47 protein-coding genes and 3 pseudogenes (1 of these 50 only partly in view) are annotated in these 57671 nt (G+C 66.8%); 33 read left to right on the top strand and 17 right to left on the bottom strand.

Translation table 11 applies throughout. The features are described 5' to 3' along the window. The first annotated feature begins 213 nt into the window (after positions 1-213). The 6 genes and pseudogenes from guaB (at position 214) to JCM7685_RS12675 (ending at position 7672) form a co-directional block, all read left to right on the top strand. Positions 214-1662, top strand: a complete 1449-nt coding sequence (guaB, locus tag JCM7685_RS12700; protein ID WP_074968683.1) for an IMP dehydrogenase — start codon at positions 214-216, stop codon at positions 1660-1662. Positions 1663-2217: 555 nt separating this feature from the next. Then, entirely contained in the window at positions 2218-2691 is a 474-nt protein-coding gene (locus tag JCM7685_RS12695; protein ID WP_145981076.1) for a hypothetical protein, read from the top strand. Then, complete coding sequence (locus tag JCM7685_RS12690; protein ID WP_100526085.1) at positions 2688-3503, top strand: lysozyme family protein; 816 nt, start codon at positions 2688-2690, stop codon at positions 3501-3503. The genes JCM7685_RS12695 and JCM7685_RS12690 overlap by 4 nt, the downstream gene beginning before the upstream one ends. Before the next feature lie 66 nt (positions 3504-3569). Then, positions 3570-4721: an RsmB/NOP family class I SAM-dependent RNA methyltransferase gene (locus JCM7685_RS12685; RefSeq protein ID WP_074968687.1), complete on the top strand. Its 1152-nt coding sequence runs from the start codon at positions 3570-3572 to the stop codon at positions 4719-4721. 58 nt (positions 4722-4779) lie between these two features. Continuing rightward, entirely contained in the window at positions 4780-6825 is a 2046-nt protein-coding gene (locus tag JCM7685_RS12680; RefSeq protein WP_074968689.1) for an ATP-binding protein, read from the top strand. A gap of 87 nt (positions 6826-6912) precedes the next feature. Next, positions 6913-7672, top strand: a pseudogene (locus tag JCM7685_RS12675) (IS5 family transposase). A 13-nt stretch (positions 7673-7685) separates the two neighbouring features. Here the strand turns inward: JCM7685_RS12675 and JCM7685_RS12670 are convergent. Then, complete coding sequence (locus JCM7685_RS12670) at positions 7686-8270, bottom strand: sulfotransferase family protein (protein ID WP_074969081.1); 585 nt, start codon at positions 8268-8270, stop codon at positions 7686-7688. Between the two features lie 243 nt (positions 8271-8513). On the opposite strand from JCM7685_RS12670, the gene recA reads away from it, so the two are divergent. The 4 genes from recA (at position 8514) to JCM7685_RS12650 (ending at position 13635) form a co-directional block, all read left to right on the top strand. Beyond that, positions 8514-9584 (top strand): recombinase RecA, encoded by a 1071-nt coding sequence (recA, locus tag JCM7685_RS12665; RefSeq protein WP_074969079.1) that lies wholly within the window; start codon positions 8514-8516, stop codon positions 9582-9584. A 244-nt stretch (positions 9585-9828) separates the two neighbouring features. Next, positions 9829-12486, top strand: a complete 2658-nt coding sequence (alaS, locus tag JCM7685_RS12660) for an alanine--tRNA ligase (RefSeq protein WP_074969077.1) — start codon at positions 9829-9831, stop codon at positions 12484-12486. Next, positions 12483-12785 (top strand): DUF1330 domain-containing protein, encoded by a 303-nt coding sequence (locus tag JCM7685_RS12655; protein WP_074969075.1) that lies wholly within the window; start codon positions 12483-12485, stop codon positions 12783-12785. The genes alaS and JCM7685_RS12655 overlap by 4 nt, the downstream gene beginning before the upstream one ends. Before the next feature lie 55 nt (positions 12786-12840). Beyond that, complete coding sequence (locus tag JCM7685_RS12650; RefSeq protein WP_074969072.1) at positions 12841-13635, top strand: class II glutamine amidotransferase; 795 nt, start codon at positions 12841-12843, stop codon at positions 13633-13635. Positions 13636-14206: 571 nt separating this feature from the next. Here the strand turns inward: JCM7685_RS12650 and JCM7685_RS12645 are convergent. Continuing rightward, positions 14207-15889, bottom strand: coding sequence for an AAA family ATPase (locus JCM7685_RS12645; protein ID WP_139218104.1), 1683 nt, complete (start codon positions 15887-15889; stop codon positions 14207-14209). Between the two features lie 669 nt (positions 15890-16558). Here JCM7685_RS12645 and JCM7685_RS12640 point away from each other — a divergent pair. The 4 genes from JCM7685_RS12640 to JCM7685_RS12625 all read left to right on the top strand — a co-directional run bounded on the left by JCM7685_RS12640 (position 16559) and on the right by JCM7685_RS12625 (position 19243). Continuing rightward, positions 16559-17851: an adenylosuccinate synthase gene (locus tag JCM7685_RS12640; RefSeq protein ID WP_074969068.1), complete on the top strand. Its 1293-nt coding sequence runs from the start codon at positions 16559-16561 to the stop codon at positions 17849-17851. Between the two features lie 329 nt (positions 17852-18180). Continuing rightward, positions 18181-18402 carry a hypothetical protein gene (locus JCM7685_RS12635; RefSeq protein WP_100526084.1) on the top strand — a complete coding sequence of 74 codons (222 nt, stop codon included), beginning with the start codon at positions 18181-18183 and terminating at the stop codon, positions 18400-18402. Beyond that, entirely contained in the window at positions 18393-18605 is a 213-nt protein-coding gene (locus tag JCM7685_RS12630; RefSeq protein ID WP_074969066.1) for a DUF2842 domain-containing protein, read from the top strand. Before JCM7685_RS12635 ends, JCM7685_RS12630 begins: the two co-directional genes overlap by 10 nt. Next, complete coding sequence (locus JCM7685_RS12625) at positions 18602-19243, top strand: thiamine diphosphokinase (protein ID WP_074969064.1); 642 nt, start codon at positions 18602-18604, stop codon at positions 19241-19243. Before JCM7685_RS12630 ends, JCM7685_RS12625 begins: the two co-directional genes overlap by 4 nt. A 41-nt stretch (positions 19244-19284) precedes the next feature. Here the strand turns inward: JCM7685_RS12625 and JCM7685_RS12620 are convergent, their stop codons facing one another. From JCM7685_RS12620 to JCM7685_RS12610, 3 genes are all read right to left on the bottom strand, one after another. Continuing rightward, a complete protein-coding gene (locus JCM7685_RS12620) occupies positions 19285-20199 on the bottom strand; it encodes an ABC transporter permease (RefSeq protein ID WP_074969062.1) in 915 nt (304 codons plus the stop codon). After that, on the bottom strand, positions 20192-21199 hold the full coding sequence (locus JCM7685_RS12615) for an ABC transporter permease (protein ID WP_074969060.1): 1008 nt from the start codon (positions 21197-21199) through the stop codon (positions 20192-20194). Before JCM7685_RS12615 ends, JCM7685_RS12620 begins: the two co-directional genes overlap by 8 nt. Before the next feature lie 168 nt (positions 21200-21367). Continuing rightward, entirely contained in the window at positions 21368-23071 is a 1704-nt protein-coding gene (locus JCM7685_RS12610; protein ID WP_074969058.1) for a peptide ABC transporter substrate-binding protein, read from the bottom strand. Positions 23072-23247: 176 nt separating this feature from the next. On the opposite strand from JCM7685_RS12610, the pseudogene JCM7685_RS12605 reads away from it, so the two are divergent. From JCM7685_RS12605 to JCM7685_RS12595, 3 genes and pseudogenes are all read left to right on the top strand, one after another. Next, positions 23248-25028, top strand: a pseudogene (locus tag JCM7685_RS12605) (ABC transporter ATP-binding protein). 149 nt (positions 25029-25177) lie between these two features. Further along, positions 25178-27370, top strand: a complete 2193-nt coding sequence (locus JCM7685_RS12600) for a TonB-dependent siderophore receptor (protein ID WP_074969054.1) — start codon at positions 25178-25180, stop codon at positions 27368-27370. Positions 27371-27551: 181 nt separating this feature from the next. Then, a complete protein-coding gene (locus JCM7685_RS12595; protein WP_074969052.1) occupies positions 27552-28721 on the top strand; it encodes a M20 aminoacylase family protein in 1170 nt (389 codons plus the stop codon). A 103-nt stretch (positions 28722-28824) separates the two neighbouring features. Here JCM7685_RS12595 and lpdA read toward each other — a convergent pair whose 3' ends face one another. The 4 genes from lpdA to queA are packed head-to-tail and all read right to left on the bottom strand — an operon-like array spanning position 28825 to position 33202. Further along, the gene (gene lpdA, locus JCM7685_RS12590; protein WP_074969050.1) at positions 28825-30216 is read right to left on the bottom strand and encodes a dihydrolipoyl dehydrogenase; all 1392 of its coding nucleotides are present in this window, start codon (positions 30214-30216) and stop codon (positions 28825-28827) included. A 45-nt stretch (positions 30217-30261) separates the two neighbouring features. Further along, positions 30262-30843: a DUF924 family protein gene (locus JCM7685_RS12585; protein ID WP_074969048.1), complete on the bottom strand. Its 582-nt coding sequence runs from the start codon at positions 30841-30843 to the stop codon at positions 30262-30264. A gap of 59 nt (positions 30844-30902) precedes the next feature. Next, entirely contained in the window at positions 30903-32147 is a 1245-nt protein-coding gene (locus JCM7685_RS12580; RefSeq protein WP_074969046.1) for an MFS transporter, read from the bottom strand. Beyond that, a complete protein-coding gene (queA, locus tag JCM7685_RS12575) occupies positions 32147-33202 on the bottom strand; it encodes a tRNA preQ1(34) S-adenosylmethionine ribosyltransferase-isomerase QueA (RefSeq protein WP_074969044.1) in 1056 nt (351 codons plus the stop codon). The genes JCM7685_RS12580 and queA overlap by 1 nt, the downstream gene beginning before the upstream one ends. Positions 33203-33331: 129 nt before the next feature. On the opposite strand from queA, the gene JCM7685_RS12570 reads away from it, so the two are divergent. After that, positions 33332-33622 carry a (2Fe-2S)-binding protein gene (locus tag JCM7685_RS12570; RefSeq protein ID WP_074969042.1) on the top strand — a complete coding sequence of 97 codons (291 nt, stop codon included), beginning with the start codon at positions 33332-33334 and terminating at the stop codon, positions 33620-33622. Continuing rightward, a complete protein-coding gene (gene bfr, locus JCM7685_RS12565) occupies positions 33570-34055 on the top strand; it encodes a bacterioferritin (protein ID WP_074969040.1) in 486 nt (161 codons plus the stop codon). Before JCM7685_RS12570 ends, bfr begins: the two co-directional genes overlap by 53 nt. A gap of 70 nt (positions 34056-34125) precedes the next feature. Here the strand turns inward: bfr and JCM7685_RS12560 are convergent, their stop codons facing one another. Beyond that, a complete protein-coding gene (locus tag JCM7685_RS12560) occupies positions 34126-34803 on the bottom strand; it encodes an HAD-IA family hydrolase (RefSeq protein WP_074969038.1) in 678 nt (225 codons plus the stop codon). Positions 34804-34905: 102 nt separating this feature from the next. On the opposite strand from JCM7685_RS12560, the gene glmU reads away from it, so the two are divergent. The 3 genes and pseudogenes from glmU to JCM7685_RS19615 form a co-directional block, all read left to right on the top strand. Continuing rightward, complete coding sequence (gene glmU / locus JCM7685_RS12555; protein WP_074969036.1) at positions 34906-36246, top strand: bifunctional UDP-N-acetylglucosamine diphosphorylase/glucosamine-1-phosphate N-acetyltransferase GlmU; 1341 nt, start codon at positions 34906-34908, stop codon at positions 36244-36246. Position 36247: 1 nt separating this feature from the next. Next, a complete protein-coding gene (gene glmS, locus JCM7685_RS12550; RefSeq protein ID WP_074969034.1) occupies positions 36248-38065 on the top strand; it encodes a glutamine--fructose-6-phosphate transaminase (isomerizing) in 1818 nt (605 codons plus the stop codon). 177 nt (positions 38066-38242) lie between these two features. Beyond that, a pseudogene (locus JCM7685_RS19615) lies at positions 38243-38446 on the top strand (IS3 family transposase); the annotation flags it as partial. Between the two features lie 296 nt (positions 38447-38742). Here the strand turns inward: JCM7685_RS19615 and JCM7685_RS12545 are convergent. The 6 genes from JCM7685_RS12545 to iscR form a co-directional block, all read right to left on the bottom strand. After that, entirely contained in the window at positions 38743-39195 is a 453-nt protein-coding gene (locus JCM7685_RS12545) for a hypothetical protein (RefSeq protein WP_074969032.1), read from the bottom strand. Positions 39196-39279: 84 nt separating this feature from the next. Continuing rightward, entirely contained in the window at positions 39280-40296 is a 1017-nt protein-coding gene (locus JCM7685_RS12540) for a GlxA family transcriptional regulator (RefSeq protein WP_074969085.1), read from the bottom strand. Positions 40297-40368: 72 nt separating this feature from the next. Further along, a complete protein-coding gene (locus JCM7685_RS12535) occupies positions 40369-41691 on the bottom strand; it encodes an AI-2E family transporter (protein ID WP_074969030.1) in 1323 nt (440 codons plus the stop codon). Between the two features lie 105 nt (positions 41692-41796). Continuing rightward, entirely contained in the window at positions 41797-43020 is a 1224-nt protein-coding gene (locus tag JCM7685_RS12530) for a saccharopine dehydrogenase family protein (RefSeq protein ID WP_074969028.1), read from the bottom strand. Positions 43021-43065: 45 nt separating this feature from the next. After that, positions 43066-44172 carry a carboxynorspermidine decarboxylase gene (locus JCM7685_RS12525; RefSeq protein ID WP_074969026.1) on the bottom strand — a complete coding sequence of 369 codons (1107 nt, stop codon included), beginning with the start codon at positions 44170-44172 and terminating at the stop codon, positions 43066-43068. 121 nt (positions 44173-44293) lie between these two features. Beyond that, complete coding sequence (gene iscR / locus JCM7685_RS12520) at positions 44294-44752, bottom strand: Fe-S cluster assembly transcriptional regulator IscR (protein WP_074969024.1); 459 nt, start codon at positions 44750-44752, stop codon at positions 44294-44296. Between the two features lie 165 nt (positions 44753-44917). Here iscR and JCM7685_RS12515 point away from each other — a divergent pair, with 165 nt between their 5' ends. From JCM7685_RS12515 to JCM7685_RS12475, 9 genes are all read left to right on the top strand, one after another. Beyond that, entirely contained in the window at positions 44918-45577 is a 660-nt protein-coding gene (locus tag JCM7685_RS12515; protein WP_074969022.1) for an alpha/beta hydrolase, read from the top strand. 44 nt (positions 45578-45621) lie between these two features. Continuing rightward, positions 45622-46746, top strand: a complete 1125-nt coding sequence (locus JCM7685_RS12510) for an HD domain-containing protein (RefSeq protein ID WP_074969020.1) — start codon at positions 45622-45624, stop codon at positions 46744-46746. 109 nt (positions 46747-46855) lie between these two features. Further along, on the top strand, positions 46856-48067 hold the full coding sequence (locus JCM7685_RS12505; protein ID WP_074969018.1) for an NADP-dependent isocitrate dehydrogenase: 1212 nt from the start codon (positions 46856-46858) through the stop codon (positions 48065-48067). Between the two features lie 219 nt (positions 48068-48286). Beyond that, positions 48287-48955 carry a phosphoribosylformylglycinamidine synthase subunit PurQ gene (gene purQ / locus JCM7685_RS12500; protein WP_074969016.1) on the top strand — a complete coding sequence of 223 codons (669 nt, stop codon included), beginning with the start codon at positions 48287-48289 and terminating at the stop codon, positions 48953-48955. Positions 48956-49020: 65 nt separating this feature from the next. Beyond that, a complete protein-coding gene (locus tag JCM7685_RS12495) occupies positions 49021-50814 on the top strand; it encodes a sensor histidine kinase (protein ID WP_100526083.1) in 1794 nt (597 codons plus the stop codon). A gap of 19 nt (positions 50815-50833) precedes the next feature. Continuing rightward, positions 50834-52159, top strand: a complete 1326-nt coding sequence (locus JCM7685_RS12490; protein WP_074969014.1) for a sigma-54-dependent transcriptional regulator — start codon at positions 50834-50836, stop codon at positions 52157-52159. Between the two features lie 24 nt (positions 52160-52183). After that, on the top strand, positions 52184-52399 hold the full coding sequence (locus JCM7685_RS12485) for a hypothetical protein (protein ID WP_074969012.1): 216 nt from the start codon (positions 52184-52186) through the stop codon (positions 52397-52399). Positions 52400-52808: 409 nt separating this feature from the next. Further along, positions 52809-55370, top strand: coding sequence for an Rne/Rng family ribonuclease (locus JCM7685_RS12480; protein ID WP_074969010.1), 2562 nt, complete (start codon positions 52809-52811; stop codon positions 55368-55370). Between the two features lie 83 nt (positions 55371-55453). Beyond that, positions 55454-56197 carry a cytochrome c biogenesis CcdA family protein gene (locus tag JCM7685_RS12475; RefSeq protein WP_074969008.1) on the top strand — a complete coding sequence of 248 codons (744 nt, stop codon included), beginning with the start codon at positions 55454-55456 and terminating at the stop codon, positions 56195-56197. Here the strand turns inward: JCM7685_RS12475 and JCM7685_RS12470 are convergent. Then, positions 56194-56994 carry an enoyl-CoA hydratase gene (locus JCM7685_RS12470; protein ID WP_074969006.1) on the bottom strand — a complete coding sequence of 267 codons (801 nt, stop codon included), beginning with the start codon at positions 56992-56994 and terminating at the stop codon, positions 56194-56196. The two genes, JCM7685_RS12475 and JCM7685_RS12470, sit on opposite strands and share 4 nt — an antisense overlap. Before the next feature lie 84 nt (positions 56995-57078). On the opposite strand from JCM7685_RS12470, the gene JCM7685_RS12465 reads away from it, so the two are divergent. Further along, positions 57079-57522 carry a PaaI family thioesterase gene (locus JCM7685_RS12465; protein WP_074969004.1) on the top strand — a complete coding sequence of 148 codons (444 nt, stop codon included), beginning with the start codon at positions 57079-57081 and terminating at the stop codon, positions 57520-57522. Between the two features lie 129 nt (positions 57523-57651). After that, positions 57652-57671: the start of a 50S ribosomal protein L13 gene (rplM, locus tag JCM7685_RS12460; protein WP_017998496.1), read on the top strand. It continues 445 nt past the right edge of the window; 20 of the gene's 465 nt are visible here — the first part of the coding sequence; the start codon lies at positions 57652-57654; its stop codon lies off the right edge, out of view.

The raw sequence follows: 57671 nt of genomic DNA, 5'->3' as shown, positions 1-57671 counted from the left end.
CCCAGGCCGAGACGGCCGGGACCCGTTTCGCAGGCGCTTCGCCGCACCTGCGAAACCCGCGGCCCGCGCTTTCGCCGGCTGCCGACGGACCTGCGCCGGAACTGCGGCGGGCCGGCCGCCAAAACCCGCATCGCCGGCGCCCGATGCTCTGGACATTTCGGCCGGCCCGTGAAATGGGAAACTGCCAAACGAACCCCGTGACAGGATGCTCCCATGCAGATTCGTGAGGCTTTGACCTTCGACGATGTTCTTCTCGTTCCTGCGGCTTCCTCGGTGATGCCCTCGACCGCCGACGTGACCACGCAGGTCACCCGCCGGATCCGGATGAACATCCCGCTGCTGTCCTCGGCCATGGATACCGTCACCGAAAGCCGCATGGCCATCGCCATGGCGCAGGCCGGCGGCATCGGCGTGATCCACCGCAACCTGACCACCGAGCAGCAGGCCGACGAGGTCCGCCGCGTCAAGCGCTTCGAGTCGGGCATCGTCTACGACCCGATCACCCTGTCCCCCGACCAGACCATCGCCGACGCCAAGGCCCTGCAGGAACGCTACAGCGTCTCGGGCTTTCCGGTGGTGGATGGCGCGGGCCGGGTGGTCGGCATCATCACCAACCGCGACATGCGTTTCGCCAGCAGCGACGCCATGCCGGTGAAGGCGGTGATGACCGGCGACAACCTTGCCATCCTGCGCGAACCCGCCGACCGCGCCGAGGCCATCGACCTGATGAAGGCCCGCCGCATCGAGAAGCTGCTGATCACCGACGGCCAGGGCAAGCTGACCGGGCTGCTGACGCTGAAGGACACCGAGCTTTCGGTGCTGAACCCGCTGGCCTGCAAGGACGAGCTGGGCCGGCTGCGCGTCGCCGCCGCCTCGACCGTCGGCGACGAGGGCTATGAGCGCAGCCTGGCGCTGATCGACGCAGGCGTCGATCTGGTGGTCATCGACACCGCCCACGGCCATTCCGAGGGCGTGGCCCGCGCCGTCTCGCGCATCAAGGCGCACAGCAACGAGGTGCAGGTGGTCGCCGGCAACGTCGCCACCGCCGAGGCGGCGCGCGCGCTGGTCGACGCCGGTGCCGACGCGATCAAGGTCGGCATCGGCCCGGGTTCGATCTGCACCACGCGCATCGTCGCGGGGGTGGGCGTGCCGCAGCTGACCGCGATCATGGACGCGGCGCGGGGCGCGGGCGAAACCCCGGTCATTGCCGACGGCGGCATCAAGTTCTCGGGCGATTTCGCCAAGGCCATCGCGGCCGGGGCGTCCTGCGCCATGGTGGGCTCGGCCATCGCCGGCACCGATGAATCCCCCGGGGAGGTGATCCTCTACCAGGGCCGGTCGTTCAAATCCTATCGCGGCATGGGCTCGCTGGGGGCGATGGCGCGCGGCTCGGCCGACCGCTATTTCCAGAAGGACGCGGCCTCGGACAAGCTGGTCCCCGAGGGGATCGAGGGCCAGGTGCCCTACAAGGGCTCGGCCGCCGCGGTGATCCACCAACTGGTCGGGGGCTTGCGCGCCGCCATGGGCTATACCGGCAACGCCACCGTGGCCGAGATGCGCGGCGGCTGCGAATTCGTGCGCATCACCGGTGCGGGGCTGAAGGAAAGCCATGTCCACGACGTGCAGATCACCCGCGAAAGCCCGAACTACCGGCTGGGCTGAAGGGGCCGCAAGGGCTGAACGCAGAGGATTTCACGGCCACGGGGATCTCGGGGCTGCGTCCACGTGGGGCGTCAGGGCGCAGGTCCCGGGCGATCCGGCATCCTCTGCCGGCAGATCAGTGTCGCCGAGCGCGGAGGCACGGATCTTGCTTGCGGCGACGGGCAAGTGGCATTTCGGAAACCGCCCCTGGGATCCCGTGTCCGCCTTCGGCAGGAGCGTTAACAGGCTGCTGAAAAGTCCGCGTGATAGGGTGGGAAATCTGTCTTGAATCGGCCGGAAATGCCCGGATTTCAGGCCCATCTTCACCGGATACAGAACGATTTTCGCGATGAGGCCTGCTCAAAATCCTTTTTCAATGACCTGTTGATCATCCCGCCTGTCTGCGTTGCTCCGCGCACCGTCGGCAACGAAGCGGCTTCAAGGGCATCTTGGCAGTCCTGAGACTGGCTAAAGGGCAAAGGTTGCCCGCGAATGACGGCGAAAAGTCCCGGCCTCCTAACCTTATCTTAAGGGGCTGCTGCAATCCTGCGCAGGAACGATCGCAGGAGCCGCAAGATGCCCTATCCAGATTCGTCGCGTCCCTTGCTCCGCGGGCGCCCCGGCACGCCTGACCCGCTTGGTCGTGCTGGCTCGGCCGGGGCTGACGGGATGCTGTCCGGGTCCGAGGCGCTGCGCCAGATCACCGTCGCGGCGACACCCGGCTTTTACGACCATGGCGCCGCGTTGCTGGTGATGTGTCGGACGCTCGAGGAGCGTCCGCGCGAGCTGCGTGCCGCGCTGTCCGGCGAATGCGCCGCGCTGTGGCGGGCCACCACCGGTCGCGAGATCCTGGACCTGCTGGCCCAGCGGCGTGCCTTGGGTCAGGAGGTGTTCCAGGACATGCCGCTGTTCACGCTGCGGCTGCAGGGAAGCGAGCGTGAGCGCGAACTGACCTCGCAGCTGGGGCGACGTTACCGGGTGCGGGTCTTTGAGGTGGCGCGTTGGTCCGTGATTGGCGGGGCGGTTCCGCCCGAAAGGCTCTGGCATTGATTCTGCTGCGCGCCCTGGTGCTGCTGGCGCTGCTGGCCGGCGTGGCGCGGGCGGCGCCCTCGGCCGATGTCTGCGAATGGGCGGCGCAGCAGGCGGCCGCCGAGGAAGGCGTCCCGGCAGACATCATGGGCGCGCTGACCCTGACCGAGACCGGGAGGCGGCTGGACGGCGTCACCCGTCCCTGGGCCTGGAGCGCCAATGCCGAAGGCGAGGGCACCTGGTTCGACGATCCCGCCAGCGCCGTGGCCTTCGCCGAAGATCGCGTAGCGCAGGGCCGCACCAATATCGACATCGGCTGCTTCCAGCTGAACTATCGCTGGCATGGCGAGAATTTTTCCTCGGTGGCGCAGATGTTCGACCCGCTGGAGAATGCCCGCTACGCGGCGCGTTTCGTCCGCGGGCTTTACGCCGAGACGGGGGATTGGCGCGCGGCTGCCGGCGCCTTTCACTCCCGCACCCAGATCCACGCCCAGAAATACCTGGCGCGCTTCGACACGCTGCGGCAGATGCTGCGCGAGCGCGGCTTCCAGGGCCTGAGGGACGGACCCGAGACCTACAACAGCTTTGCCTCGATCGCCTCGGGCCAGCGCAAGCAAGTGCGCGAAAGGGTCATGCTGCTGGGTGCGCCGCTGGGCACCGGCGTCACCGGCACGCCCGGCTCGCTGGCGGCCATCGGCCAGGGCCGCGGCGCAACCCTGACGCGGACGCGGGGGCCACTGCTGCTGGCCTCGCGCGGACCGCTGATGCCGGGCCCCGAGGCTGCCGCGGCCGCGGTCGACCCGCCCGATCCCGCAGGTGAGGGCTGGGATTGACAATTCCGGCCGCTCGGCCTTTCTGCGGGGCGTTCCGCAACCACCCGCGCCGGGGGCGCAGGCCACATGACCCCAGCCGCCCGCATCGCCGCGGCCATCACCATCCTGGACCGCATTCTTGCCGGGGAACCGGCCGAGCCCGCGCTGCTGCGCTGGTCCCGCGCCAGCCGCTTCGCCGGCTCGGGCGACCGCGCGGCCGTGCGCGACCTGGTCTTCGACAGCCTGCGTCGGCTGCGCTCGCGCGCCGCGCTGGGCGGGGCGATGACCGGGCGCGGCGTGATGCTGGGCCTGTGCCGGGACGAGGGGCTCGACCCGGCGACGCTCTTTACCGGCGACGGCCACGCCCCGGCCACGCCGTCCCCCGCCGAACTGGGCGCCGGGCGGATGCCCGATGCTGCCGAGGCCCTGGACCTGCCGGACTGGCTGCTGCCGCTGTGGCGAGCATCGCTGGGCGCCGAGGCGGAACCGGTGGCACTGGCGATGCGGGACCGTGCCCCGGTCTGGCTGCGGGTGAACCTGCGCCGTGCGGGTCCCGCCGAGGCGATCGCCGCGTTGGCGCGGGACGGGATCGAGGTCCAGCGCCATGAGACGCTGGCAACGGCGTTGCGCGCGACAGGCGGCGCCCGCAAGCTGGCGAGCGCGCGGGCCTATCGCGAGGGGTTGGTCGAGTTGCAGGACCTGTCGCCGCAGCTGGCTTGCGCCGCGCTGCCGGCGCGGGGAAGCCTGCTGGACTTCTGCGCCGGCGGCGGTGGCAAGGCGCTTGCGCTGGCCGCGCAGGGTGCGGGACCGGTCACCGCCCACGACATCGATCCCCGACGCATGGCCGACCTGCCGGAGCGGGCCCGGCGGGCGGGGGTGCAGGTCGGCATCGCCTCTCCGGGCCAGGTCTCCGGACGGTTCGATCTGGTTCTGGCGGACGTGCCCTGTACGGGCAGCGGCACCTGGCGGCGCAGCCCGGATGCGAAATGGCGCCTGGCCGCCGCCGATCTAGACCGGCTGCTGCAACTGCAGGCCGGCATCCTCGACCAGGCGGCGGGTTTCGTGGCCACGGGCGGTCACCTGGCCTATATGACCTGTTCGCTGCTCGAGCCCGAGAACGGCGCCCAAGTCGCGGCCTTCCTGGCCCGCAGCCCCGCGTTCCAGCCGGTGGCGCAGCAGCGGTTTACGCCGCTGTCGGCCTCGGACGGGTTTTTCCTGGCGCTGATGCGCCGCCGTTAATCCCCTGTTAACCCGCATGCGCTATTCCGAGCGGAAACGACTGGCGGCGAGGGGGCTGATGATTTCCGAACGGGCAGAAATCCTGCGCTCGGCGCAGATCCTGGTGCCTTTCCTGGCGCTGCCGGCCCTGGTCGGCGCCTTGTGGCTGGCGCTCTGGCCACAGCAAGCCGATGCCGGGGCTACGCTGCTGGTCGCCGGTGCGGCGGCGTCGGCCTGGTATCTGCTGGGCGGCGCGATCTCGGCCCGGCATCTCTGGCGCGGGCTCGCGGTGCGGCGCGACCTTGGCCGGACGATGCCCGCGGTCCTGGGCCATGACCTGCCTGCGCTTGCCATCGACCCCCAGGGACTGATCCTGGCCCAGAACGAACTGGCTCTGGACCGCCTCGGCGACCTGGTCGGCCGTTACGTGCTGGACCTGCTGGGCCGGCGGCATGCCGACCCGGAGGCGGAATGGCGCGACCTGGGCATCCGCCTGGCCCGCTGTGGCCGGCTGCGCACCGACCTGGGCGATCTCGGCCATTTCCAGGTCACGCGCGAGGCCGGTGCCCTGGTCCAGCTGTGGCTGGCCGCCACGCCCGAGCCCGCGGCGGCGCCCGCCGAGCCCGCGCCCCGCAGCGACGGCGAGGATTTCGACCTTCTGCCGGTGGCGCTGATCACCCTGGACCCTTCGGCCCGCGTCCTGCGCGCCAACGCCGCCGCCTGCCAACTGCTGGGCGCGGATATCGCGGGGCAGAGCCTGGCCGTCCTGCTGGACGGACTGGGGCGCGAGCTGGGCGATTGGGTGGGCGACATCTGCGCCGGCCGCACGGTCGGCGGCGCGGAGGTGCTGCATGTCAAGGCCGAGGGACCCGAGCGTTTCGTCCAGGCCACCCTGGCCCGCGGCAGCGGCGATTACGTCACCGCGGTTCTTTCGGACGCCAGCGCCCTGAAGACGCTGGAGGCGCAATTCGTCCAAAGTCAGAAGATGCAGGCCATCGGTCAGCTTGCCGGCGGGATCGCCCATGATTTCAACAACCTGCTGACGGCCATCACCGGTCATTGCGACCTGCTGATGCTGCGCCACGACAAGGCCGATCCGGATTATGCCGACCTGGACCAGATCAGTCAGAACGCCAATCGCGCGGCGGCGCTGGTTCGGCAGCTGTTGGCCTTTTCCCGCAAGCAGACCCTGAAGCCGCAGATCATGGATCTGCGCGACACGCTCTCGGACCTGACGCATCTCTTGAACCGGCTGGTGGGCGAGCGCATCGTCCTGACCTTCGACCACGATCCCTCGCTGCGGATGATCCGCGCCGACCGCCGCCAGTTCGAGCAGGTGATCATGAATCTGGTGGTGAACGCCCGCGATGCCATGCCCGAGGGCGGCGACATCACCATCAGCACCGACAATGTCCGGCTCGAGGACCCCGCGGGCATCGGACGCGCCACCCTGCCGCGCGGTGACTACGTCCGCGTCAAGGTCCGCGATCAGGGTTGCGGCATCGCCCCCGACGATCTGGCCAAGATCTTCGAGCCCTTCTTCACCACCAAGCGCATGGGCGAGGGCACCGGGCTGGGGCTGTCGACCGCCTATGGTATCGTCAAGCAGACCGGCGGTTATATTTTCTGCGACAGCACCCCGGGCGAGGGCAGCTGCTTTTCTCTGTTCTTCCCCGCCCACGACCGTGGCACGGCCGAAGAGCCGGCCGCGCCCGCGGCCAGCGCCCCGATTCGCGCCCGGCGCGAACTTGAGGCGACCGTGCTACTGGTCGAGGACGAGGCGCCGGTTCGCGCCTTTGCCAGCCGGGCGCTGAAGCTGCAGGGGTTCAACGTGCTTGAGGCCGCCTGCGCCGAGGATGCGCTGTCGCTGCTTTCCGATCAACGCCTGCTGGTCGATGTCTTTGTCACCGACGTGGTGATGCCCGGTATGGACGGTCCGTCCTGGGTGCGCACCGCCCTGCGCGACCGGCCCGATACGCGGGTGATCTTCATGTCGGGCTATGCCGAGGACATCTTTTCCGAAGGCCGACCGCCGGTGCCGGACTCGGCCTTCCTGGCGAAGCCTTTCTCGCTTTCGGATCTGACGGCGCTGGTCGCCCGTCAGCTGGAGGGGGCGGGCCGCTGAATGCCGCCCGGCTAGGTTCTTTGGACTCTTGGGATTTCTTTTTGTCTGAAGGGGTGATTCAAGTTTCCCGTTGCATGGAGGTTTGCGATGGGAGTGTTGGATCGGCTTGTGCTGTCGGACGGGCAATGGGACCGGCTTTCGGCGCATATCATCGGGGATGAGCGGACGCGCGGCATCAGCGGGCGCGACAATCGCATGTTCGTCGAGGCGGTTCTGTGGATCGTGAGGACGGGTTCGCCGTGGCGCGACCTGCCCGACGTGTTCGGGTCGTGGAACAGCATGTTCCGCCGTTTCAGCCGGTGGAGCTGCAAGGGATCTGGTGGCGGATATTCGCGGCGATGTCGGATGACGCAGACTTTGAATACCTGATCGTGGACAGCACCATCATCCGCGCCCATCAACACGCCTCCGGTGCAAAAAAGGGGCTGAAGATCAGGCCCTTGGCCGATCCCGTGGCGGCCTGAGCACCAAGCTCCACATGGCCGTCCGGGGCCTTGGCTGCCCGATCCGCTTCACCCTGACCGCCGGGCAGCGAGGAGATGCGCCGCAGGCCGAAGCCCTGATCGCAGACCTGCCCGCCGAGGTTATCATGGCCGACACCGCCTATGACAGCGACCGCCTGCGCGAGACGGTTGCACAGAAAGGGGCTGTCGCCGTTATTCCAAACAACCCGTCGCGCGCCCGCAAGTATCCGCTCGACCGGCATCTCTACGCACAACGGCAGTTGATCGAATGTTGCTTCTCAAGGCTCAAGCAATTCCGAAGGGTCGCCACACGATACGAGAAAACCGCCAGAAATTACCTTGCTGTCGTCACCATCGCAGCAATCGTCCTATGGATCAGGTAAATGTCCAAAGAACCTAGAGCGACTCGTAGAGTCGGAAATCGCCGGCCATGACCTGGCGCAACTCGTCCTCGTGCCCGGGGCTCAGGCTGACATCGACCGCCGGCGGCACGTTCACCCGCGGCAGGCTGATGGCGCAGTCGAGGCAATCCTCGAGGAAGTGGGTGAAGCTTTCGATGTCCTCGTAGCGAAAGATGCGGTCCACCCGGTCCTGTCCTGCGGTCAGGAAATCGGCCTGGTGGCCGACCCGCGCCAGCGCCGGCCCCCCGGGATCGGCATAGGCGCGCGCGAAGCCGGCGAAGTCCAGGCCGGTCATCTCGTGTTCGGGCGCCTCGCCGTCGTCGCGCAGGCGGAAGCGATACCAGCTGCGCAACCAGTCCAGCGGCTCGCGCATGAGGGCGATGGTGGTGAAGCGGTCGCCGGTCACCGAATGCAGCCAGGGCTCGATATGGCGGCGATAGCCCGACAGATCGGTGTGCTTCAGTTCGGCCGGGCGGCGGACCGCCAGATTGGCAAGCGGCTCCAACGCGGATTCCACGGCGGTGGAGCCGGCTTTCGGAGTGGCGAGGAAGACCAGGCGTCTTTCCCAGAAGATCAGCATTCCCAAGACTTTCAGCCGTTGCGGCACGCGCGCCGGGATAGTTCCTCGCCCGGGGGCTGTAAACCGTTTCTTAACCTTTCCTGTCCAGGCTGGCCTGGAAAAGCCGGGAAAGGGGGGGTGATTCGCCTAGCCGGGACTTGCTTTTCGGCGACACAAGGCGCAGATAGGAACAACTCGTGAACAAATCGCGGGCGGGCATCGATTGCCCCGGCGGTCGGGGTGTGAAATAAGCATGAGGACGGCATGGCAGGGGCAACACTTTTCGACATGAACGACAAGCGATCGGCAGACAAGCAGAAGGCTCTGGACAGCGCGCTGGCCCAGATCGAACGGCAGTTCGGCAAGGGCTCGATCATGAAGCTGGGCGCCGACAATCCGGTGGCCGAGATCGAGGCGACCTCGACCGGCTCGCTGGGGCTGGACATCGCGCTGGGCATCGGCGGTCTGCCCAAGGGGCGCATCATCGAGATCTTTGGGCCTGAAAGCTCGGGCAAGACCACGCTGACGCTGCATGTGGTGGCCGAAGAGCAGAAAAAGGGCGGCGTCTGCGCCTTTGTCGATGCGGAACATGCGCTCGACCCGCAATATGCCAAGAAGCTGGGCGTGAACCTGGATGAGCTCTTGATCAGCCAGCCCGATACCGGCGAACAGGCGCTGGAGATCGTCGATACGCTGGTGCGCTCGGGCGCGGTGAACCTGGTGGTGGTCGACTCGGTCGCGGCGCTGACGCCCAAGTCCGAGATCGAGGGCGACATGGGCGACATGCAGATGGGCAGTCAGGCCCGGCTGATGAGCCAGGCCATGCGCAAGCTGACCGCCAGCATCGGCCGGTCGAACTGCATGGTGATCTTCATCAACCAGATCCGCATGAAGATCGGCGTGATGTTCGGCAACCCCGAGACCACGACCGGCGGCAATGCGCTGAAATTCTATGCCTCGGTGCGGCTCGACATCCGCCGCACCGGCTCGATCAAGGACCGCGACGAGGTGGTCGGCAACTCGACCCGGGTCAAGGTGGTCAAGAACAAGGTCGCGCCGCCCTTCCGCCAGGTCGAATTCGACATCATGTATGGCGAGGGTATTTCCAAGGTCGGCGAGCTGATCGACCTGGGCATCAAGGCCGGCGTGGTCGAGAAATCGGGCAGCTGGTATTCCTATGGCGATGAGCGCATCGGCCAGGGCCGCGAGAATGCCAAGCAGTTCCTGCGCGACAAACCCGAAGTGGCCTATGCCATCGAGGACAAGATCCGCGCCAGCCACGGCCTGGATTTCGGCGCCACCGACGAAGGCGACGACGCGCTGACCGAGGATTGAACCTGGGCTGAAGGGCCTGACAGCATGCGCGAGCACGTCCCGCGCATTTTGTTGTCCCCGGTGGCTTTGCCCCCACGCCTCCCGCGCCCCTCGATGGGGCGCAGGAGGCGTTCCCCAGGATATTTATGCAAGAAAGAAGCCACGCGCCCGCATGCGGGATTGCTGGACAGCCGCCATGGCTGGGGCTAGACCGGGCGGCAAACCGGCCCTGGCCGGGGGAACCGCTTTGCGACGAAGGCCCGACATGCCCAGCTTGAACGACATCCGCTCGACTTTTCTGAATTTCTTCGAACGCAACGGCCATCGCGTGGTCGAGTCGAGCCCCTTGGTGCCCAGAAACGACCCGACCCTGATGTTCACCAACTCGGGCATGGTGCAGTTCAAGAACCTGTTCACCGGCGTCGAGACCCGCGACTACAAACGCGCCACCACCTCGCAGAAATGCGTGCGCGCCGGCGGCAAGCACAACGACCTCGACAATGTCGGCTATACCGCGCGGCATCATACCTTTTTCGAGATGTTGGGGAATTTCAGCTTCGGCGACTACTTCAAGTCGGAGGCCATCCCCTTTGCATGGGAGTTGCTGACCAAGGATTTCGGCATCCCCAAGGACAAGCTGCTGGTCACCGTCTATCACACCGACGACGAGGCCGCGAACATCTGGAAGAAGGTCGCCGGGCTGACCGACGACCGCATCATCCGCATCCCGACCGACGACAACTTCTGGCGCATGGGCCCGACCGGCCCCTGCGGCCCCTGCACCGAGATCTTCTATGACCACGGCGACCAGATCTGGGGCGGTCCGCCCGGCTCGGCCGACGAGGATGGCGACCGCTTCATCGAGATCTGGAACCTGGTCTTCATGCAGAACGAGCAATTCGAGGACGGCTCGATGCGCGCGCTCGACATGCAGTCGATCGACACCGGCATGGGGCTGGAGCGGATCGGCGCGCTGCTGCAGGGCAAGCACGACAACTATGACACCGACCTGATGCGCAGCCTGATCGAGGCCAGCGCGCATGCGACCAGCGCCGACCCCGACGGGCCCGGCAAGGTGCATCACCGCGTCATTGCCGACCACCTGCGCTCAACCAGCTTCCTGATCGCGGATGGCGTGATGCCCTCGAACGAGGGCCGCGGCTACGTTCTGCGCCGTATCATGCGCCGCGCCATGCGGCATGCGCATATGCTGGGCGCCAAGGATCCGGTGATGTATCGCCTGGTGCCCGCGCTGGTGCGGCAGATGGGCGCCGCTTATCCCGAACTGGGCCGGGCCCAGGCGCTGATCGAGGAGACGCTGAAGCTGGAGGAAACCCGCTTCAAGCAGACGCTGGACCGCGGCTTGCGCCTGCTCGACGACGAGCTGACCCGCCTGCCCGAGGGCGCGAACCTGCCCGGCGAGGCGGCCTTCAAACTTTACGACACCTATGGCTTCCCGCTGGACCTGACCCAGGACGCGTTGCGCGAAAAGGGTCGCGCGGTCGACGTGGCCGGTTTCGACGTCGCCATGGCCGAGCAGAAGGCCAAGGCACGCGCCGCTTGGGCTGGCTCGGGCGAGACCAAGGATGCCGCGATCTGGTTCGACATCGCCGAAGAGCATGGCGCCACCGAATTCCTGGGCTATGATACCGAGATCAGCGAGGGCCAGATCCTGACCCTGGTGCAGGAAGGCGCGGCGGTCGAAAGCGCGGGCGAGGGCCAGCAGGTCCAGATCGTGGTGAACCAGACGCCCTTCTATGGCGAATCCGGCGGCCAGGTCGGCGACACCGGCTTGATCAAGACCGAGTCTGGCGCCGCCCGTGTCACCGATACGAAAAAGGCCAATGGCGTGTTCATCCACGTCGCCGAGGTGACGCTGGGCACGATCAGCCGCGGCCAGGGCGCGCAGCTGTCGGTCGACCACGACCGGCGCTCGGCCATCCGCGCCAACCACTCGGCCACCCACCTGTTGCACGAGGCGCTGCGCCGCGCCCTGGGCGAACATGTCGCGCAGCGCGGCAGCTTGAACGCGCCCGACCGGCTGCGTTTCGACTTCAGCCACGGCAAGGCGCTGACCGCCGGCGAGATCGCCCAGGTCGAACGCGAGGTGAACGACTTCATCCGCCAGAACACCCCGGTCGAGACCCGGATCATGACCCCCGACGATGCCCGCGCGCTTGGCGCCCAGGCGCTGTTCGGCGAGAAATACGGCGACGAGGTGCGGGTCGTGTCGATGGGCGAGCTTGAAGGCTCGGGCAAGGGCACCGGCGGTCAGACCTATTCGCTGGAACTGTGCGGCGGCACCCATGTCGGGCGCACCGGCGACATCGGCATGTTCGCCCTGACCACCGAGACCGCCTCGGCTGCCGGCATCCGCCGGATCGAGGCGCTGACCGGTCAGGCGGCGATGGACGAATTGCGCCGCGTGGATGGCGAGCTTTCCGAAATCGCCGGCATCCTCAAGGCGCAATCGGGCGATGTGGTGAACAAGGTCCGCGCGCTGGCCGAGGAACGCAAGGCGCTGGCCAACGAGGTGGCGCAGCTGAAGCGCCAGCTGGCCATGGGCGGCGGGTCTGACGAGAAGCCGAAGGACATCAACGGCATCAAGCTGATCGCCCGCCGCGTCGACGGCGTTTCCGGCAAGGAACTCGGCCCGCTGGTCGACGAAATGAAGGCACGGCTGGGTTCGGGCGCCGTGGTGGTGCTGGCCGAGGCGGAGGGCAAGGCCACCGTCGCCGCCGGCGTCACCCCGGACCTGACCGACCGCCTCAGCGCCGTCGAACTTGTGCAGGCCGCGACCTTCGCCCTGGGCGGCAAGGGCGGCGGCGGTCGTCCCGACCGCGCGCAGGGCGGCGCGCCCAGCCTCGCGGCGGCAGACCAGGCCATCGCCGCCGTCGAAACCCTGATTGGAGAAAAAGCATGACCGCGCTCTGGATTGCCCATGTCACCGTGACCGACCCCGAGGCCTATGGCAAATACGCCCAGCTGGCCGGCCCGGCCATCGCCGCGCATGGCGGTGTGTTCCTGGCCCGCGGCGCGCGCTATGTGCAGCTTGAGGGCAAGGACCGCGCCCGCAATGTCGTGGCGCGCTTTCCCAGTCTAGAAGATGCGGTGGCCTGCTACCGCTCGGCCGAATATCAGGCGGCGCTGGACCATGCCCGCAACGCGGCCGAGCGCGAGCTTGTGATCGTCGAGGAGAACCCGCCCCCGACTTCTGAGTGATTTGTCAATCTTTCCGTGCTAGACCTTGGAAAAAGCATGGAAACGGGGACGACGCATGTGTCGCTGGGCAGCCTATCTCGGCAGTCCGATCTATCTTGAGGACGTCATCTGCCGGCCCGGCCATTCGCTGGTCCGGCAAAGCCAGGGCGCCACGCGCTGTCATACGCCGGTGAATGCCGACGGCTTCGGCCTGGCCTGGTATGGCGAGCGGCCCGAGCCAGGGCTCTATCGCGACGTGATGCCGGCCTGGTCCGACAGCAATCTGCGCAGCCTGACCGCGACTCTGCGCTCGCATCTGTTCCTGGCCCATGTCCGCGCCTCGACCGGTTCCGCCACAAGCCGCAACAATTGCCACCCTTTCGTCGTCGGCCGCTGGAGCTTCATGCACAATGGCCAGTTCGGCGGCTATGAGGACTATCGCCGCCACGCCGAGGCGCTGATTCCCGACGATCTCTACTGCCATCGCAAGGGCGCCACCGACAGCGAGGCGCTGTTCCTCATGGCGTTGGGCGAGGGGCTGGAGACCGATCCCGCCGCCGCCATGGCCGCCGCCACCGCCAAGTTCGAGGCTCTGGCCCGGCAGCGCGGCAGCGCGCCGCATGTGCGGCTGACCGCGGCTTTTTCCGACGGGCAGCGGCTCTACGCGCTGCGCTATGCCAGCGACGAACACGCGCCCAGCCTGTTCCACCGCTGGTCCGACACCCGCGGCGGCCGCGCCGTAGTCTCGGAACCGCTGGAAAGCGACGAGCCTGGCTGGCAGGAAATCCCGGCGCAGAGCTTTTGCGTCTTCGAGGGGGCAGAGGTAGCAATCAACCCCTTTCGCCCCGACCGACAGCGCACCGCCGCCTGACCGCCCGCGCATCGCGACTTGTCTTCCGGGGCGGCCATGCCGCTCGACCGCATACTGCGACGGTGCGGGACGGCCGCGACGGTTTCCCGGCTGCGTGCCTTGCGAGGAAAGCCGCGATCCTGCGCGCCGCATCCGTTCGGTTCCTGCCGATCACCGCGCCCCAAGCCCACGCGGCGCGACCAAGACACACACCGGGATCAACCGCCATGGGCGGTGAGATAATGACGAAACACAGGCGGCCTGCGAACCAGGCCGAAGGTAGGTTTGAGCCCATTGCGGTCGTTCGCCTCGCGCGCCGCAAAATGACGATCCCGCGTCACTAATGGGACAAAGCTGACGCTCAAACAGCATCGAGAAATACGTGAAAATCGGCGGCATTCCCGTGAACCAGTTAAGATCTTTCCCAAGACGCCTCCTGTTGAAATATTAATAATATACAAAATTATAATCGCCGCTGACGTCAAAGATCAGAGACGTTCGCAGGAATGATCAACCATTCCAATACAAAAATTCCGAGAGCATGTCATTAATGCTTAGATCTATCGATCTCCACCGCCTCGCGACCTCATAACTAGATGGGAGCGTGCTGGCCGTTGTGAAACTTTGTCACGAAAGATCTAAGGCCTTGCAATTTTTCATCAGCTAAGCTCATCTCAGCAAGAACTTTGTTGACAAATTTTGGACCGTGCACGCCCATTTCCGGACAGAACTCTTCGATTTCCCCCACCGGGACCAGGTAAATTCCAATTTCTTCCAGCTTTTCGGTCAAGGCATTGTAATTCTTCCGCGCGTCACCTCTTGGCAGACCTGCAGGCCCTACCTTTTTAACAATACTCCACGCAGACCCTTGCTTCATGGCTTCGATGATATCGCCCTTCGGAAGATTTTCTGGCTCAGCGGCGTCGACAATCTGCTTGATAAACTGCTTTATTTCTTGATTTGTCTTGATAGGCATCCCATCCGAAACAGCCGCGTTAACTTTTCTCCAAACTTCCTCGAATTCCGCCCATTCACCACCAAAGGCTTCAACAGACTTTTTCAGATCATCCTGACTCCGCAAAAGGTCGATATCAAAAACAGCCTTGGTAGGAACTCCTATCTTGCGAAGAATATTAGCGATAGTAGGAATTGCATGCTTTCCGCCGGTCGGAACATACACCGTATCGAGCCAGCGCGCGGCCTGAGTTTCTGAAAGGTAGTCAGCAACAGCGTTGAAAAGTCGACAGTCGCTATGGTCCTCACACAGAATTGCTTGCTCGTGGAACACGCCTTCGAGTGCATTGGAGTATCTAAGAACGGGAGTATTCCAAAGCTCTTTGACAGTATCAGGCGCGGCCTCAGCAACAAAGTTCTTGTTGCCCTCCCTGCGAATGCGCAGCATGCGAACACTGCCTTTCGTGCCTTCCAGGAATCCTCGCATGATATCGCTACTGTGAGTTGCTACAAACAGCTGCCCCTTGACTTCCGAAGCAAGAATTCCCCCAAGTCGTCTCATTTGGGGAGGATGGAGAAATGCCTCAGGTTCGTCGATCATCGTAATATCAATGTCGGACACAACTGCTTCGAACAGAATGCCGGCAAAACTTTTTACGCCATCTCCCTGTTCATGCAGAGGGGGATTTTTCTTGACCGCCTCAACATAAGGGTCGCTGACGGGATGGCCGAGGTCACTAGACGGAATTTGACCGACGTGGATTGGAATAACACTGCCTCCACGGTAATTTATCATTAGATCTTGACCAAATGCTTGGCGGAAAAGAGAGCTGATCCGCCTCATTAATGCCTCGCTGTCATATAATAGATGCTGTGGAGCTGATCGTTGATCAGTGTCCGAAACGCTTTGTTGCAGCTGGCAAATCGTCAATCGATTATTCGCGTCGATATTCTTAATGAAACCTGAAGCTAAGTTGTGTTGTAAAAATGGCTGTCCCCACATGCGAGTGTGATCTGCGTAGAAACGCCAATTTTTGTAATTATAGTGCTTATCAGTAATTGTGGCGTTATTATCAAGATATTCCTTAAGTTCATCAGCTGTTCCATTTTTCTCCAGCTCTAATGAACTCAAGACTACCGGGCGGGCCTTCTCTCCCTCACTCACATACGCTACTATTTCTCGGAGCGTTTGGGACTTTCCACTGTTGTTGGAACCAACAATGATTATTTTCTCTTTGGGCCTGAACGTAAACTCTTGACCGCTGGAAAAAGTAATTTTTGATACTGAGGCGCTTGGCTTTTTCATGTCAATCCCACGCAACGATTACTTCCTGATACAAGCAAACTTCCAATCTGAAAAGATTTAATTGGATCACTCAGAAAGCGTGCTCCTGTTACCACGACGAAGGACCAAGTCGCAAATGTCTGCGACGACGCACGCACTACGTGATACGCCAAGTAACCAATCTACTCGACGCACAACGAATGGCGGCTTAGGGGCTTTCGTGCCTTTGGAAGTCGACGCCGAGCCGCATCGAGCCAACGACCGCTTCGTCCGCAAAGCTGTCACAAAGATCAGAGTACTTGACAGACATATCCCAAATAGAGAAGTCCCAGTGACGAGACAGACTGGAACGCAAACCGGGAAATTCGCCTGGGATCGGCGGGAGATGCTTAGGCTTCCAGCCGATCCTGGTCGGGGCACAGAGCGCTTCTCTATCCCGAAACCTTCTCGGAACTCTTTTCAGCAGCCTGTCAGACGAGCGGGCACCACCGGCGCATCACGGATCGCTCGCAGTCACGCAGGCATGGCGCATGGTCTCGGCTCCGGGGCCGTGGATCGTCCGTACAGGCCGATGGGCCCAAGACTCCCGCTCCGCGCCAAGCCTGCGCCGGCTGCTCGGAGCAGCGGCAGGGCGGAATGCGCTTTCCCCCCGCGGCTTCGGCCATTATACCGTCCGCGGCATTCATCCGCGGGAAGGGAAGCACTATGGCCAATGTGGTGGTCGTCGGCGCGCAATGGGGCGACGAGGGCAAGGGCAAGATCGTCGACTGGCTGTCTGAACGCGCCGATGTGATCGCGCGCTTCCAGGGCGGCCACAATGCCGGCCACACGCTGGTCATCGGCAACCAGGTCTTCAAGCTGTCGCTGCTGCCCTCGGGCATCGTGCGCAAGGGCAAGATGGCGGTGATCGGCAACGGCGTGGTGCTGGACCCCTGGGCGCTGTTCGCGGAAATCGACAAGCTCTCGGCCCAGGGGGTCGAGATCGGGCCGCAGAACCTGATGATCGCCGAGAACACGCCGCTGATCCTGCCGCTGCACCAGGACCTCGACCAGCTGCGCGAAGAAGCGGCGGGCGCCAGCAAGATCGGCACCACCGGCCGCGGCATCGGCCCCGCCTATGAGGACAAGGTCGGCCGCCGCAGCATCCGCGTTGCCGATCTCGGCGACGAGGAGACGCTGGATTCGCGCCTCGACCGGCTGCTGGCCCATCACGACGCGCTGCGCCAGGGTCTGGGCGCCACGGCCATCGATCGCGCCGACCTGCGCGCCCGCCTGCTGGAAATCGCGCCGAAGCTGCTGCAATACGCGCAGCCGGTGTGGAAGGTGATGAACGACGCCCGCAAATCCGGCAAGCGCATCCTGTTCGAGGGTGCGCAGGGCAGCCTGCTCGACATCGACTTCGGTACCTATCCCTATGTGACCAGCTCGACCACCATGTCGGGCATGGCGGCGACCGGCACCGGCGTCGGCCCCTCGGCCATCGGCTTCGTGCTGGGCATCGTCAAGGCCTATACCACCCGCGTCGGCTCGGGTCCGTTCCCGACCGAGCTGGAGGATGCCGACGGCCAGCGCCTGGGCGAGCGCGGCCACGAATTCGGCACCGTCACCGGCCGCAAGCGCCGCTGCGGCTGGTTCGACGCGGTGCTGGTGCGCCAGACCTGCGCCATTTCCGGCGTGAACGGCATCGCGCTGACCAAGCTCGATGTGTTGGACGGGTTCGAGACGCTGAAGATCTGCGTGGGCTACGAAATCGAGGGCAAGCATTACGACCACCTGCCCACCGCCGCCGCGCTGCAGGACCGGGTGCGGCCGGTCTATGAGGAAATGCCGGGCTGGAAGCAATCGACGCAGGGCGCGCGGTCCTGGGCCGACCTGCCGGCCGAGGCGATCAAATACGTCCGCCGCATCGAGGAGCTGATCCAGTGCCCGGTGGCGCTGCTCTCGACCTCGCCCGAGCGCGACGACACCATCCTCGTCACCGATCCCTTCGCGGACTGAGCGGGATGGGCGGCGGCGTCCTGATGCTCGACGGCCATCCCGATGGGGACCGGCCGACGACGCATCTGGCGGACGCCTATGCCGCCCCTCGGCCGCCGCCGCCCGGCGCGCGATCTCGATCCGGTCCAGCACCGCGGCGATACCCGGCCGCAGCCCTGGGAGCCGAACCGCGAATCCCTCCGGTCGCGCATCGCCGCCTGCCGTCACCTGATCCCGGCCTCCCCGCTGTGGCGGGGGTCCAGGCCGGCGCTGCTGACCGGGCTTTGGTACAGGCACTTGCGGGGCCGCGATTTCGCTGCCACTACCGCGACCCCCGGTGGGACCGGTCGATGCGCGGGCGCTTGGTGATCGTGACCATGGACAGGCCGCCGGCTTATCTCGACCCGCTGGGCTGGCGCTGCCGGAGGCCGGTGCCGAGCTTCGTCAGCTTCCGGCCGCCGCGGGTGCTCTATCCCGGCCCGATGCGCCGCGGCGGCGTCCAGTGCAACCTCGGCCGCTGGCAGGCGGTGCTCCCTCGCCCCATCCCGGAAAGGAAAAGCCGATGGACCTGAAATCCCGCAAACGCTGGTCGCTGCTGATCCTGGTGATCGGATTGCCGCTCTATATCGTCGTGGCGGTGACGCTGGTGAACTGGATGGACCGGACCTGGGGCCGTCAGCCGATCCTGGTCGAGCTCGCGGTCTATGTCGTCTTGGGCATCCTCTGGGCGCTGCCCTTCCGCAAGGTCTTCAGCGGCATCGGCAAGCCGGAATGATCCTGCAGAGCCCCCGGCCGGTCACGCTGATCGGCGGAGCGCCCGTGGCCCGCGCCGATCTCGACGCCGCGCTGGCGCTGGCGCCGGTGGTGGCCGCGGCCGATGGCGGCGCCGATACAGCGCTGCAGTTCGGGCTGATGCCGCAGGCGGTCTGGGGCGATTTCGACAGCATCTCGGACCGCGCCAGGGCCGCGATCCCGCCCGGGAACCTGCATCCGGTCGCGGAACAGGACAGCACCGATTTCGAGAAATGCCTGTCCCGGCTGCGGACCCCCTTCGTCGTTGCCCTGGGCTTCGCTGGCGGCCGCCACGACCATTTCCTGTCGGCGCTGGGCGTCATCGCCCGCCGCGTCGGCCCGCCCTGCCTGCTGGTCGCGGGCGAGGACGTCATCACCCGCGCCCCCGCCCGGCTGGCGCTGGATCTCGCCCCCGGCACCCGGGTCTCGCTGTTCCCGATGGGGGCGGCCACCGGGCGCTCGCAGGGTCTGCGCTGGCCCATCGACGGGCTCGCCTTCGCCCCGGACGGCCGCAGCGGCACGTCGAACCAGGCGACCGGGCCGGTCACGCTGGCCTGCGAGGGGCCGATGCTGCTGATCTTGCCGCGCGCGGAACTGGCGACGCTCGCCCGCGCCCTTTAAGCGCTTTTTCCGTTGCCCAAATACCCCGGCGGCAGGGCGCGTCAGCGGTGCCGTTGCCGCGGATCCATGGCGTCGCGCAGCCCGTCGCCGACATAGTTCACCGACAGCACCGTCAGCGAGATCAGCAGCCCCGGCAGCACCACCCGCCAGGGATAAAGCTGCATCTGGTCCACCGCGTCGTAAAGCAGCCGGCCCCAGGTCGGAAAATCCGGCGGAAACCCCAGGCCCAGAAAGGAGAGCGCGCTTTCGGTGACGATGGCGGCGGCGATGCCCAGCGTCGCCGCCACCAGCATGGGCGAGACGACGTTGGGGACGACATGACGCAGGATCATCCGCCGCGTCGGCGTGCCGGTCGAGACCGCGGCCAGGATGAACTCGCGCTCTTTCAGCGCCAGCACCTCGCCGCGCAGGATGCGCGCGGTCTGCATCCACGAGGTGGCGCCGATGGCGGCGACGATCAGCAGGAAGCTGCCCCCGGCCGGCCCCATGGCGCGGGCCAGCGGCTCGCGGAACAGCATCACCATCAGCAGCAGCAGCGGCAGCAGCGGCAGGGCCAGGAACAGTTCGGTCAGCCGCATCAGCGGCGCGTCCAGCCGCCGCGACCAGCCCGCGGCGATGCCGACCAGGCTGCCGAATCCCAGCGCCACCGCCATCGCCGCCAGCCCCACCGCCAGCGTCACCCGCCCCCCGGCCATCAGCCGCGCCAGCAGGTCGCGGCCCAGTTGGTCGGTGCCCAGCGGATGCGCGGCGCCGAAGCCCTGGTTGCGGGCGCGGATGTCGACGAACCCCGGATCGAGCCGCCAGACCAGCGGCCCCAACCCCGCGAACAGCAGGATCGCGGCAAGGACCAGCAGCCCCAGCATGGCGCCGCGATGCCGGCGGAACTGCCGCCAGATGCCGCAGCCGCGGCTGCGGGCCGGCGCGGTCTCTGCCGGCGCGGGCGGCGGCTCAGTCATAGCGGATCCTCGGGTCCAGCAGGCCGTAGAGCAGATCGGCGACCAGGGTGAAGCCCACGATCAGCACCGCGAAGATCATGGTCAGCGCCATCACCATCGGCAGGTCGTTGGCATGGATCGCCAGGATCAGCAGCTGGCCCAGCCCGTTCACCTTGAACACCTGCTCGGTGATGATGGCGCCGCCGAAGACCGCCGGCAGCCCCAGCGCGATCACCGTCACCACCGGGATCAGGCTGTTGCGCAGCACGTGCTTCAGCACCACCACCCGCTCGGGCAGGCCCTTGGCCCGGGCGGTGCGCACATAGTCCTGCCGCAGGTTGTCCAGCATCGAGGCCCGCATGAAGCGGCTGATCTGCGCCGCGTTGTAAAGCGCCAGCACCGCGACCGGCATCGCCATCTGCCGCAGCTGCTGCACGAAGCTGCCCCAGTCCGTCACCCGCAGCGTGGTGTCGTAGACCGAGGGAAACCATTGCAGCCGGATGCCGAAGACCAGGATCATCACCACGCCGGTAAAGAAGGTCGGCAGCGAAAATCCGACCATGGCGACGAAAGTGCCGATCTGGTCGAACCAGCTGTATTGCCGATAGGCCGAGACGATGCCGATCGGCACCGCGATCAGCACCCCCAGCACATAGGACAGGCCGACCACCGTCAGCGTCTGCGGCAGCCGCTCGGCGATCACGTCGAAGACCGGGCTGCGGCTTTGGAAGCTGATGATGCGCTGCATGCCGCGGCTGAAATCGGTGCCCCAGAGCCGGTCGAACCAGTAGAGCGGCTCGACCCAGAAGAACTGCTTCAGCCACAGCAGGTAGCGCAGATACCAGGCCTGGCCCAGCCCCAGCGCCTCGCGCATCCGTTCCTTGACCTCGGGCGGCACGGTCAGCGGCACGTCGCCCAGCGGATCGCCGGGCGCCGCCTCAAGCAGCAGGAACACCACCAGCGAGATGAAGAGCAACGTCGGCACCGCCAGCAGCAGCCGGCGCAGGGCAAAGTTCAGCATGGCGGCGCCCCGCGACTCATCCGGCGCAACCCCAGCCGGCGGGTGGATGCCCGGCCCGAACCAGGGCCCACGGCCAGCCGCCGCGCCCGGCGAGGGCGGGGCAGGGCGGCATCGCGCCCTTGCGGCAGGGCCAAGGGATGCGCGGCCCGCCGCCGCGGCGGGCGCGGGTCATGGTTCGATGCGATGCCAGTCGGCGACGTTCCACAGCTCGCTGTCCCAGGCGTTCATCTGGACCCCGCCCAGCCGGTTCGAGACCGCCGAGGTGGTGCCGCGATAGACCAGGGGAATGATGGCATTGCTGTCGCGGGTCAGCATCTCGTTCAGGCGCTTGCCCATGGCGCCGCGCGCGGCCGGATCGACGATCTGCGTCATCTCGCCGATCAGCCGGTCGAATTCGGGGTCGCAATAGCGGCTGGTGTTCTCGCCCTGCCACTGGTTTTCCGGGCCGGGGATCTTGTCGCAGGTCTGGCGCGCCAGATAGGGCTCGGGGTTGTTGCCCTCGAAGTTGTTCGCATACATCTCGACGTCGGCATGGAATTTCTGGAACGTGTCGGGAGAACCGGCGTCGCCGCCGAAAAAGACCGAGGGTTCCACCACCTTCAGCTCGGTCTCGACCCCGATATCGGACCACCATTGCTTGATCAGCGCCTGGAAATCCTGGCGCACGGCGTTGACCGAGGACTGGAACAGCAGCTTCAGCCGCCTGCCGTCCTTTTCGCGGATGCCGTCGGGACCCGGCAGCCAGCCGGCCTCGTCCAGCAGCCTTTTCGCCCCCTCGACATCCTGCGCCATGCAGTCGGTGTTGTCCGAGGCCCACGCGTCCGGCGCCGGCACCAGATTGCAGCTGGGCTGGCCGGCCGGGCCATAGCCCAGCTCGGTCAGCAACTGCCGGTCGATGGCCATGGACAGCGCCTTGCGCACATTGGCGTCCTGCAGGATCGGATGCGGATGCTTGGCGGTCGAGCGCTCGCCCTCGGGCAGGTCCGGCGAGGGATCGGTCAGGTTGACGTGGATGCGCTCGACCAGGCTGCCGAAGGCGACGACGTTCTGACCCTTGCCGGCCGCCTCCATGCCCGCCATCACGTCCGGCGCCAGCTGGGTGTTCCAGGCATAGTCGAACTCGCCTGTTTCCAGCACCGCCCGCGCCGCCGCCGCCGCGTCGCCGCCGCCCTTGATCAGCAGCTTGGCGAAAGCGGGCTGGTCGGACGCGCGGTATTCGGGGTTCGCCTCGAAGGTGATGCTGTCGTTGGTGCGGAACGCGACCACCTTGAACGGGCCGGTGCCGACGGGGTTGAAGTTCTGCTGGGTGCAGGTCGGGGCCTTTTCGCCGATGCAGTCGCGGAACTGCGCCTTTTGCAGCACCGGCGTCTGCGCGCCGACGAAGGCCGAGAACGGATCGGATCGCGGCGTCGCGAAGCGGATCCGGACCGTCAATGCGTCCAGCGCCTCGACGCTTTCGACGCCCTCGAACTTTGCCAGCTGCGCGCAGCCGCCCGAGGGGTCCATGCAATAGGCGGCGGTGAAGGCCACGTCCTCGGCGGTCAGCGGCGAGCCGTCGGCCCACCGGATCCCCGGCTTCAGCTTCCAGGTCACGCTGCGCAGGTCCGGGGCGATGCCGCCGTTCTCGCGGCTGGGGATTTCGGCGGCCAGCCGCGGCGCCAGCCCGCCCTGGGGGGTGAAGCTCGCCAGCGGCTCTAGCGCGATGCTGCTGGCGATGATGTCCTTGGTGCCGGGCGACAGATAGGGGTTCATCGTCGAGGGCGCCTGCCACATGATGACGTTCACCTGCCCGTCGCTGCCCCGCCCCGCCATCGCGGCAGGGGCGGCCAGCGCCGCCGCGGCGGCCCCCAGCATCCAGCATCTCACTTGCATCGCCGTCTCCTGTCGCTGTGATAGGCATGGGCCGGGCTGCCGCCGGCCGCTCCTGCGCCGATTTTCAGACCGCTTTTCCTTGGAAAGCAAGGCGCTTCTTCGCCGGCTTTTCGGTTGCAACCTCCCGGCGCGGCATTAGCCTGACCGCGGCAGGCACCGGCGGGGAAGGGGGACAGATGCCGCAACGGAACCCGCTCGTCTCGGTCCAGGGGCTTCGGGTCGCGTTCCGGACCGGGGACGGGACCGTCGCCGGGCTGCGCAACCTGTCCTTCGACATCGCCGCCGGCGAATGCCTGTGCATCGTCGGCGAATCCGGCGCCGGCAAGTCGGTGGGGGCGCTGTCGCTGATGCGGCTGGTCGAATTCGGCGGCGGCGAGATCGCCGGCGGCCGGCTGCTGTTCCGGCGCGAGCAGGACATGATCGACCTTGCCCAGGCATCGCCCGCCGCCATGCGCCGCCTGCGCGGCAACCAGCTCGCGATGGTCTTTCAAGAGCCGATGACAGCGCTGAACCCGGTCTTCACCATCGGCGCGCAGCTGTCCGAGGGGCTGGTCGCCCACCGCGGGCTGTCGCGGCGCCAGGCCCGCGCCCGGGCGCTGGAGCTGCTGCGCGAACTCTGCATCCCCGAACCCGAGCGCCGGCTGCGGCAATATCCGCACGAACTGTCCGGCGGCATGCGCCAGCGCGTGGTCATCGCCATGGCCATGGCCTGCCGCCCGCGGCTGCTGATCTGCGACGAGCCGACCACGGCGCTGGACGTGACCCTCCAGGCCGAGATCCTGGCCCTGATCGACCGGCTGAAGCGGCAGGCCGGCATGGCGGTGCTGTTCATCACCCACGACATGGGCGTCGTCGCCCAGATCGCCGACCGCGTGCTGGTCATGCGCGGCGGCGCGGTGGTGGAAGAGGGGCCGGCCGCCGAAATCTTCGCCCGCCCGCGCCAGCCCTATACCCGCGCCCTGCTTGCCGCCGTGCCGCGCCTGGGCGAGATGGCCGGCCGCGATCCGCCCGCGCCCCCGCCGCAGGCGGCGCCGCTGCTTCAGGTCGAAAACCTCTGCACCCGCTTTCCGATCCGCGGCGGGCTGCTGCGCCGCAGGCTGGCGCAGCTGCATGCGGTCGAGGACGTTTCCTTCACCCTGGACGCCGGACAGACCCTGGCGCTGGTCGGCGAATCGGGCAGCGGCAAGTCCACCGCCGGCCGCTCGATCCTGCGGCTGGTCGAACCCGCCTCGGGCCGGGTCCGACTGGCCGGGCGCGACATTCTCAACCTAGGCGCCGCGGACCTGCGCCGCGCCCGGCGCGACATGCAGATGATCTTTCAGGATCCTTTCGCCAGCCTCGACCCGCAGATGCGGCTGCTGGATCAGGTCGAGGAGCCGCTGCTGAACCATGGCATCGGCAGCCGCGCCGAGCGCCGCGACCGTATCGCCCGGCTCTTCGACCGGGTCGAGCTGCCGCGCAGCCTGATGCACCGCTATCCGCACGAGCTTTCCGGCGGCCAGCGCCAGCGCATCGCCATCGCCCGCGCCCTGGCATTGGAGCCGCGGCTGATCGTCGCCGACGAGGCGGTCTCGGCGCTGGACGTCTCGGTCCGGGCGCAGGTGCTGGAACTGCTGGAGGACCTGCAGCGCCAGCTTGGCATCGCCATGCTGTTCATCAGCCACGACATGGCGGTGGTCGAGCGCATCAGCCACCGCGTCGCGGTGATGCATCAGGGCCGCATCGTGGAAATCGGCAGCCGCCGCCAGGTCCTGGAAAGCCCGCAGCATCCCTATACCCGCCGCCTGCTGGCCGCCGTGCCTGTGCCCGATCCGCGCCGCCGGCGGTTGGCCGAGGACCTCGGCCCACCCCCGCGGGCGCGCCGATCCACCCGGTCGGCCATGTGCCGGCGCCTTCGACCTATGCCCAGGTCGCGCCCGGCCACATGGTCCTGACCGTCCCCGCAACGCATGGTTGAACCGCACCTGTTGCGGAATTGTCGCATGTCGTCGCAACCCTTCGCCGGCGGACGAGTCCGCTTGCCCGGTCGCCCATGCGGCGGGAATAGCGGGGACAGAAGCCAGCTCCATGCCAGCCCGAAACGAAACCGCATCGGATGGCTTTCCCATGACATACCGCCCCCTGATCTCATTCGCCGCACGCGCGCGGCTGACCACGGCGCTTTCCGCCGGCATCCTGGCGCTGGCCGTCCCGGCCATGGCGCAACAGGCCCAGGACGGCTCTGGCACCGCCGTCACCCTGGACGAGGTGACGATCACCGCCGCCCCCGGCACCCAGACCGAGGGCACCGACAGCTGGACCACCGAATGGATGCGCTCGGCCACCGGGCTGGTGCTGAGCCAGAAGGAAACCCCGCAATCCACCAGCGTCATCACCGACGCGCAGATGAAGGACCGCAACATCACCACCATCGCCGAGACGATGGACGCGGCGACCGGCATCACCGTGCAGGCCTTTGAAAGCGACCGCATCAACTATTATTCGCGCGGTTTTCCCATCGACGCCTATCAATATGACAGCGCCCCGGTGCCGCGCGACGTGGTCTATCAGTTCGGCGACAACAATCCCGACATGGCGCTGTACGACCATGTCGAGATCGTGCGCGGCGCCACCGGCCTGATGTCGGGCGCGGGCGAGCCGGGCGCCTCGATCAACTTCATCCGCAAGCGGCCGACCGAGGTGTTCCAGAGCGAGGCCGCCTTCTCGCTGGCCGATCCCAAGGGCGCGCGGGTGGAGGCGGACGTGTCCGGGCCGCTGAACGCCTCGGGCTCGGTGCGCGGCCGGCTGGTCGGCGTGGTCGACAAGCGGGACGGTTTCCTCGACAACTATACCAAGGACAAATATGTTCTGTTCGGCGCCGTTGAGGTCGACATCGACGAAAACACCGTGCTGTCGACCGGCATCAGCTATCAAAAGACCAACGCCGATGCCGTGACCTGGGCCGGGCTGCCGTCCTTCTATGCCGACGGCGGGCTGATCGACTGGCCCGACGGCTCGACCATGGGCACCGACTGGACCTATGTCGATACCGCGCGGACCGATGCCTTCGCCTCGCTGGAGCACGTGTTTCGCAACGGCTGGACCGGCCGGCTGGTCCTGAGCCATATCCGCACCGATTCCGACATGCAGCTGTCCTGGGCCAATGGCGCGCCGGATCGCGACGGCAGCGGCCTGTCGTTGCTGTCGGCGGCGAAATACGACGGACGATCCGACGTCTCGACACTGAACGCGATGGTCAACGGCGATTTCCAGGCGATGGGCCGCGACCACCAGTTCGTGTTGGGCGCGATGATGTCCTATGCCTCGGCGACGAACGATTCCTACAGTGCGCTGACCGGCATCGGCACGCCGATCGAGAATGTCTTCGACTGGAACGGCGGCCCGGCCGAGCCGGTGTGGTCGGATGGCCCGACCAGCGTCGGCAAGACCACCGCGCGCCAATACGGCGTCTACGGCACCCTGCAGTTCCACGCGACCGACGCGCTGGCGCTGATCGGCGGCGCGCGCGCCAGCTGGTGGAGCGGCAGCGACGCCACCGACGGCGTGACGACGCTGGACTACAGCTACGATGCCGAGATCACCCCCTATGTCGGGGCGACCTATGACCTGACTCCGGTCTGGACCGCCTATGGCAGCATCACCAGCATCTTCAAGCCGCAGCTGGCGCAGGACGTCGACGGCAATTATCTGGATCCGGCCTATGGCTGGAACTACGAGCTGGGGGTCAAGGGCGATCCGCTGGACGGCCGGCTGTATGTCTCGGCCGCGATCTTCCAGACCGATCAGAAGGATGTTGCCGAATACCTGTATTACGATCTGGAAGAGGATCGGTCGGTCTATCGCAGCATCGACGGCACCAAGACGCGCGGCTTCGAGGTCGAGGCGGCGGGGGCGATCAACGACCGCTGGAACGTCTCGGCCGGCTATACCTATCGCACCTCCAAGGATCAGGACGGGAACAAGCTGTATGCCGACCAGCCCCAGCACACGCTGAAGCTGGCGACCGACTACCGGCTGGCGGCGTTGCAGGACAAGCTGACCCTGGGCGGGGCGATGCGCTGGCAAAGCGGCACCGACAGCATGGACTTCACCTCCGAGCTGGAACAGCCGAACGTGCACCAGGGCAGCTATGCGGTCTTCGATCTGAACGCCAAATATGACCTGAACGACAAGACCGCGCTGTCGCTCAGCGTGAACAATATCTTCGACAAGAAGTATTACGCCACCACCGGTTTCTATGACACCGTGGTCTATGGCGACGGGCGTTCGGCCGAGCTGACGCTGCGGGCGAAGTTCTGAAGCGTCGGCGTGGGCCCGGGAGTCTCGGGCCCATGTCTTTGGCTGCGGGGGTTCCGCTTCCGGGAAGCGCGGCGAAAGCCCCGGCGTCGGCCGGGGCTTTTGCGTTTCGGTGCCGGGGCCGTCGCACAGCCTTGCGGCGCGGGACGAAAGGCGTAACCTTCGCGCCGAAGGAGATTGTCACATGCCCGTCAAGAACCGTTTCGCAGAGCTGCTGCCCGAGATCACCGCCTGGCGCCGCGACTTCCACCGGAACCCCGAGCTCGACTATCAGGTGCATCGCACCGCCGGCCGCGTCGCCCAGCTTCTGCGCGAATTCGGCCTGGACGAGGTCACCGAGGGCGTGGGCCGCACCGGCGTCGTCGGCGTCATCAAGGGCCGCAGCGACAGCAGCGGCCGGGTGGTGGGGCTGCGCGCCGACATGGATGCGCTGCCGATCCGCGAGCAGACCGGGGTGGACTATGCCTCGCAGGTGCCGGGGGTCATGCATGCCTGCGGCCATGACGGCCATACGGCCATGCTGCTGGGCGCGGCGAAATACCTGGCCGAGACCCGCAATTTCGACGGCACCGCGGTGGTGATCTTCCAGCCGGCCGAAGAGGGCGGCGGCGGCGGGCTGGCCATGATCCGCGACGGGCTGGTCGAGCGCTGGGGCATCCAGGAATTCTATGGCATGCACAACATGCCCGGCTATCCGGTCGGCAGCTTCGCCATCCGCGACGGCGCCATGATGGCCGCGACAGACCAGTTCGACATCGTGGTGACCGGCAAGGGCGGCCATGCGGCCAAGCCCCACGACTGCATCGACACCACCCTGGTCGCGGCGCAGATCATCGTGGCGCTGCAGTCGATCGTGTCCCGCAACACCGATCCGCTGCAAAGCGCCGTGGTCTCGGTCTGCGTGGTCGAGACCGATTCGACCGCCCATAACGTCATCCCGCAGGTGGTGCGGATGAAGGGCACCGCCCGCAGCCTAGACCCCCAGGTCCGCGACCGGCTGGAGGAGGGCATCGCCCGCATCGCCACCCATACCGCCGCCGCCTTTGGCGCCAGTGCCGAGGTGGCATATGAACGCGGCTATCCGGTGACGGTGAACCATTCGGAGGCCACGGGTTTCGCGGCGGAGGTGGCGCGCGCGGTCGCGGGCGACGTGAACATGGAGGTTCAGCCGCTGATGGCCGGCGAGGATTTCAGCTATATGCTGAACGAGCGTCCCGGCGCCTATATCTTCGTCGGCAACGGCGACACCGCCATGGTGCATCACCCGGCCTATAATTTCGACGACAATGCGATTCCGGCCGGGTCGAGCTGGTATGCCGGCATGATCGAGGCGCGGATGCCGCTGCGGGCGTGAGCCTTGGTGCCGGGGGCTGTCTGCCCCCGGACCCCCGAAGATATTTCCGCACAAAAGAAAAGGGAGCCCTGAGGCTCCCTTCGTGTTTCCGGATCGGCGGGTTTCAGAAGTGGATGGCGCGGCCGTAGGCCGAGAGCGTGGCCTCGTGCATCATCTCCGACAGCGTCGGGTGCGGGAAGACGGTCTCCATCAGCTCGGCCTCGGTGGTTTCCAGCGTGCGGCCGACGACATAGCCCTGGATCAGTTCGGTGACCTCGGCACCGACCATATGGGCGCCCAGGAGTTCGCCGGTCTTGGCGTCGAAGACGGTCTTGATCAGGCCCTCGGGTTCGCCGAGCGCGATGGCCTTGCCGTTGCCGATGAAGGGGAAGCGGCCGACCTTGATCTCGTAGCCGGCGGCTTTCGCCTTTTCTTCGGTCAGGCCGACCGAAGCGACCTGCGGGTTGCAATAGGTGCAGCCGGGGATCGAGTTCGGCTTGATCGGGTGCGGGTGCTGGCCGGCGATCAGTTCGGCGACCATGACGCCTTCGTGGCTGGCCTTGTGGGCGAGCCAGGGCGCGCCGGCCACGTCGCCGATGGCATAGAGCCCCTCGACGCCGGTGCGGCAATATTCGTCGGTCACGACATGGGTGCGGTCGATCTTGGCGCCCAGCTTTTCAAGGCCGAGGTTTTCCACGTTGCCGACGATGCCGACGGCCGAGATCACCGTGTCGAATTCCTGGGTCTCGGTCTTGCCGTCCCGCTCGATATGGGCGGTGACCTTGCCGGGGGCGCGGTCGAGTTTCTTGACCGTGGCCTTTTCCAGGATCTTCATGCCCTGCTTGACGAATTGCTTCTTGGCCAGGGCCGAGATTTCCGCGTCCTCGACCGGCAGCACGCGGTCCATGACCTCGACGACCGTGGTGTCGGCGCCCAGCGTGTTGAAGAAGCTGGCGAATTCGATGCCGATGGCGCCCGAGCCGATCACCAGCAGCTTTTTCGGCATCCGCGGCGGTTGCAGCGCGTGCTTGTAGTTCCAGACCAGGTCGCCGTCGGCTTCCAGCCCCGGCAGGTTGCGGGCGCGGGCGCCGGTGGCCAGCACGATGGCCTTGCCGGTGACCTCTTCGCTGCCCTTGTCGGTCTTGACCGTCAGCTTGCCGGGGGCGGTCAGCGTAGCCTCGCCCATGATGACGGTGACCTTGTTCTTTTTCAGCAGGTGGCCGACGCCGCCGGCGAGCTGTTTCGCCACGCCGCGCGAGCGTTGCACCACGGCGCCGAGGTCATAGCCGATCTTGTCGGCGGAGAGGCCGAATTCCTTGGCGCGGTGCATCAGGTGGAACACCTCGGCCGAGCGCAACAGCGCCTTGGTCGGGATGCAGCCCCAGTTCAGGCAGATGCCGCCCAGATGTTCGCGCTCGATGACCGCGACCTTCAGGCCCAGCTGCGCGCCGCGGATGGCGCAGACATAGCCGCCCGGGCCGGAACCGATCACCACCATGTCGAAGCTTTGCGCCATGGAACTCCCCCTCTGGAAATAGATAGTTCAGCGTTAAACCATTTTTCACAGGTCAGCAAGCGACAGCTTGCCCGACACCAGCGCGCCGTAACCCCCCGCCTGCATGATGCGATTTTCCGCCGGTGTGGGCTGGCGTCCCAGCGCCGCGTTACGCCAGGGGAAGCGGCCGAATTTCGCGATCGTGTCGCGATGGATCTCGGCGTGGCGCAGGTTCTCGCCGGGCATGTGCTGGCGGAACAGGTCCACGGCGCGGTCCTGGTCGGCGAGATCCTCGGAATGCTCGAAGGGCATGTAGAAGAACTGGCGGGCCGGCGGTTCGACCTGCAGGTGGAAGCCGTTGGCGACGGCGGCGCGGGCCAAGCTGCGCGCCAGCGGGTCGGTGTCGAAGGCGCGCGGGTCCTCGCGGAACATGTTGCGGGGGAACTGGTCGGCGAGGATCAGCCCGGCCAGCGCGCCCTCGGGGGTGTCGGCCCAGGCCGGGGCCAGGTCGGCGGCCTGCTGCCAGGCGGGAAGGAACCGGCGGCGCACCTCGGCGTCGACGGCGTCGGAGCGCAGATACCAGCCCTGTTCGCCCACCTCGTCGAGCCAGAAGCGGTTGATCGCCTGCGGGGTCGCGGTGTCGGTCATGGCGTTTCCCTTGGTTTGTCCAGGGATGGTTGCAGAGCCGGCAGGCCGCTGCAAGCCCGTCAGGCGGGTTTGTCGCCTTCGTCCGAGCCGGCGGTTTCCAGCGCCGCCTCGACCGCGACCGGGGTGGCCGAGGGGGCGATCACCGCGAAGCTCTGGTCCTGGGCGGGGCTCGACCGGCGGGTGCGGCGATAGAAGGTATAGCCGGCCAGCAGCGCCAGCAGCACGCCGATATAGATCCAGAACCCGTCGGGGCCCATCCTGTCCATCAGCCAGCCGGTGATCAGCGGCCCGGAAATGGCGCCGACGCCGTTGATGAACATAAGCCCGGCCGAAGCCGCCGCCATGTCGCTGCTGTCGAGAAAATCGTTGGTATGGGCCAGAAGCAGCGAATAGACCGGGTTCGCGACGCCTCCGATCAGGGCGGCGGCGGCGAGCAGGCCCCAGATCCCGGGTTGGGCCGCCACGGTGATCGCGGCCACGGCCGTGCCCAGGATCGCCAGCGCCAGGACGACGGCGCGGCGGTCGCCGCGGTCCGACAGCCAGCCGACCGGATATTGCAGCAGCAGCCCGCCGACATAGATCGCCGCCACGAAGGCCGAGATGTCGCGCACCGGCAGCCCCTTCACCGCGCCCCAGACCGAGGCCATGCCGAAGATCGCCGAGAAGACGCCGCCCATCAGGAACATGCCGACGCAGCCCAGCGGCGAGGCCCGGAACAGCTTGCCGAAGCTCATCAGCTTCAGCGTGGCGAATTGCGGCGCCGGCTGCGGCGACAGCAGGATCGGCAGGAAGGCCAGGCTGACCAGCACCGAGGGGATCACGAACAGCAGGTAGCCCGCCGGATCGGCGACATTCATCAGCAGTTGCGCGGTGATGATGCCCAGCATCTGCATGATCATATAGGCAGACAGCGCCCGCCCGCGCGATTCGTTGCTGGTCGAGGCGTTCAGCCAGCTTTCCGCGGTGATGTAGACGCCCGAGAAGCAGAAGCCGATCACCAGCCGCATCGCCGTCCAGGCGACCCAGTCCGGCGCTGCCGCATAAAGTATCAGCACCGAGGAGATCAGCGAGCCGAGCGCGGCGAAAACCCGCACGTGGCCGACGCTGCGGATCATCCCCGGCACCACGCGCGAGCCCAGCAGGAAGCCGCCGAAATAGGCCGACATGACCACCGACATCTCGGTGGTGGAAATGCCCTCGATCTTGCCGCGGATGCCCAGCAGCGTGCCCTGCATCCCGTTGCCGACCATCAAAAGCAGGACGCCAAGAAGCAGCGGCCAGGTAGTGCGCAGCACGGTCGGCATCATTCCCTCTTCGGTATCAGCAGCGAGGCGTCGCCGTAGCTGAAGAAGCGGTAGCCCGATTCGACGGCGTGGCGATAGACGACCCGGATGCGGTCGCGCCCCATCAGGGCCGAAACCAGCATCAGCAGGGTCGAGCGGGGCAGGTGGAAATTGGTCATCAGCGCATCCGTCACCCGGAAACGATAGCCGGGATAGATGAAGATTTCCGTGACATCCCGGAAGGGATGCACGGTGCCGTCCTCGGCGGCCGCCGATTCGATCAGCCGCAGCGCCGTGGTGCCGACCGGAATCACCCGGCCGCCGGCGGCGCGGGTGGCGTTGATGGCGGCGGCGGCCTCGGGCGTGACCTCGCCCCATTCGCCGTGCATCCTGTGGGTGGTCACGTCCTCGACCTTGACCGGCAGGAAGGTGCCGGCACCGACATGCAGCGTGACATGGGCGAAGCGCACGCCGCGCGCGCGAAGCGCCGCGAGCAGCGGCTCGTCGAAATGCAGGCTGGCGGTGGGCGCGGCGACGGCGCCGGAATGGCGGGCCCAGACGGTCTGGTAATCGGTGCGGTCGGCCTCGTCCGGCGGGCGCAGCGCGGCGATATAGGGCGGCAGCGGCATGGCGCCGACCCGGGACAGCGCCGCGTCGAAGGCCTCGCCCGCGGCATCGAAGCGCAGGGTCAGCCCGGCTTGCGCGATCTCGACCACCTCGGCGGACAGCGCGTCGGAAAAGCGGATCACCTCGCCCGGCTTCAGCTTGCGCAGGGGTTTCGCCAGCGCCTTCCAGCCGTCGGCGGCGGGCTCCAGCAGCGTGATCTCGACCTTCGCCACCGCCGCGCCCTGGGCGGTCCGGCGCGTGCGGGTGCCGGTCAGCCGCGCCGGGATGACCTTGGTGTCGTTCAGCACCAGCAGGTCGCCCGGTCCCAGCAGCTCGGCCAGGTCGTGGACGTGCAGGTCGCGGATCGCATCGCCCTCGGCCAGCAGCAGCCGGGCCGAGGACCGCGGCCGGGCAGGCCGGGTCGCGATCAGCGCCTCGGGCAGGTGAAAGTCGAAATCCTCAAGTCTCATGGCCGGGGGTTCTGTCGCCCCTGCCGCAGGCCGTCAAGCGGGGCCGGCGCAATATCATGGCAAAGTGAAAACCTCAGGCTTTACTTGCCCGAGCGAATCTGTCAATTATGGGGCAATCAAGGTGAGCCCATGATCGTCTGTCACTGCACCCAGATCTCCGACCACGACATCCGAGCCGCGATCGACTGGATGCGCGCCGCGGACCCCCAGACGATCATCACCCCTGGCAAGATCTATCACGCGCTCGGCAAGCGCGCTGATTGTGGTGGCTGTATGCCCTTGTTTCTGGACACCATGCGCGGATGCGATAATCTGGGCGTGCCTCCGCTGCTTCGGGGGCTGAAAGCCATGCGCAAAGGGGAAAGCCATGAAGGGCGACGCAAAGGTCATCGAGTATCTCAACGCAGCGCTTCGATCTGAGCTCACGGCGGTCAGCCAGTATTGGCTGCATTATCGGCTGCAAGAGGATTGGGGTTTCGGCAAGATCGCCGACAAGTCGCGCGCCGAATCCATCGAGGAGATGAATCACGCCGATCGTCTGATCCAGCGAATCATCTTCCTGGAAGGCCATCCGAACCTTCAGAAGCTCGATCCGCTGCGGATCGGCCAGAACCTCAAGGAAACGCTCGAATCCGATCTGGCGGCCGAGCACGACGCCCGCACGCTTTACATCGAGGCGCGCGAATATTGCGACAAGGTCGGCGACTATGTCAGCAAGAACCTGTTCGACGCCCTGCTGACCGACGAAGAGGGCCATATCGATTTCCTCGAGACCCAGCTGGATCTCTACGAATCGATCGGCGCGCAGAACTACGGACAGCTCAACGCGAAATCCGCCGACGCGGCCGAATAAGCCCGGCGGCAGACCCGCGCTTCAGGGGGCCCTTGCGGCCCCCTTTAACATGTCCGCCGCAGTCGGGCGGTCACTTTCCCAGCCAGTCCGCGGCCAGCGCCGGCAGCTCGTCGAAATGGCGCAGCATCGCCTCGGGCGCCAGCCGGGCCAGGCCTTCTCCCTCGGGGCCGAAGGCGACCAGCGCGACCCGGACCCCGGCCGCCGAGGCGGTCTTGCGGTCGGTCTCGGTATCGCCCACCAGAAAGGATTCGGCCATGCGGCCGCCCGCGCCCTCGACCGCGGCGCGATAGGGGCGGGGGTCGGGCTTGCGCACCGGCAGGGTGTCGGCGCCGATCATGGCGGCGAAACGGTCGCGGACCCCCAGTTCCCGCAGCAGCACCTCGGCCAGGGCCGATGGCTTGTTGGTGCATACGGCCAGGCTGTGGCCGGCCTCGGCCAGCCGGTCCAGCGCCGCCTCGGCCCCGGGATAAAGCCGGGTGTGGACGGCGATGGATTCGCCGTAATAGTTCAGCAGGCGCGGATAATCCTCTTCCTCGGCGCCGGGGGGCATCAGCGCATCGGCGGGAAGGCGCGCATAGCCGGCGCGCAGCATGGCCCGGCCGCCGTGAAAGGCGATCAGCGCATCCAGGTCCGGGTCCAGCAGCGGGCCAAGGCCGCGCGCGTGGAAACAGGCGTTTGCCGCCGCGATCAGGTCGCCCGAGGTATCGGCCAGCGTTCCGTCCAGATCGAAGACCACCGTTCCCGCCATGCTGTAACCTTCCGTCAAGATGTTTGATCGCCGGGGCCTTTCCCCTTCGCTGCCCTCTAGGTAGAACGCCCGGCAAGGATAAGGAACAGGCAAGAGGGCAGAATGACCGAGAAACCCGTGGCGCTGATCGTGCTGGCAGCCGGGCAGGGCAGCCGGATGCAGTCTGACCTGCCGAAGGTGCTGCACCGGCTGGGCGCCGTGCCGCTGGTCGGCCACGCCCTGGCCACCGGCCGCCGGCTGGAGCCGGAAACGGTCGTGGTCGTCGCCGGCCATGGCGCCGATCAGGTGCGCAAGGCGGTCGCGAAGCTGGACCCCGACGCCCGCGTCGCCCTGCAAGAGCAGCAGATGGGCACTGCCCATGCCGTTCTGCAGGCCCTGCCGCTTCTGGAAGGGTTCGAGGGGCGGGTTCTGGTGCTTTACGGCGACACCCCCTTCATCGCCGAGGAAACGCTCGGCATGCTCGCCAGCCACCCCTCGGACGTGATCGTCCTGGGTTTCGAGGCCGCTGATCCCGGCCGCTATGGCCGGCTGGTCACGGGTCCCGACGGGCTGGAGCGGATCGTGGAATACAAGGACGCCGACGAGGCGACGCGGGCGATCCGGCTGGTGAACTCGGGCGTGCTGGCCGCCGATGCCGCGACGCTGCGCGAGATCCTGCCGCAGATCGGCAACCGCAACGCCGCCGGGGAATACTACCTGACCGACTTGCCGGGCTTGGCCCGTGCCGCCGGCCTGCGCGTCGACGTGGTGACCTGCGACGAATCCGAAACGCTGGGCATCAATACCCGCGCCGAGCTGGCCGCGGCCGAGGCCGCCTTCCAGGCCCGCGCCCGCGCCCAGGCGCTGGAGGACGGGGTGACGCTGTCGGACCCGGCGACGGTCTGGTTCGCGCTGGACAGCTGCATCGGCCGCGACGCGGTCATCGGCCAGAACGTGGTCTTCGGCCCGGGCGTGACCGTGGAAAGCGGCGCCGAGATCCTGCCCTTCTGCCACCTGGAAGGCTGCCATGTCAGCGCCGGCGCCACCGTCGGCCCCTTCGCCCGGCTGCGCGCCGGGGCGGAACTGGGCGCCGACGTGCATGTCGGCAATTTCGTCGAGATCAAGAACTCGGTGCTGGACGAGGGCGTCAAGGTCGGGCACCTGACCTATCTGGGCGACGCCGATGTCGGCGAGGCCACGAACATCGGCGCCGGCACCGTGACCTGCAATTACGACGGGGTATCGAAGCATCGGACCCGGATCGGCGCCCATGCCTTCATCGGTTCGGACACCATGCTGGTGGCGCCGGTGGCGGTGGGCGCGCGGGCGATGACCGGCTCGGGTTCGGTCATCACCGAGGACGTGCCGGACGACGCGCTGGCGCTGGGACGCGCCCGGCAGGTGACGAAACCCGGTCTTGCCGCGCGGCTGATGCAGGCGCTGCGCCAGAAGAAAGGACGCTGACATGTGCGGAATCATCGGAATCCTGGGCCAGCACGAGGTCTCGCCCCAACTGGTCGAGGCGCTGAAGCGGCTGGAATACCGCGGCTATGACAGCGCCGGCGTGGCGACGGTCGACGAAGCCGGCCGGCTGGACCGGCGCCGGGCGGTGGGCAAGCTGGTCAATCTCTCGGACCGGCTGGTGCATGAGCCGCTGACCGGCCATGCCGGCATCGGCCATACCCGCTGGGCCACCCATGGCGCCGCGACCGAGGCCAACGCCCACCCCCATCGTCGCGGCCCGGTGGCCGTTGTCCACAACGGCATCGTCGAGAATTTCCGCGAATTGCGCGACGAGGTGATCGCGCTGGGCATGGAGCCCGAATCGCAGACCGATACCGAGACGGTGGCCCTGCTGACCGCCTGGCACATGGCGCAGGGCATGGACGCGATCCAGGCCGCGCGGGCGACGCTGTCGCGGCTGCACGGCGCCTTCGCGCTGGCCTTCCTCTTCGAGGGCGAGACCGACCTGATGATCGCCGCCCGCAAGGGCAGCCCGCTGGCCATCGGCCACGGCGAGGGCGAGATGTTCCTGGGCTCGGACGCCATCGCTCTGGCACCCTTCACCGATCGCATCACCTATCTTGAGGACGGCGACCACGCCATCCTGCGCCGCGCCGGCGCCCAGGTCTTCGACGCCGAGGGCCGGTCGGTCGAGCGCGAGGTGCAGCAGATCGACGTCGGCTCGACCCGGATCGACAAGGGCGGCTATCGCCATTTCATGGCCAAGGAGATCGCGGAACAACCGGTTGTTTTGGGCGACGCGCTGAACCACTACATCAAGGGCGACCGTCTGGTGCTGCCCGAGGCGATCGACTTTCGCGGCGTGGACCGGCTGACGCTGGTCGGCTGCGGCACCGCCTTCTATGCCGCCCATGTCGCGCGCTACTGGTTCGAGACGCTGGCGGGCCTGCCCTGCGACCTGGACGTGGCCTCCGAGTTCCGTTACCGCGAGCCGCCGCTGTCGCCGCAAAGCTGGGCGCTGTTCGTCAGCCAGTCGGGCGAGACCGCGGATACGCTGGCGGCGCTGCATTACGCCCGCGACAAGGTGGCGCGGACGGTGGGGGTGGTGAACGTCGGCACCTCGGCCATCGCGCGCGACGCCGACATCGCCCTGCCGACGCTGGCCGGGATCGAGGTCGGCGTAGCCTCGTCCAAGGCCTTCACTTGCCAGCTTGCCGTGCTGGCGGTGCTGGCGCTGAAGGCGGCGCATGACCGTGGCCGGCTGACGGATGCGGAACTGGCGGCGCATCTTGCCGACCTGCGCGCGCTGCCGGCGCTGCTGAACCAGGCGCTGGCGGTCAGCGACGAATGCCGCCGGCTGGCCGGCTGGCTGTCCGAGGCGCAGGACGTGCTCTACCTGGGGCGCGGCGCGCTATACCCGGTGGCGCTGGAGGGCGCGCTGAAGCTGAAGGAGCTCAGCTACATCCATGCCGAGGGCTATGCCTCGGGCGAGTTGAAGCACGGGCCCATCGCGCTGATCGACCGCAACGTGCCGGTGGTGGTGCTGGCCCCGCGCGACGAGCTGTTCGACAAGACGGTCTCGAACATGCAGGAGGTCATGGCGCGGCACGGGCAGGTGCTGCTGATCTCGGACCCGGCGGGGCTGGAGCTGGGCGGCCATGGCGTCCGGGCGGAGCTGCGGATGCCCACCGGCGGCGGGCTGTTCCAGCCGATCCTCTATGCGGTGCCGATGCAATATCTGGCCTATCACACGGCGGTCGCCAAGGGCACGGACGTGGACCAGCCGCGCAACCTCGCGAAGTCTGTGACGGTGGAATAGCGGGGCTGCAGCGACGGCCGGTGTTGGGAAATGACAGAAAGCGCAACATTCCCACGGTCCATTGGTCGTTTCTGCAGCCTTCATCACGCTGATGGGAGCGTTCGGCCTCAACCCTAGCGGGGGGCCGGTTTTCGTAGCATGAGTTCAGGCCGGTCCGGGACACCGTTCCCAGCATAGAACGCCGTCGCCGAGAGCTTCTTCAATCTGCTCGAGCGCGAACGGATCAGACGCAGAACTTGCTGGACGCGCAAGAGGCCAGGCAAGACTTGTTCAATTACATAGAGATGTTCCACAATCCGAAGCGCAAGCATGAGAGGAACGGCAATGCTGTCGCCTGCCGAGGTTGAGCAGGGTCAGATGATGGCATGCCAAGGCGTTTAGGAAAATCGGGCCTATCTGGACCATTGCGAAGGATCGAGTGTATTCCGATTGGGACGCGCCTGTCGTCCATTCGCGGCTTGCCCTTCCCTGAGAAAAGCGCCCCGGACTGCTCTCTGATTTTCGGAAGCCCTTGAGAAGAGGCCGGGTTTCTGCGCCTCCATCAGGCAGGAAGGACCCGTTCGCAGGAGCCATTGCCTTTTAGGCGCAGATCTCTCGACGTGAAGCGGTGCGGCCGGCAAGCGTGCAAACACCGTTGCAACGCGACAGTCGGGCGACCGGCTGCCGCGAGGGCCGGATCAGGCGGCCTTGACCAGGACGATGTCGGTGCTGCGCTTCTGCGTCGCGGACAGCGCATCGTATTGCGCCAGGTCGCGGACCACGATCAGCCGGGCCGAGGCCCCCTCCTTGGCCGCCTTCAGGTTCTGGGGGCTGGTCTTTTCCAGGTCGCCCAGCGAGACGTCCAGCACCGAGGCGATGAATAGCGACTTCACCTCGAAGATCTTGGCGACATAGGGGTCGTAACCCTCGATGGTCCAGCTGGTGCTGGCGGCGTCGCCCTCGCCGTTGACGATCAGCGCCAGCGACCAGGCGCCCTGCGCGTCGGTCGTGGTCTCGACCTTCTGGGTCACCACCCGGACGCCGTCGCCGAACACGTCCGAGCCGTTCAGCGTGGCGACGATCTTGCCCTGGGCGATGGGGGCGAGGGTGGCGTCCATCAGGACGCCCCTGACAATGGCTTTGTTCGGCATCTCTTGCTCCTGTTCTGGTCCCGAAGGCGCGGCCATTATCCCGAAGATTCGCGCCGGTTGCGGGCAGGGGCGAAGCAACGCGCGTCAGACCGGCTCTTGCTCGGTCAGCACGCCGCGGCTTTGACGCCAGAGGTCGGGGGTGGTGCCCTCGGTCTCGCGGAAGACGCGGATCAGGTGCGAGGCGTCGCAGAAGCCGGTCTCCTCGGCGATGCGGGTGACGGTGCGGTCGGTGCGCGCCAGCAGCATCCGCGCCTGCGCCAACCGGATGCGGATCGAGGCATCGGCGGGCGGAATCCCCAGATCGGCGTTGAAATGCCGTTCCAGCTTGCGCCGGCCGACGCCCAGGTCGCGGGCGATGCGGGCGATGGGCAGGGGTGCGTGCAGGTTCTGCTGCATCGCCAGCAGGGCCCGGCGGACCAGCGGGTCGCGGGCGTGCAGTTCCAGCGGCAGGCCGGGCTGGGGGCGGTCGCCTTGCATCGGCTCGTCGATCATCAGGATCGACAGCGCCTTGCGCGCCGCGGCACGGCCCAGGTGGCGGTCGATCAGGAAGGCGGCCAGATGCGCCGCGCTGACCCCGCCGGAACAGGACAGCCGGTCGCGATCCACCACGAAGATCTGGTCCGAGACCGGGCGCATCTTCTCGAACTCGGCCAGGAAATCCTGGTGGTGGAACCAGCTGACGCAGCAGCGGTAGCCGTCCATCAGTCCGAAGCGCGCCATCGAGAACACCGCGGTGCAAAGCCCGGCCAGCGGCACCCGCGCCTGCGCCGCCCGCTTCAGGAAGGCGCCCTGGTCCAGCGACAGGCCGGGACCGCCGTCGATCAGCCCGCCCACGGCGACGATATAGTCGAAGCGCGTCGGATCGCCCAGCCGCTCGTCCGGCTCGATGCGGATGCCGCAAGAGCTTTGCACCGGCGCCATGTCCGAGGACAGCACCCGCCAGCGGCAGCGGATCGGCCGCGAGCCGTCGCCGTCGTCGGCGGCCAGGCGCAGCACGTCGACGAAAGTGGCAAAGGCCGACAGCGTGAAACGCGGCGCCAGCAGGAAGCCGATGCGCAGCCGGGGCTGGTTCTGGTCGGAGGATGTGTCGGGTTCGGGCATGTGTCGCGATTCGTCCATAGCTGACGTCGCGATCATGCCATGTTTTCGCCGCAGGTCCAGTGGGGATCGTCGCTATCCCGGTGCGGCCAGCGGCGCGGTGGCCTTGGCGGCGTCGGCCGCGTCGCCGGCATCGTCGCCGGCTTCGACCAGATCGCGGGCCTCTTCCTCGTCCTCGTCCTCCAATGCGGGCGGATCCTCGCCGGCCAGGAAGTTGCCGAATTTCTCGAGCCCGGGAATATGGTCGGCCAGCACCCGCATCACCACCAGCAGCGGCACCGCGACGATCATGCCGATCACCGACCACAGCCAGGCCCAAAGCGCTACGGTCAGGAACACCACGACCGTGTTCAGCTGCAGCTTGCGCGAGACGAAATAGGGCGTAATCAGCTGGCCCTCGACCGCCGAGATGCCGAAATAGGTCAGGCCGACCATGAAGGGCGTGAACAGGTCGTCATAGACGAACAGCCCGACCAGCATGGTGACGATGACGCCGGTGATCGGCCCCAGATAGGGGATGTAGTTCAGCAGGAACACCGCCAAGCCAAAGAGCATCGGGCTGGGCATGCCCCAGGCCCACATCGCCAGCCCGACCGCGATGCCCAGGCAGGCGTTGATCAGCGTGATCGCGCCCAGATAGGCGCCGAGCGAATCCTCGATCTCGCGCAGCGCCAGGTAGGCGGCGCGCTTTTCGCGCATGGAGTCGAAGCTCTGCACGATCTTGAGGTAAAGCAGATCGCCCGAGGACAGCAGGAAGAACAGCAGGAACAGCGTCAGGATGATCTGGCCGACGAAGGCCGGGCCAAGGTTCAACACGCTGACCAGGGTCGAGGTCTGGGGCGCGGCGTTCACCTCGACCTGGATCTTCTGGTCCGGGGGCTGCGGCGTGCCCGGTTCCGGCACCGAGGTCAGCGTGCCGGTCAGCGTGGCGTCCGGCACCGCCTCGCCCGGAGGAGCAGGAGGGGGCTTGCCGCCGCCGCCGGTCAGTTCGTCGATCTTTTCCGCCGCCCGCTCCAGCCCGCGGAAATTGCTGCGCAGTTCGGTAAAGCGCTGCTCCAGCCGGTCGCCGATCTGCGAGGAGTTCTCGATCAGCCGGTTCACCGGCCCCGAGATCACGAAGCCGATCACCACCACCGAGATCACCAGCCCCAGCGAGACGATGGCTGCGGTGACGACGGCGCCGATGCCCAGCCGCTCCATCAGCCGGCGGAAGGGGACGAACACGAAGAACAGCAGAAAGGCCAGCGTCACCGGCATCAGGAAGTCCCGCGCGTCGGCGAAGAAGGTGAACAGCAGGAACAGGAAGATGCCGATCACCGCCCAATTGGCGACGCGGGGCAGGGACCGCTTTTCGTCCGGTTTCGAGACCGGGAACATGTGATTGTCTGGCGGCACCATGATCCCTCCGGTCCTCGGGCGCCCGCGGCAGGGCGCAGGCGGAAACGCAGGCCCCGCGCCGGGGTTCCTCGGCGCGGGGCTGATTTAGGTTAAAGCGGCTGCCGCTTACAGCGGATGGTCGCCCGAGGCGTCGATGACGCGGGTCGGCAGGCCCAGGTCGCCCAGCATTTCCAGGAAGGGACGGGCCGGCAGGTCCTCGACATTGGCCATCTTCCGGACGTCCCAGGGGCCGCGGGCGATCAGGATCGCCGCCGCGACCGGCGGCACGCCGGCGGTGTAGCTGATGCCCTGGCTGCCGACCTCGTTATAAGCGTCCTTGTGGTCGGCGACGTTGTAGATGAAGACCTCGCCCGGCTTGCCGTCCAGCGTGCCCTTGACCAGATCGCCGATGCAGGTCTTGCCCTCGTAGTCGGGCGCCAGGCTGGCCGGGTCGGGCAGCACGGCCTTGACCAGTTTCAGCGGCACGACCTCCAGCCCCTCGGCGGTCTTGACCGGCTGCTCCGACAGCAGGCCCAGGTTCTGCAACACGGTGAAGACATTGATGTAATGCTCGCCGAAGCCCATCCAGAAGCGCACGTCGGCGTCCTTGTAGCGGGCCGAGAGGCTGTGCACCTCGTCATGGCCGGACAGATAGGCGGTGCGCTTGCCGACGACGGGCAGGTCCCATTCGCGGCCGACCTCGAACATCTTGTTGGTGCGCCATTCGCCGCCCTGCCAGGAATAGACCGTGCCGGTGAATTCGCGGAAATTGATCTCGGGGTCGAAATTGGTGGCGAACCAGCGGCCGTGGCTGCCGGCGTTGATGTCGACGATGTCGATCGATTCGATCTTGTCGAAATATTCGTCCTCGGCCAGCCGGGCATAGGCGTTGACCACGCCGGGGTCAAAGCCCGCGCCCAGAATGGCGGTCACGCCGGCCTTTTCGCAGTCCGCGCGCCGCTTCCATTCGTAGTTGCCGTACCAGGGCGGCGTCTCGCAGACCTTGGCCGGGTCCTCGTGGATGGCGGTGTCGATATAGGCGGCGCCGGTGTCGATGCAGCCTTGCAGCACGGTCATGTTCACGAAGGCCGAGCCCACGTTGATGACGATATGCGCGTCGATCTGGCGGATCAGCGCCGCCACCGCCGCGCTGTCCATGGCGTCCAGCGGATGGGCGGCGAATTCGACCGAATGGCCCTTCTCACGAATGCTCGCGATGATCTTCTCGGCCTTGGACACGGTTCGGCTGGCGATATGCAGCGTTCCGAATTCCTTGGCGTTCTGCGCCACCTTGTGCGCGACCACCTGGGCGACGCCGCCGGCGCCGATGATGAGCACGTTCTTGGCCAATTCAGTCTCCTTTTCGGGGCTGGGAAAGGGATGGCTTGCGCCTGCTCAGGACAGGCTGGCTTTGTAGTCGTCGTAGTCGAACCGGCGGACCTCGCGGATCGTTCCGTCCTCGGCCCGGATGGCGATGGCGGGCATGGCGACGCCGTTGAACCAGTTCTTCTTGACCATGGTATAGCCGCCGGCATCGGCGATGCTGATCCGGTCGCCGACCTTCAGCGGTGCCGGGAAGCGGCCCTCGCCGAAGATGTCGCCCGCGAGGCAGGTCTTGCCGGCGATCTGGAAGGGATGCTCGCCGTCCTGCGGCAGCTTCGCCGTCTCGCGATAGATCAGCAGGTCGAGCATATGCGCCTCGATGCTGCTGTCCACGATGGCCACGTCCTTGCCGTGATGGATCACGTCCAGCACCGTGACCTCAAGCGAGGTCGAGCGGGTGATGCTGGCCTCGCCCGGTTCGAGGAACACCTGCACGCCGAAGCGTTCCGAGAACGCCTTCAGCCGGTCGGCCAGCCGGTCCAGCGGATAGCCGTCGCCGGTGAAATGGATGCCGCCGCCCAGGCTGACCCAGTCGAGTTTTTCCAGGAAACCGCCGAATTCGGCCTCGATCCGGCCCAGCTGCGCGTCGAAAAGCTCGAAATCGGCGTTCTCGCAGTTGTAATGGATCATCACGCCCGAGATGCGGTCCAGCGCCGCCTCCAGCCGGTTCAGGTCCCATTCGCCCAGCCGCGAGAACGGCCGCGCCGGATCGGCCAAGTCGAAGCCCGAGGTCGAGAACCGCGGGTTCAGCCGCAACCCCATGGCGATGCCCCGCTCGGCCGCCTTCGCCCCGAAACGGTCGAGCTGGCCCAGGCTGTTGAAGATGATCTTGTCGGCATAGCCCAGCGCCTCGTCGATCTCGTGATCGGCCCAGGCGACGGAATAGGCATGGGTTTCCTTGCCGAACTCCTCGCGGCCCAGCCGCAGCTCGAACAGCGAGGACGAGGTGGTGCCGTCCATGAAGTCGCGCATGAAGTCGAAGGCCGACCAGGTGGCGAAACATTTCAGCGCCAGCAGGCATTTCGCCCCCGAGCGTTCGCGCAGATAGGCGATGCGCTCCATGTTCGCCCGCAGCTTGGCGAGGTCGATCAGGTAATAGGGCGTCTGCAGATCGGACATGGCGCGGGTCCCCCGGTCGCGAAACCGTGCAAGGTCAACGGAAAGGCTCATTTAGGGCCATGCGCGCGGTTTCGCAAGGAAAGGTGACGGCCGCGTGACGGGAGCGGCCTGCCCGCCCCGCCTAGTCGTCCACGATCGACAGCAGCTTCGGCAGCGCCGGGCAGGGCAGCAGCTGGTTGCGGGCCACGTCCGCCAGCGTGTGATTGTGCAGGAAGACATAGACATGCGCCGACAGGCTTTCCCACAGCCGGTTCGACAGCGTCTGCGCACGCGACCCCGAGACCCCGCCCGAGGCGCCGGCGCCGACATGCAGCGCGCTGACCGTCTCGTCCACGGCCTCCAGGATGTCGGCGACACGGATCGTCTCGGGCGTCTTGGCCAGACGGTAGCCGCCGCCGGGGCCGCGCACCGATTCGACCAGCCCGGCGCGGCGCAGCCGCACGAACAGCTGTTCCAGATAGGGCAGGGAAATATCCTGCCGCTGCGAGATCTCGGCCAGCGAGGTCAGGTCGTCGCCCTTGGCGATGGCCAGGTCCACCAGCGCGACCATCGCGTAACGTCCTTTGGTTGACAGTTTCATCTTGCCTCTCCCACTGGCCGCAAGCCATTGACGAAACGTGCGGCGAGGGCTAATTCCCCCGCGCCGTCCTTGATGCGTCTTGCCTATATCGGGCGCGCTTCCCAAATTGACGATCTAGAGCCGCGCCGCCACAGGGTCAAGAAACCCGAGTCTCGAAGGAAGCCCATGCCCGAACTGATTTTCCCCGGTCCCGAAGGTCGCCTGGAGGGTCGCTATCATACGCAGCCCAACCCGGACGCGCCCATCGCCATCGTGCTGCACCCGCATCCGCAATACGGCGGCACCATGAACAACCGGGTCGTGTACAACCTGCATTACGCCTTCCACCGCATGGGCTTCACCGTCATGCGGTTCAATTTCCGCGGCGTCGGGCGCAGCCAGGGCGAGTTCGACCAGGGCATCGGCGAGTTGTCGGATGCCGCCTCGGCGCTGGACTATCTGCAGGCGATGAACCCCAACAGCAAGCATTGCTGGGTCGCGGGGTTTTCCTTCGGCGCCTGGATCGGCATGCAGCTGCTGATGCGCCGGCCCGAGATCACCGGCTTCATCTCGGTCGCGCCGCCGGCGAACATGTACGACTTCTCGTTCCTGGCGCCTTGCCCGTCCTCGGGGCTGATCATCAACGGCACCGCCGACCGCGTGGCGCCGCCCAAGGACACCCATGCCCTGGTCGGCAAGCTGCGCGAGCAGAAGGGCATCACCATCACCCATGAGGAAATCGAGGGCGCGGACCATTTCTTCCGCGACGACGAGGTCCACATGAAGCCGATGATCGACACGGTGCAGACCTATGTCCGCCGCCGCCTGACCGAAAGCACGCGATAGGACCGGAGGCCCGGCCCCTTCCCGGGCATTTCTGCAAAGGCGCCATGACCGACCTGACCCTGCAACTCGCCTTCCTGACCGAGGCCGACCGGCTGAAGACGGTCGAGCGTGCGAATGTGCTGATGGATCTGTCGCGGCCGGAAAACAGCGCCGAGCACAGCTGGCACGTCGCGCTTTATGCGCTGGTCTTCGGCGCCACGGATCGGGCCATCGCCATGATCCTGATCCACGACCTGGTCGAGATCGACTGCGGCGATCATCCGATCCACCTGGCCCATGACGTCGCGGCCGTGCAGGCGGCCGAGGCGGAGGCCGCGCACCGGCTCTTCGGCCTGTTGCCGGGGGGCGAGGTGCTGCTGGCGCTGTGGCACGAGTTCGAGGCAGGGGTGACGCCCGATGCCCGCATGGCCAAGCGCCTGGACCACATCCAGCCGCTGTTCCAGGTGCTTTGCGCGCCCGAGCCGTTGTCCGCGCATCTGGATATCGTCCGCGACAACATGGCCTCGGGCCGCGCCGCGCGGCTGCGCGCGGAATGGCCCGAGGCGATGCAGGCCGCCGACGCGCTGCTGGCGGGCGCCGCGCCCGGGGGCGATTTCGGCCGTCGCCTGGCCTTCTTGGCCGAGGCCGACCGGCTGAAATCGGTGCTGCGCGCCAGTCTGCTGGCCGATGGCTCGCGGCGCGAAAACAGCGCCGAGCACAGCTGGCACCTGGCGCTTTATGCGCTGGTGCTGGCGGGCGAGGCGGGTCCCGGCGTCGACATCGGCCGCGTCATCCGCATGCTGCTGCTGCACGACCTGGTCGAGATCGATACCGGCGACGTGCCGATCCATGCCCAAAACGGCGCGGCCCATCACGGTGCCGCCCAGCTTGCCGCCGAAGCGGCTGCGGCCGCGCGCATCTTCGGCCTGCTGCCCCAGGGGCAGGGCGCCGCGCTGCAGGCGCTCTGGACCGAGTTCGAGGCGAACCGGACCCCGGACGCCGTCTTTGCCAAGTCGCTGGACCGGGCGCAGCCGGTGATGCAGAACATCGCCTCGGGCGGGGGATCCTGGGTCGAATACCGCGTGACCTACGAGCAGCTGGTCGAGCGCGTCGGCTTGCGCATCGAGCGCGGCGCGCCTTCGCTCTGGTCCTGGCTCAGCGAAAGCGCGCGGGTTTTCTTCGTGAAGTGACGGTCGGGCAAGGGCGGAGAATTCGGTATGCAACTGCATACCGGACTTCCCTTTCGACCGGAATGCGGCTATAGCCGGCGCAGCCGAATCCTAACCGAAGGGACCACCCATGTCGAAGATCAAGGTAGAGAACCCCGTCGTCGAGCTCGACGGCGACGAGATGACCCGGATCATCTGGGACTTCATCAAGCAGAAGCTGATCCTGCCCTATCTGGACGTGGACCTGAAATATTACGATCTGGGCATCGAGGAGCGCGACCGCACCAACGACCAGATCACCGTGGATGCCGCCAATGCGATCAAGCAATATGGCGTCGGCGTGAAATGCGCCACCATCACCCCCGACGAGGCTCGCGTCGAGGAATTCGGCCTGAAGAAGATGTGGAAGTCGCCCAACGGCACCATCCGCAACATCCTGGGCGGCGTGATCTTCCGCGAGCCGATCATCTGCAGGAACGTGCCGCGCCTGGTGCCGCACTGGACCCAGCCCATCGTCGTCGGCCGCCACGCCTTCGGCGACCAGTACAAGGCCACCGATTTCCGCTTCCCCGGCAAGGGCACGCTGACGATCAAGTTCGTCGGCGAGGATGGCGAGACCATCGAGCACGAGGTCTATCAATCGCCCGGCGCCGGCGTCGCCATGGCGATGTACAACCTGGACGATTCGATCCGCGACTTCGCCCGCGCCTCGATGAACTACGGCTTGCAGCGCGGCTATCCTGTCTATCTGTCGACCAAGAACACCATCCTGAAAGCCTATGACGGCCGCTTCAAGGACATCTTCGCCGAGGTCTATGCCGCCGAGTTCGAGGACAAGTTCAAGAAGGCCGGCATCACTTATGAGCACCGGCTGATCGACGACATGGTGGCCTCGGCGCTGAAGTGGTCGGGCGGCTATGTCTGGGCCTGCAAGAACTACGACGGCGATGTGCAGTCGGACATCGTGGCGCAGGGCTTCGGCTCGCTGGGGCTGATGACTTCGGTGCTGATGACGCCGGACGGCAAGATCGTCGAATCCGAGGCCGCGCATGGCACGGTGACGCGGCATTACCGCGAGCATCAGAAGGGCAACCAGACCTCGACCAACTCGATCGCCTCGATCTTCGCCTGGACCGGTGGCCTCAAGCACCGCGCCAAGCTGGACGGCAACGAGGCGCTGCTGAACTTTGCCCAGACGCTGGAGCGGGTCACCGTGCAGGCGGTCGAGGACGGTCACATGACCAAGGACTTGGCGCTGCTGGTGGGGCCGGACCAGAAATGGCTGTCCACCATCGGCTATCTGGAAAAGGTCGACGATTATCTGAACAAGGCGCTGGCCTGATCGTTCCGACGGGTTTGGGAAGGGGCGGGGGAAACCCCGGCCCTTTCGCTTTCGGGGCCGTTGCCTGTGGGTATTTGGAAAACGGAAAGTGTGGCCCGGCGCCGGCGGGACCGTTGTGCGGCCGTTTCGGGTATTTGCGCAACGGAGAATGGGCGAAGGCGGCTTAACATGGCGGCGGGCTTGGAGTATGGGGATTGCACGCCCAAACGGAGTCCTGCGATGAAAGCCGCCGTCATCACCTTTCCCGGATCGAATTGCGACCGCGATCTGGCCGTCGCGCTTACGCGGGCCGGGGCCGAGGTCACGCGGGTCTGGCACAAGGACGAGGCGCTGCCGGCGGGGACCGACCTGGTGGCGGTGCCGGGGGGATTTTCGTTCGGCGACTATCTGCGCTGCGGCGCCATCGCCGCGCATTCGCCCGTCGCCGCCGCGATCAGGACCCATGCCGCGGGCGGCGGCTATGTGCTGGGCATCTGCAACGGCTTCCAGGTTCTGACCGAACTGGGGCTGCTGCCGGGTGCGCTGATGCGCAATGCCGGGCTGAAATTCATCTGCCGCGAGGCGGTGCTGCGGGTCGAGACCGTCGCGAGCCCCTTTACACGCGCCTATGCGCCGGGGCAGGAGATCCGCATTCCGGTCGCGCATCACGACGGCAATTACCAGATCGACCCCGAAGGGCTGGCCGCGCTGAAGGATCAGGACCGCATCGCCTTTACCTATGCGCTGGGGATCAACGGCTCGGTCCGCGACATCGCCGGGGTGCTGTCCGAGAATCGCCGCGTGCTGGGCATGATGCCGCATCCCGAGCGGGCGGCCGATGCCGCGCATGGCGGCACCGCCGGAGCGGGGCTGTTTCAGTCGCTGATGCAAGAGCTTGTCTCGGCCTGACTTGAGCGGCGACCCTTCGAGGATTAGACTTCGCCGATCCCCGACAGGGGCGATGCCGGAGGCGCATGCGACAGGAAGAGAACTCTGCGGGACTGTCGGACGGCAGGGCCGGCCTTGCCGGCCGGTGGGGCCTGCGCGGTGCCATCCTTGCCCTGCTGGTCCTGGCCGGGGGCACGGTCTGGTTCACCAATGCCTGGCTGACGGCGCGGTTTTCCGAAACCACCCGGGTGCGGACCGAGCTGCGCTCGGCGCTGTATACCGGCAACCTGCTGTCGGAACTGCAGCGCACCTCGGTGGTGCCCCTGCTGCTGGCACGCGATCCGGCGCTGATCTCGGCGCTGACGGGCAACGACTTCTCGGGGACGTCGGCGCGGCTGATCTCGGCCCAGAAGGAGATCGCGGCGGCCTCGATCAAGCTTCTGGACGCTTCGGGGCGGGTGGTGGGGTCCACCGACCGCAACCTGATCGGCACGAACTATGTGCAAGAGCCGTTCTTCGTCGAGGCGCTGCGGTCCAAGGATACGGTGTTCACCGTCTCGCCTTCGCCGCAGGGGGCCTATGAATTCACCTATTCCCGCACCGTGGTCGCGGACGGGCGCACGCTGGGCGTGGTCGTGGTCGGGGCGGATCTGGTGCGGCTGGTGCGGTCCTGGGCCGGGATCTCGGACGCGATCGCGGTGACGGACAGCGCCGGGCAGATCATCCTGTCGACCGAGCCGCGCTGGCGCGGGTTGACCCTGCCCGAGGCGATGGCGGTGCGCTCGGCCCCTTCGGCCATCGCGCGCGCCTTCCAGGTGACCGCGGATTGGGCGGCGACGCCGGCGGATGCCTATGTCGCCGGCCGCGCGGTGATGCAGTCCGAGACCCGGATCCCGTTCCGCGGCTGGAAGATGATCGCCTTTACCACCTATGATTCGGTGCGCGAGCGGGTGAACGCCGTGCTGGCCATGGTCATCATGGGCTTTGCCATCCTGCTGGCGGCGGTGTTCTATCTGCTGTCGCGCCGCGCGCGGGTCGAATCGGCGGCCTGGATGCGCGAATCGGCCGACCTGCGGGCGCTGAACATGCGCCTGACCCGCGAGATCGCCGAACGCGAGCGCATGCAGAAGGAATTGCGCGTGGCTGAGCAGACCGTGCAGCAATCCTCGAAACTGGCCGCCCTGGGCGAGATGTCGGCCGGCGTCAGCCATGAGCTGAACCAGCCGCTGGCGGCGATGAAGACCTATCTGGCCGGGGCGCGGCTGCTGCTGCAACGCGGCCGCGGCGAGGAGGCGCTGTCCAGTTTCCAGCGCATCGACGATCTGGTCGAGCGGATGGGGGCCATCACCCGGCAGCTGAAATCCTATGCCAGGAAGGGCGGCGAGGCCTTCGAGCCGGTGGACCTGCGCGCGGCGCTGTCCAGCGCGCTGGTGATGATGGAGCCGCAGCTGCGCTCGCGCACCATCCGCTTGCAGCGCAACATCCCGCGCTATCCGGTCATGGTCTATTGCGACCGCATCCGGCTGGAGCAGATCATCATCAACCTGCTGCGCAATGCCGTGGACGCGATCAGGGGCATGCGCGACCCGGCGATCGAGATCACGGTAAGCTCCGGTTCTCACGCATTCTTGTCCGTTCGCGACAACGGGCCTGGTGTATCGGACCTGGAAAATCTGTTTGAACCCTTCTTCACCACCAAGAAGCCCGGAGAGGGGACCGGACTGGGCCTGGCGATCTCGTCCGGAATCGCCGCCGACTTCGGCGGGCGCCTGACCGCGCATAACGTGTCGGACGAGGGCGACCGGGGCGCCGTATTCGAACTTGAGCTGCCGCTCCATGATCCTGGCCGCAGGGCCGGGAGCGGGATGGCGGCGGAATGACAGGAAGGGGTATTGGCCCATGAGCCGCACTTTGAAGATAGCCGTTGTCGACGACGAACCCGACATGCGCGAGTCGATCAGCCAGTGGCTGGTGCTGTCGGGCTTCGACACCGAGACCTTCGCCAGCGCCGACGAGGCATTGAAGGTGATCGGCGCCGATTGGCCGGGGGTGGTGATTTCCGACATCCGCATGCCGGGCATGGACGGGATGGCCTTTCTCAAGCGGCTGATGGGGCTCGATTCGGGCCTGCCGGTCATCATGATCACCGGTCATGGCGACGTGCCGATGGCGGTCGAGGCGATGCGGATCGGGGCCATGGACTTCATGGAAAAGCCGTTCAATCCGGAACGGCTGACCGAACTGGTCAAGAAGGCCAGTCAGGCCCGGCGCATGACGCTGGACAACCGCGCCCTGCGCCGCGACCTTTCGGAAGGTCAGCAGGTCATGTCCAAGCTGATCGGCGCCAGCCCGGTCATGGACCGGCTGCGCGAGGATATCCTGGACCTGGGCCAGGCCGACGGCCATGTGCTGATCGACGGCGAGACCGGCACCGGCAAGACGCTGGTCGCCCATGCGCTGCACGCGGTCGGGCCGCGCGCCAGCAAGAAGTTCGTGCCGATTTCCTGCGCCGCCTATAACGACGAGGTGCTGGCGGCGAAGCTGTTCGGCCCGGTCGAGAACGGGTTGCCCGCCGTCGAGGAGGCGCGGGGCGGCACGCTGTGTCTGGAAGACATCGAGGCGCTGTCCGACGGGTTGCAGGCGCGTCTGCTGGCCTTCATCGCCGAGCAGGGCAGCCCGGCCGAGACCCGGATCATCGCCATTTCCAACGCCCGCGGCGAGGGCCGCCGTGCCGAGGATTCGCTGCGTCCCGACCTGTTCTATCGGCTGACGGCGCTGAAGATCACCCTGCCGCCGCTGCGCTCGCGCGGCGAGGACATCCTGTCGCTCTTCACCCGCATGACCGAGCAATTCGCCGAGGAATACGGCTGCGAGCCGCCGCAGGTCACCGCGCAAGAGGCGGCGCAGCTGTTGCAGGCGCCCTGGCCGGGCAACGTGCGCCAGCTCATCAACGTGGCCGAGCGCGCGGTCCTGCAAAACCGGCGCGGCTCGGGCTCGATCGCCTCGCTGCTGATGGCGGATGGCGAGGACATGCAGGAGGCGACGACGACCGAGGGCAAGCCGCTCAAGGAATATGTCGAGAGCTTCGAGAAGATGCTGATCGACAACACCATGCGCCGCCACAAGGGCAGCATCGCCGCCGTCATGGACGAGCTGTGCCTGCCGCGCCGGACCCTGAACGAGAAGATGGCCAAATACGGGCTGAGCCGGGGCGACTATCTGTAGCTTTCGGTAGCGGAGGGGGCAGGGATGCGTCCGCGCAGCGAGGCGACCGGCGGATACGATTATGGCTGGCTGATCGCCGTGGCGCTGGGGTTGCTGGCGATCTCGGCCGGCGGTCTTGCGATGCTGGCCGTCGCGATCCGGCGCCAGCTTGCCGGGCGTCCGTCCCCCGGCCTGATGCTGGGCGGAGCAGTGCTGGCGCTGCCGCTGCTGGTGGGCCTTGCGCTGTTCCTGATCGGCTGAAAGCGGCCGCGCGAAAAACTGATTGTAACGGTGCGGGTTTCCCCGCTATCTTGCCGGCACAAGGCTGGGCCATCTCAATCGTGGATTGTTCGCCTCGACAGTTTCGCAGCGCGTAGCCAGCCGCGACCCCTGAAAGGGCCGGTGGTGTCACGCGCGGAAAATCCTACCCATGCCCCTCGGGGCCTCTGGGAGACAATATCGCAGCCCGGACCGCGCCGCGGCACGGGCCAAGAAAGGTAAACAGACGCGATGGATCGCGCAGCGCAGCTTGATCGGCAACGGCGGCAGGGGAAAGCCCTGACCGGCGCGATTGCTGCTGTCCGCTCGGGCATCGTCGTCCTCTCATATGACAGCCGGACCCTTCCCCCGCCCACAGGCGGGCCGGTGCGGCTGCCCGAAAGACGGAAACATGTCAAAGAAAATGCTGATCGACGCCACGCATGCCGAGGAGACTCGGGTGGTCGTGGTCGACGGAACCAAAGTCGAGGAATTTGATTTCGAGACGGTCAACAAGCGGCAGCTTGCTGGCAACATCTATCTGGCCAAGGTCACGCGGGTCGAACCCTCGCTGCAGGCCGCCTTCGTGGATTACGGTGGCAACCGCCACGGTTTCCTGGCCTTTGCCGAGATCCATCCCGATTATTACCAGATCCCCGCCGCCGACCGGCAGGCGCTGATCGAGGAAGAGCGCCAGGCCGCCGTGGCCGAAGCCGACGAGGGCGAAAAGACCAAGCGCAACCCGCGCCGCCGCAAGGGGCCGAAGCCGGCCGCGGCCGACAGCGGCGATGCCGTGGTCAGCTCGGACGAAATCGCCGGCATGACCGTGGTGGACCTGTCGGAGGGAGATGCCGAGCCGGTCGAGCCGATGCCTGCGGATTCCGCCGTTGCGGAGGCCGCCGAGGGTGAAACTGGCGACACCGCCGGCGACGAGGCCCATGCCGAGGACGCGCATGAGGACGACGGCATCGAATCGGTCGCCGAAGAGGACGTGACCGAGGAGATCCGGCCGCCGAAGAAGCCGCGGGCCCGCCGCTACAAGATCCAGGAAGTGATCAAGGTCCGGCAGATCATGCTGGTCCAGGTCGTCAAGGAAGAGCGCGGCAACAAGGGCGCCGCGCTGACCACCTATCTGAGCCTGGCCGGCCGCTATTGCGTGCTGATGCCCAACACCGCGCGCGGCGGCGGGATTTCCCGCAAGATCACCAATGCCGCCGACCGCAAGAAGCTGAAGGAAATCGCCAGCGAGTTGGAGGTGCCGGAGGGCGCCGGCCTGATCATCCGCACCGCCGGCAGCCAGCGGACGCGGACCGAGATCCGCCGCGACTACGAATATCTGATGCGGCTGTGGGAACAGATCCGCGAACTGACCTTCAAGTCCATCGCTCCGGCCCCGGTCTATGAGGAAGGCGACCTGATCAAGCGCACGATCCGCGACATCTACTCGAAAGAGATCGACGAGGTCCTGGTCGAGGGCGAGCGCGGCTACCGCACCGCCAAGGACTTCATGAAGATGATCATGCCGTCCCACGCCAAGAACGTGAAGAATTACCAGGACCAGATGCCGCTCTTCGCGCGCTTCCAGGTCGAAAGCTATCTGGGCGGCATGTTCAACCCGGTCGTGCAGCTGAAATCCGGCGGCTATATCGTCATCGGCGTGACTGAGGCGCTGGTCGCCATCGACGTGAACTCGGGCCGGGCCACGAAAGAGGGCTCGATCGAGGATACCGCGCTGAAGACCAACCTGGAGGCCGCTGACGAGGTCGCCCGCCAGCTGCGCCTGCGCGACCTGGCCGGGCTGATCGTCATCGACTTCATCGACATGGAAGAGCGCAAGAACAACGCCGCCGTCGAGAAGCGCTTCAAGGACAAGCTCAAGACCGACCGGGCGCGGATCCAGGTCGGCCGCATCTCGGGCTTCGGCCTGATGGAGATGTCGCGCCAGCGCCTGCGGCCGGGGATGCTGGAATCGACCACGCAGCCCTGCCCGCATTGCCATGGCACCGGCCTGATCCGCAGCGACGACAGCCTGGCGCTGACCATCCTGCGCGCCATCGAGGAAGAGGGCACCCGCAAGCGTTCGCGCGAGGTCCTGGTCAAGGCGCCCATCGCCGTGGCCAATTTCCTGATGAACGCCAAGCGCGAGCATATCGCGAATATCGAGGCGCGTTACGGCATGTCCGTGCGGGTCGAGGCCGATCCGGTGCTGATCTCGCCCGATTACGCCATCGAGAAGTTCAAGACCGCGACCCGGAACGTGCCCGAGCTGGTCTCGCCGGTGGTCTCGGTCGATGCCAGCCTGATGGCGCAGATCGATGGGGAAGAGGTCGAGGCGGAAGACGTCGAGGACCTGACCGAGGAAGTGCCGAGCGAGGCAGCCGAGGAAGCCCGCGGCGAGAATGGCGATGGCGAGAACGGCAAGCGCCGCCGTCGTCGCCGCCGTCGCCGGGGCGGCCGCAATGGTGAGGGCGAGGGCGAGGATCACAGCGAGGAGGGCGTCTCTGATGCCCTGGCCGAGGGCGAGGAGGAAACGTCTGCCGAAGTTGCGGTGGAGGCCGTGGCGGAGATCTCGGCCGAGTCCGCGACCGAAGAGGATGCCAAGCCGCGCCGCCGCACCCGGACCCGCCGCCGCAAGGCCGAGGACGAGCCGGCCGCCGCTGAAACCGTTGCCGCCGAAGCCGACGCCGAGGACGTGGCGCCCGTCGAGCCGGCGTCGTCCCTGCCGGTCGAAGAGGTCGCTGTGGCGGAAGCCGAGCCGCCGGCCGCGGATGAGCCTGTGGCGGAATCCGGGCCCGTGCCGACGGTCGAACCCGAGAGCGAGGTGGAGGTCGACGTCGCCTCCGAGCCTGTCGCCGCGCTCGAACCGGCGGACGCGCCCGACGCCCCGGCTGAGGAAACCCACGCCGAGTCCGAGCCCGCCATGGCCGAGGACGAGGCCGCGCGGCCAAAGCGCCGCGGCTGGTGGTCAGCCTGACCCTGGGGCCGATGGCCGCAGCCACGGAATATTGACGGGCGCGGGGCTTCCCCGCGCCTTTCTCATCGCGCAAGGTGCCGGGCATGTTGGGAATCGAGCTTGCAGATGCCGCCTTCCTGCCCGCCGCGATGGTCGCGCTGCTGGCCGGAATCCTGTCCTTCCTGTCGCCCTGCGTGCTGCCCGTCGTGCCGCCCTATCTGGCCTATATGACCGGCGTGGGCGTCGGCGGGTTGAAATCGGGCGAGCGCAGCGCGGTGGTGCCGGCGCTGTTCTTCATCCTCGGCCTGTCGACGGTGTTCCTGCTGATGGGCATGGCGGCCTCGGCCTTCGGGCGGCTGTTCCTTCAATGGCAGGACTGGCTGGCCCGCGGCGCGGGGCTGGTGGTGATCGTCATGGGCCTGCATTTCCTGCGCGTCATCCGCATCCCCTTCCTCGACACCGAGGCGCGGTTGGACGCGGGCGACAAGGGCGGCACCTCGTTCGGCGCCTATATCCTGGGCCTCGCCTTCGCCTTCGGCTGGACGCCCTGCATCGGGCCTCAGCTGGGCATGATCCTGTCGCTGGCGGCGACGGGCGCCGAGGCCGGACGCGGCGCGGCGCTGCTGGCGGTCTATGCGCTGGGTTTGGGCATTCCCTTCCTGCTGTCCGCGATCTTCATCAACCGCGCCATGGGGCTGATGAACCGCATCAAGCCGCAACTGAAGCTGATCGAGCGCATCATGGGGCTGCTGCTGGTCGTCGTCGGCGCGGCGCTGCTGACCGGCGCCTTCCCGGTCTTTGCCTATTGGCTGCTGGAGACGTTTCCCTGGCTGGCCGCGCTGGGTTAGTCCCAGGCCGGCGGGCGCTTTTCCAGAAAGGCCTGGATGCCCTCGGCGGTGTCCGGGCGCAGCAGGTTCTCGCAGATCACTTCGCCCGTCGCGGCATAGGCTTCGGCCAGCGCCATGCCGGCCTGGGCGTGGAAGGCGCGCTTGCCCAGGCGCACGGCAGCCGGCAGCTTGGCGGCGACGGTTTGCGCCAGCGCCATGGTTTCGGCCTGCAGCGTGTCGGGGGCGGTCACCCGGTTGACCAGCCCCAGCTCGCGGGCGCGGGCGGCGTCGACGAACTCGCCCGTCACCAGCAGCTCGAAGGCGGCGCGCGGCGGGATCGCCCGGGTCAGCGCCACCATCGGGGTCGAGCAGAACAGCCCGATGTTCACCCCGTTGACGCCGAAGCGCACGCCCTCGGCTGCGACGGCCATGTCGCAGCTGGCGACCAGCTGGCAGCCGGCGGCGGTGGCGATGCCCTGCACCTCGGCGATGACCGGCTGGGGCAGGGCGGGCAGTTTCTGCATCAAGGCCGCGCAACGCGAGAACAGCCGTTCATAGGCGGCCCGGCCGTGATCGGCATCGTTCCGCGCGCCCTGGATCTCGCGCAGGTCGTGGCCGGCGCAGAAGGCCTTGCCGCGCGCCGCGATGACCAGCGCGCGCACGCCGCTGTCGCCCGCGACCTCGTCCAACGCATCAGAGAGCGCGTCGATCATCGCCGTCGACAGCGCATTGTAATTCGCGGCGCTGTTCAGGATCAGCCGCGCGACGGCGCCATGGTCCTCGCGCAGCACCAGCGGCTCGGGGTCTCCGTCTTTCATCCTATCCTCCCTGACGCCACGGCGCGGCTTGCCTTTGTCGAGCCTTGCCGTCCAGTCTAGCCGGCGGCAGGGCGGGGGAAAAGCATGGCGTTGCAGATGGATCGTTCGCGTCTCAACGCGTTTCTCGACCGGGTGTTCCCGCAGGTCGCAGATCAGCTGCGGGTCGAGTCGGTAGACGAGCACCTGCTGATTGCGCGGCTTCTGGTCGATGATCGGCACCTGCGACCCGGCGGCACGGTCAGCGGCCCGACGATCTTCGCACTGGCCGATGTCGCAATCTACCTGGCGATCCTGGCCCGCATCGGCGAAGTGGCGCTGGCGGTGACCACCAATGCCTCGATCGACTTCATGCGCAAGCCCGCGGGGGGGTGCGATCTGCTGGCGGAATGCCGCATCCTCAAGCTGGGCCGGAGCCTGGCGGTGGGCGAGTGCCTGGTCTTCTCGGCAGGGCGCGCCGATGCGGTGGCGCGATGCTCGATGACCTATTCGATTCCGCCAAAACCCGCCGAAAATCGGGCCTTGGAGTGAGGTATTGTAATACCTATTTTGTAAGATGCTGATTTTCATTTGGTAATTGGCGATCCGCACGCTTGATTTGCGCGCCGCTTTGGCCGATATACCGCCATCTCGAATTACAGCCCCCAAAGGGACCGACAGATGAAAACCTATACCGCGAA

Origin of the sequence: Paracoccus aminovorans, assembly GCF_900005615.1 — a bacterium.
In the GTDB taxonomy this organism is placed as follows: domain Bacteria; phylum Pseudomonadota; class Alphaproteobacteria; order Rhodobacterales; family Rhodobacteraceae; genus Paracoccus; species Paracoccus aminovorans.
This window is presented reverse-complemented; position numbering and strand designations above follow the sequence as displayed.

What these genes read in the sequence shown, in the direction of transcription:
- guaB (WP_074968683.1), top strand. Translation starts at nt 214, where the DNA reads ATGCAGATTCGTGAGGCTTTGACCTTCGACGATGTTCTTCTCGTTCCT.
- JCM7685_RS12495 (WP_100526083.1), top strand. Translation starts at nt 49,021, where the DNA reads ATGCGACAGGAAGAGAACTCTGCGGGACTGTCGGACGGCAGGGCCGGC.
- JCM7685_RS12570 (WP_074969042.1), top strand. Translation starts at nt 33,332, where the DNA reads ATGATCGTCTGTCACTGCACCCAGATCTCCGACCACGACATCCGAGCC.
- iscR (WP_074969024.1), bottom strand. Translation starts at nt 44,752, where the DNA reads ATGAAACTGTCAACCAAAGGACGTTACGCGATGGTCGCGCTGGTGGAC.
- JCM7685_RS12615 (WP_074969060.1), bottom strand. Translation starts at nt 21,199, where the DNA reads ATGCTGAACTTTGCCCTGCGCCGGCTGCTGCTGGCGGTGCCGACGTTG.
- alaS (WP_074969077.1), top strand. Translation starts at nt 9,829, where the DNA reads ATGCCCAGCTTGAACGACATCCGCTCGACTTTTCTGAATTTCTTCGAA.
- JCM7685_RS12625 (WP_074969064.1), top strand. Translation starts at nt 18,602, where the DNA reads ATGATCCTGCAGAGCCCCCGGCCGGTCACGCTGATCGGCGGAGCGCCC.
- JCM7685_RS12475 (WP_074969008.1), top strand. Translation starts at nt 55,454, where the DNA reads ATGTTGGGAATCGAGCTTGCAGATGCCGCCTTCCTGCCCGCCGCGATG.
- JCM7685_RS12685 (WP_074968687.1), top strand. Translation starts at nt 3,570, where the DNA reads ATGACCCCAGCCGCCCGCATCGCCGCGGCCATCACCATCCTGGACCGC.
- JCM7685_RS12535 (WP_074969030.1), bottom strand. Translation starts at nt 41,691, where the DNA reads ATGGTGCCGCCAGACAATCACATGTTCCCGGTCTCGAAACCGGACGAA.
- JCM7685_RS12485 (WP_074969012.1), top strand. Translation starts at nt 52,184, where the DNA reads ATGCGTCCGCGCAGCGAGGCGACCGGCGGATACGATTATGGCTGGCTG.
- JCM7685_RS12630 (WP_074969066.1), top strand. Translation starts at nt 18,393, where the DNA reads ATGGACCTGAAATCCCGCAAACGCTGGTCGCTGCTGATCCTGGTGATC.
- JCM7685_RS12540 (WP_074969085.1), bottom strand. Translation starts at nt 40,296, where the DNA reads ATGCCCGAACCCGACACATCCTCCGACCAGAACCAGCCCCGGCTGCGC.
- JCM7685_RS12465 (WP_074969004.1), top strand. Translation starts at nt 57,079, where the DNA reads ATGGCGTTGCAGATGGATCGTTCGCGTCTCAACGCGTTTCTCGACCGG.
- JCM7685_RS12490 (WP_074969014.1), top strand. Translation starts at nt 50,834, where the DNA reads ATGAGCCGCACTTTGAAGATAGCCGTTGTCGACGACGAACCCGACATG.
- JCM7685_RS12650 (WP_074969072.1), top strand. Translation starts at nt 12,841, where the DNA reads ATGTGTCGCTGGGCAGCCTATCTCGGCAGTCCGATCTATCTTGAGGAC.
- queA (WP_074969044.1), bottom strand. Translation starts at nt 33,202, where the DNA reads ATGAGACTTGAGGATTTCGACTTTCACCTGCCCGAGGCGCTGATCGCG.
- JCM7685_RS12480 (WP_074969010.1), top strand. Translation starts at nt 52,809, where the DNA reads ATGTCAAAGAAAATGCTGATCGACGCCACGCATGCCGAGGAGACTCGG.
- JCM7685_RS12670 (WP_074969081.1), bottom strand. Translation starts at nt 8,270, where the DNA reads ATGCTGATCTTCTGGGAAAGACGCCTGGTCTTCCTCGCCACTCCGAAA.
- JCM7685_RS12600 (WP_074969054.1), top strand. Translation starts at nt 25,178, where the DNA reads ATGACATACCGCCCCCTGATCTCATTCGCCGCACGCGCGCGGCTGACC.
- JCM7685_RS12695 (WP_145981076.1), top strand. Translation starts at nt 2,218, where the DNA reads ATGCCCTATCCAGATTCGTCGCGTCCCTTGCTCCGCGGGCGCCCCGGC.
- JCM7685_RS12510 (WP_074969020.1), top strand. Translation starts at nt 45,622, where the DNA reads ATGACCGACCTGACCCTGCAACTCGCCTTCCTGACCGAGGCCGACCGG.
- glmS (WP_074969034.1), top strand. Translation starts at nt 36,248, where the DNA reads ATGTGCGGAATCATCGGAATCCTGGGCCAGCACGAGGTCTCGCCCCAA.
- JCM7685_RS12585 (WP_074969048.1), bottom strand. Translation starts at nt 30,843, where the DNA reads ATGACCGACACCGCGACCCCGCAGGCGATCAACCGCTTCTGGCTCGAC.
- JCM7685_RS12655 (WP_074969075.1), top strand. Translation starts at nt 12,483, where the DNA reads ATGACCGCGCTCTGGATTGCCCATGTCACCGTGACCGACCCCGAGGCC.
- JCM7685_RS12680 (WP_074968689.1), top strand. Translation starts at nt 4,780, where the DNA reads ATGATTTCCGAACGGGCAGAAATCCTGCGCTCGGCGCAGATCCTGGTG.
- bfr (WP_074969040.1), top strand. Translation starts at nt 33,570, where the DNA reads ATGAAGGGCGACGCAAAGGTCATCGAGTATCTCAACGCAGCGCTTCGA.
- JCM7685_RS12515 (WP_074969022.1), top strand. Translation starts at nt 44,918, where the DNA reads ATGCCCGAACTGATTTTCCCCGGTCCCGAAGGTCGCCTGGAGGGTCGC.
- JCM7685_RS12610 (WP_074969058.1), bottom strand. Translation starts at nt 23,071, where the DNA reads ATGCAAGTGAGATGCTGGATGCTGGGGGCCGCCGCGGCGGCGCTGGCC.
- JCM7685_RS12545 (WP_074969032.1), bottom strand. Translation starts at nt 39,195, where the DNA reads ATGCCGAACAAAGCCATTGTCAGGGGCGTCCTGATGGACGCCACCCTC.
- JCM7685_RS12595 (WP_074969052.1), top strand. Translation starts at nt 27,552, where the DNA reads ATGCCCGTCAAGAACCGTTTCGCAGAGCTGCTGCCCGAGATCACCGCC.
- JCM7685_RS12635 (WP_100526084.1), top strand. Translation starts at nt 18,181, where the DNA reads ATGCGCGGGCGCTTGGTGATCGTGACCATGGACAGGCCGCCGGCTTAT.
- purQ (WP_074969016.1), top strand. Translation starts at nt 48,287, where the DNA reads ATGAAAGCCGCCGTCATCACCTTTCCCGGATCGAATTGCGACCGCGAT.
- JCM7685_RS12580 (WP_074969046.1), bottom strand. Translation starts at nt 32,147, where the DNA reads ATGCCGACCGTGCTGCGCACTACCTGGCCGCTGCTTCTTGGCGTCCTG.
- JCM7685_RS12620 (WP_074969062.1), bottom strand. Translation starts at nt 20,199, where the DNA reads ATGACTGAGCCGCCGCCCGCGCCGGCAGAGACCGCGCCGGCCCGCAGC.
- recA (WP_074969079.1), top strand. Translation starts at nt 8,514, where the DNA reads ATGGCAGGGGCAACACTTTTCGACATGAACGACAAGCGATCGGCAGAC.
- JCM7685_RS12640 (WP_074969068.1), top strand. Translation starts at nt 16,559, where the DNA reads ATGGCCAATGTGGTGGTCGTCGGCGCGCAATGGGGCGACGAGGGCAAG.
- JCM7685_RS12470 (WP_074969006.1), bottom strand. Translation starts at nt 56,994, where the DNA reads ATGAAAGACGGAGACCCCGAGCCGCTGGTGCTGCGCGAGGACCATGGC.
- JCM7685_RS12560 (WP_074969038.1), bottom strand. Translation starts at nt 34,803, where the DNA reads ATGGCGGGAACGGTGGTCTTCGATCTGGACGGAACGCTGGCCGATACC.
- glmU (WP_074969036.1), top strand. Translation starts at nt 34,906, where the DNA reads ATGACCGAGAAACCCGTGGCGCTGATCGTGCTGGCAGCCGGGCAGGGC.
- JCM7685_RS12525 (WP_074969026.1), bottom strand. Translation starts at nt 44,172, where the DNA reads ATGTCCGATCTGCAGACGCCCTATTACCTGATCGACCTCGCCAAGCTG.
- JCM7685_RS12505 (WP_074969018.1), top strand. Translation starts at nt 46,856, where the DNA reads ATGTCGAAGATCAAGGTAGAGAACCCCGTCGTCGAGCTCGACGGCGAC.
- lpdA (WP_074969050.1), bottom strand. Translation starts at nt 30,216, where the DNA reads ATGGCGCAAAGCTTCGACATGGTGGTGATCGGTTCCGGCCCGGGCGGC.